The 56,881-nt window shown below is 63.8% G+C and carries 53 protein-coding genes (2 of these 53 only partly in view); 36 read left to right on the plus strand and 17 right to left on the minus strand.

Annotation, left to right across the window (positions count from 1 at the left end):
• From SE91_RS08725 to SE91_RS08745, 5 genes are all read left to right on the plus strand, one after another.
• On the plus strand, positions 1-909 hold the 3' portion of the coding sequence (locus tag SE91_RS08725; RefSeq protein WP_061847308.1) for a class I SAM-dependent methyltransferase. The gene continues 360 nt to the left of window position 1, outside the view; 909 of the gene's 1,269 nt are visible here — the last part of the coding sequence; its start codon lies off the left edge, out of view; the stop codon is at positions 907-909.
• 48 nt (positions 910-957) lie between these two features.
• A complete protein-coding gene (gene wecB / locus SE91_RS08730; protein ID WP_061847309.1) occupies positions 958-2,040 on the plus strand; it encodes a non-hydrolyzing UDP-N-acetylglucosamine 2-epimerase in 1,083 nt (360 codons plus the stop codon).
• 55 nt (positions 2,041-2,095) lie between these two features.
• Positions 2,096-3,316, plus strand: coding sequence for a glycosyltransferase family 4 protein (locus SE91_RS08735; protein ID WP_245318405.1), 1,221 nt, complete (start codon positions 2,096-2,098; stop codon positions 3,314-3,316).
• A 101-nt stretch (positions 3,317-3,417) separates the two neighbouring features.
• Complete coding sequence (locus SE91_RS08740) at positions 3,418-4,359, plus strand: NAD-dependent epimerase/dehydratase family protein (RefSeq protein ID WP_197489446.1); 942 nt, start codon at positions 3,418-3,420, stop codon at positions 4,357-4,359.
• The gene (locus SE91_RS08745) at positions 4,356-4,916 is read left to right on the plus strand and encodes a sugar transferase (protein WP_061847311.1); all 561 of its coding nucleotides are present in this window, start codon (positions 4,356-4,358) and stop codon (positions 4,914-4,916) included. Before SE91_RS08740 ends, SE91_RS08745 begins: the two co-directional genes overlap by 4 nt.
• A gap of 16 nt (positions 4,917-4,932) precedes the next feature.
• Here the strand turns inward: SE91_RS08745 and SE91_RS08750 are convergent, their stop codons facing one another.
• Positions 4,933-5,796 carry an NAD-dependent epimerase/dehydratase family protein gene (locus SE91_RS08750; protein WP_061847312.1) on the minus strand — a complete coding sequence of 288 codons (864 nt, stop codon included), beginning with the start codon at positions 5,794-5,796 and terminating at the stop codon, positions 4,933-4,935.
• 474 nt (positions 5,797-6,270) lie between these two features.
• Positions 6,271-6,540 (minus strand): hypothetical protein, encoded by a 270-nt coding sequence (locus SE91_RS08760; RefSeq protein WP_061851051.1) that lies wholly within the window; start codon positions 6,538-6,540, stop codon positions 6,271-6,273.
• Between the two features lie 424 nt (positions 6,541-6,964).
• Between SE91_RS08760 and SE91_RS08765 the strand changes: the two genes are divergently transcribed.
• The 10 genes from SE91_RS08765 to SE91_RS08810 all read left to right on the plus strand — a co-directional run bounded on the left by SE91_RS08765 (position 6,965) and on the right by SE91_RS08810 (position 19,037).
• On the plus strand, positions 6,965-8,140 hold the full coding sequence (locus SE91_RS08765) for an ABC transporter substrate-binding protein (protein WP_061847314.1): 1,176 nt from the start codon (positions 6,965-6,967) through the stop codon (positions 8,138-8,140).
• Positions 8,141-8,316: 176 nt separating this feature from the next.
• The gene (locus SE91_RS08770; RefSeq protein WP_061847315.1) at positions 8,317-9,186 is read left to right on the plus strand and encodes a branched-chain amino acid ABC transporter permease; all 870 of its coding nucleotides are present in this window, start codon (positions 8,317-8,319) and stop codon (positions 9,184-9,186) included.
• An 8-nt stretch (positions 9,187-9,194) separates the two neighbouring features.
• Positions 9,195-10,223: a branched-chain amino acid ABC transporter permease gene (locus SE91_RS08775; protein WP_061847316.1), complete on the plus strand. Its 1,029-nt coding sequence runs from the start codon at positions 9,195-9,197 to the stop codon at positions 10,221-10,223.
• On the plus strand, positions 10,220-10,975 hold the full coding sequence (locus tag SE91_RS08780; RefSeq protein WP_061847317.1) for an ABC transporter ATP-binding protein: 756 nt from the start codon (positions 10,220-10,222) through the stop codon (positions 10,973-10,975). Before SE91_RS08775 ends, SE91_RS08780 begins: the two co-directional genes overlap by 4 nt.
• Positions 10,968-11,684: an ABC transporter ATP-binding protein gene (locus tag SE91_RS08785; protein ID WP_061847318.1), complete on the plus strand. Its 717-nt coding sequence runs from the start codon at positions 10,968-10,970 to the stop codon at positions 11,682-11,684. The genes SE91_RS08780 and SE91_RS08785 overlap by 8 nt, the downstream gene beginning before the upstream one ends.
• A gap of 22 nt (positions 11,685-11,706) precedes the next feature.
• The gene (locus SE91_RS08790; protein WP_060736598.1) at positions 11,707-12,825 is read left to right on the plus strand and encodes a cobalamin-independent methionine synthase II family protein; all 1,119 of its coding nucleotides are present in this window, start codon (positions 11,707-11,709) and stop codon (positions 12,823-12,825) included.
• A 434-nt stretch (positions 12,826-13,259) separates the two neighbouring features.
• A complete protein-coding gene (locus tag SE91_RS08795) occupies positions 13,260-14,615 on the plus strand; it encodes a hypothetical protein (RefSeq protein WP_060736597.1) in 1,356 nt (451 codons plus the stop codon).
• A 60-nt stretch (positions 14,616-14,675) separates the two neighbouring features.
• Positions 14,676-15,872, plus strand: a complete 1,197-nt coding sequence (gene metK, locus SE91_RS08800; RefSeq protein ID WP_008555120.1) for a methionine adenosyltransferase — start codon at positions 14,676-14,678, stop codon at positions 15,870-15,872.
• 123 nt (positions 15,873-15,995) lie between these two features.
• On the plus strand, positions 15,996-17,417 hold the full coding sequence (gene ahcY, locus SE91_RS08805; RefSeq protein WP_061847319.1) for an adenosylhomocysteinase: 1,422 nt from the start codon (positions 15,996-15,998) through the stop codon (positions 17,415-17,417).
• 159 nt (positions 17,418-17,576) lie between these two features.
• The gene (locus tag SE91_RS08810) at positions 17,577-19,037 is read left to right on the plus strand and encodes a flavin-containing monooxygenase (protein WP_061851052.1); all 1,461 of its coding nucleotides are present in this window, start codon (positions 17,577-17,579) and stop codon (positions 19,035-19,037) included.
• Between the two features lie 17 nt (positions 19,038-19,054).
• Here the strand turns inward: SE91_RS08810 and SE91_RS08815 are convergent, their stop codons facing one another.
• Genes SE91_RS08815 through SE91_RS08825 form a run of 3 tightly spaced genes read right to left on the minus strand, consistent with a single transcriptional unit; the run spans position 19,055 to position 21,277 of the window.
• Positions 19,055-20,284, minus strand: a complete 1,230-nt coding sequence (locus SE91_RS08815; RefSeq protein ID WP_061851053.1) for a YbfB/YjiJ family MFS transporter — start codon at positions 20,282-20,284, stop codon at positions 19,055-19,057.
• 32 nt (positions 20,285-20,316) lie between these two features.
• On the minus strand, positions 20,317-20,553 hold the full coding sequence (locus SE91_RS08820) for a tautomerase family protein (protein WP_061847320.1): 237 nt from the start codon (positions 20,551-20,553) through the stop codon (positions 20,317-20,319).
• Between the two features lie 13 nt (positions 20,554-20,566).
• Positions 20,567-21,277: an SDR family NAD(P)-dependent oxidoreductase gene (locus tag SE91_RS08825; protein ID WP_061847321.1), complete on the minus strand. Its 711-nt coding sequence runs from the start codon at positions 21,275-21,277 to the stop codon at positions 20,567-20,569.
• Between the two features lie 210 nt (positions 21,278-21,487).
• Between SE91_RS08825 and SE91_RS08830 the strand changes: the two genes are divergently transcribed.
• The 4 genes from SE91_RS08830 to SE91_RS08840 all read left to right on the plus strand — a co-directional run bounded on the left by SE91_RS08830 (position 21,488) and on the right by SE91_RS08840 (position 24,253).
• On the plus strand, positions 21,488-22,411 hold the full coding sequence (locus tag SE91_RS08830) for a LysR family transcriptional regulator (RefSeq protein WP_061847322.1): 924 nt from the start codon (positions 21,488-21,490) through the stop codon (positions 22,409-22,411).
• A 145-nt stretch (positions 22,412-22,556) separates the two neighbouring features.
• Positions 22,557-22,712, plus strand: a complete 156-nt coding sequence (locus SE91_RS36980) for a hypothetical protein (RefSeq protein ID WP_008555101.1) — start codon at positions 22,557-22,559, stop codon at positions 22,710-22,712.
• A 141-nt stretch (positions 22,713-22,853) separates the two neighbouring features.
• Positions 22,854-23,783, plus strand: coding sequence for an aspartyl/asparaginyl beta-hydroxylase domain-containing protein (locus SE91_RS08835; protein WP_008555100.1), 930 nt, complete (start codon positions 22,854-22,856; stop codon positions 23,781-23,783).
• An 11-nt stretch (positions 23,784-23,794) separates the two neighbouring features.
• Positions 23,795-24,253, plus strand: a complete 459-nt coding sequence (locus SE91_RS08840) for a YybH family protein (protein ID WP_061851054.1) — start codon at positions 23,795-23,797, stop codon at positions 24,251-24,253.
• Positions 24,254-24,320: 67 nt separating this feature from the next.
• Here SE91_RS08840 and SE91_RS08845 read toward each other — a convergent pair whose 3' ends face one another.
• The 3 genes from SE91_RS08845 to galE form a co-directional block, all read right to left on the minus strand.
• Complete coding sequence (locus tag SE91_RS08845; protein ID WP_061847323.1) at positions 24,321-25,022, minus strand: fumarylacetoacetate hydrolase family protein; 702 nt, start codon at positions 25,020-25,022, stop codon at positions 24,321-24,323.
• Positions 25,023-25,055: 33 nt separating this feature from the next.
• Positions 25,056-26,858 (minus strand): ABC transporter ATP-binding protein, encoded by a 1,803-nt coding sequence (locus SE91_RS08850; protein ID WP_061847324.1) that lies wholly within the window; start codon positions 26,856-26,858, stop codon positions 25,056-25,058.
• Between the two features lie 118 nt (positions 26,859-26,976).
• Positions 26,977-27,990, minus strand: coding sequence for a UDP-glucose 4-epimerase GalE (gene galE / locus SE91_RS08855; protein ID WP_061847325.1), 1,014 nt, complete (start codon positions 27,988-27,990; stop codon positions 26,977-26,979).
• 126 nt (positions 27,991-28,116) lie between these two features.
• Here galE and SE91_RS08860 point away from each other — a divergent pair, with 126 nt between their 5' ends.
• A complete protein-coding gene (locus SE91_RS08860) occupies positions 28,117-29,154 on the plus strand; it encodes a glycosyltransferase family 4 protein (protein ID WP_061847326.1) in 1,038 nt (345 codons plus the stop codon).
• A 219-nt stretch (positions 29,155-29,373) separates the two neighbouring features.
• On the opposite strand, the gene SE91_RS08865 is transcribed toward SE91_RS08860, so the two are convergent.
• The 3 genes from SE91_RS08865 to waaF form a co-directional block, all read right to left on the minus strand.
• Positions 29,374-29,682 carry a hypothetical protein gene (locus tag SE91_RS08865; RefSeq protein ID WP_061847327.1) on the minus strand — a complete coding sequence of 103 codons (309 nt, stop codon included), beginning with the start codon at positions 29,680-29,682 and terminating at the stop codon, positions 29,374-29,376.
• Between the two features lie 3 nt (positions 29,683-29,685).
• On the minus strand, positions 29,686-29,868 hold the full coding sequence (locus SE91_RS08870) for a hypothetical protein (protein WP_061847328.1): 183 nt from the start codon (positions 29,866-29,868) through the stop codon (positions 29,686-29,688).
• Positions 29,869-29,964: 96 nt separating this feature from the next.
• Positions 29,965-31,020, minus strand: coding sequence for a lipopolysaccharide heptosyltransferase II (gene waaF, locus SE91_RS08875; RefSeq protein WP_061847329.1), 1,056 nt, complete (start codon positions 31,018-31,020; stop codon positions 29,965-29,967).
• Positions 31,021-31,181: 161 nt separating this feature from the next.
• On the opposite strand from waaF, the gene rfaD reads away from it, so the two are divergent.
• The 4 genes from rfaD (at position 31,182) to SE91_RS08895 (ending at position 36,943) form a co-directional block, all read left to right on the plus strand.
• Entirely contained in the window at positions 31,182-32,162 is a 981-nt protein-coding gene (rfaD, locus tag SE91_RS08880; protein ID WP_061847330.1) for an ADP-glyceromanno-heptose 6-epimerase, read from the plus strand.
• 10 nt (positions 32,163-32,172) lie between these two features.
• Positions 32,173-33,657, plus strand: a complete 1,485-nt coding sequence (gene rfaE1, locus SE91_RS08885; protein ID WP_061851055.1) for a D-glycero-beta-D-manno-heptose-7-phosphate kinase — start codon at positions 32,173-32,175, stop codon at positions 33,655-33,657.
• A complete protein-coding gene (locus SE91_RS08890) occupies positions 33,654-34,940 on the plus strand; it encodes an O-antigen ligase family protein (protein ID WP_061847331.1) in 1,287 nt (428 codons plus the stop codon). The genes rfaE1 and SE91_RS08890 overlap by 4 nt, the downstream gene beginning before the upstream one ends.
• 83 nt (positions 34,941-35,023) lie before the next feature.
• Positions 35,024-36,943, plus strand: coding sequence for an SDR family NAD(P)-dependent oxidoreductase (locus tag SE91_RS08895; protein WP_061851056.1), 1,920 nt, complete (start codon positions 35,024-35,026; stop codon positions 36,941-36,943).
• Here the strand turns inward: SE91_RS08895 and SE91_RS08900 are convergent.
• Positions 36,921-37,694 carry a glycosyltransferase family 2 protein gene (locus SE91_RS08900; protein ID WP_061847332.1) on the minus strand — a complete coding sequence of 258 codons (774 nt, stop codon included), beginning with the start codon at positions 37,692-37,694 and terminating at the stop codon, positions 36,921-36,923. The genes SE91_RS08895 and SE91_RS08900 overlap by 23 nt on opposite strands.
• Positions 37,695-37,770: 76 nt before the next feature.
• The gene (locus SE91_RS08905) at positions 37,771-38,745 is read right to left on the minus strand and encodes a lysylphosphatidylglycerol synthase transmembrane domain-containing protein (protein WP_061847333.1); all 975 of its coding nucleotides are present in this window, start codon (positions 38,743-38,745) and stop codon (positions 37,771-37,773) included.
• Positions 38,746-38,970: 225 nt separating this feature from the next.
• On the opposite strand from SE91_RS08905, the gene SE91_RS08910 reads away from it, so the two are divergent.
• The 8 genes from SE91_RS08910 to SE91_RS08945 all read left to right on the plus strand — a co-directional run bounded on the left by SE91_RS08910 (position 38,971) and on the right by SE91_RS08945 (position 50,027).
• Positions 38,971-39,960, plus strand: coding sequence for an NAD-dependent epimerase (locus tag SE91_RS08910; protein ID WP_061847334.1), 990 nt, complete (start codon positions 38,971-38,973; stop codon positions 39,958-39,960).
• Between the two features lie 7 nt (positions 39,961-39,967).
• Positions 39,968-41,380 (plus strand): mannose-1-phosphate guanylyltransferase/mannose-6-phosphate isomerase, encoded by a 1,413-nt coding sequence (locus tag SE91_RS08915; RefSeq protein ID WP_061851057.1) that lies wholly within the window; start codon positions 39,968-39,970, stop codon positions 41,378-41,380.
• A 184-nt stretch (positions 41,381-41,564) separates the two neighbouring features.
• A complete protein-coding gene (locus SE91_RS08920) occupies positions 41,565-42,569 on the plus strand; it encodes a Gfo/Idh/MocA family protein (protein WP_061847335.1) in 1,005 nt (334 codons plus the stop codon).
• A gap of 43 nt (positions 42,570-42,612) precedes the next feature.
• A complete protein-coding gene (locus SE91_RS08925) occupies positions 42,613-43,764 on the plus strand; it encodes a DegT/DnrJ/EryC1/StrS family aminotransferase (RefSeq protein WP_061847336.1) in 1,152 nt (383 codons plus the stop codon).
• 196 nt (positions 43,765-43,960) lie between these two features.
• Positions 43,961-45,487 carry a murein biosynthesis integral membrane protein MurJ gene (gene murJ / locus SE91_RS08930; protein ID WP_061847337.1) on the plus strand — a complete coding sequence of 509 codons (1,527 nt, stop codon included), beginning with the start codon at positions 43,961-43,963 and terminating at the stop codon, positions 45,485-45,487.
• Positions 45,488-45,568: 81 nt separating this feature from the next.
• Positions 45,569-47,878: a xanthine dehydrogenase family protein molybdopterin-binding subunit gene (locus SE91_RS08935; RefSeq protein ID WP_061847338.1), complete on the plus strand. Its 2,310-nt coding sequence runs from the start codon at positions 45,569-45,571 to the stop codon at positions 47,876-47,878.
• Between the two features lie 127 nt (positions 47,879-48,005).
• On the plus strand, positions 48,006-48,455 hold the full coding sequence (locus SE91_RS08940; RefSeq protein ID WP_061847339.1) for a cytochrome c: 450 nt from the start codon (positions 48,006-48,008) through the stop codon (positions 48,453-48,455).
• Positions 48,456-48,743: 288 nt separating this feature from the next.
• A complete protein-coding gene (locus SE91_RS08945; RefSeq protein ID WP_060736585.1) occupies positions 48,744-50,027 on the plus strand; it encodes a cystathionine gamma-synthase family protein in 1,284 nt (427 codons plus the stop codon).
• 73 nt (positions 50,028-50,100) lie between these two features.
• On the opposite strand, the gene SE91_RS08950 is transcribed toward SE91_RS08945, so the two are convergent.
• The gene (locus SE91_RS08950; protein WP_061847340.1) at positions 50,101-50,520 is read right to left on the minus strand and encodes a CHRD domain-containing protein; all 420 of its coding nucleotides are present in this window, start codon (positions 50,518-50,520) and stop codon (positions 50,101-50,103) included.
• Between the two features lie 151 nt (positions 50,521-50,671).
• Between SE91_RS08950 and SE91_RS08955 the strand changes: the two genes are divergently transcribed.
• Entirely contained in the window at positions 50,672-51,595 is a 924-nt protein-coding gene (locus tag SE91_RS08955; protein ID WP_060736584.1) for a c-type cytochrome, read from the plus strand.
• Between the two features lie 10 nt (positions 51,596-51,605).
• On the opposite strand, the gene SE91_RS08960 is transcribed toward SE91_RS08955, so the two are convergent.
• Positions 51,606-51,851: an Lrp/AsnC ligand binding domain-containing protein gene (locus SE91_RS08960; protein ID WP_008554991.1), complete on the minus strand. Its 246-nt coding sequence runs from the start codon at positions 51,849-51,851 to the stop codon at positions 51,606-51,608.
• 104 nt (positions 51,852-51,955) lie between these two features.
• Positions 51,956-53,935, minus strand: a complete 1,980-nt coding sequence (locus tag SE91_RS08965; RefSeq protein ID WP_061847341.1) for a PAS domain S-box protein — start codon at positions 53,933-53,935, stop codon at positions 51,956-51,958.
• Positions 53,936-54,210: 275 nt separating this feature from the next.
• On the opposite strand from SE91_RS08965, the gene thiD reads away from it, so the two are divergent.
• The gene (gene thiD / locus SE91_RS08970) at positions 54,211-55,011 is read left to right on the plus strand and encodes a bifunctional hydroxymethylpyrimidine kinase/phosphomethylpyrimidine kinase (RefSeq protein ID WP_060737823.1); all 801 of its coding nucleotides are present in this window, start codon (positions 54,211-54,213) and stop codon (positions 55,009-55,011) included.
• A gap of 14 nt (positions 55,012-55,025) precedes the next feature.
• On the opposite strand, the gene SE91_RS08975 is transcribed toward thiD, so the two are convergent.
• Positions 55,026-55,406, minus strand: a complete 381-nt coding sequence (locus SE91_RS08975) for a DUF4267 domain-containing protein (protein WP_061851058.1) — start codon at positions 55,404-55,406, stop codon at positions 55,026-55,028.
• A 103-nt stretch (positions 55,407-55,509) separates the two neighbouring features.
• Between SE91_RS08975 and SE91_RS08980 the strand changes: the two genes are divergently transcribed.
• The gene (locus tag SE91_RS08980) at positions 55,510-56,082 is read left to right on the plus strand and encodes a TetR/AcrR family transcriptional regulator (protein ID WP_061847342.1); all 573 of its coding nucleotides are present in this window, start codon (positions 55,510-55,512) and stop codon (positions 56,080-56,082) included.
• 208 nt (positions 56,083-56,290) lie between these two features.
• Positions 56,291-56,881 carry the 5' portion of a UDP-2,3-diacylglucosamine diphosphatase gene (locus tag SE91_RS08985; protein WP_060736582.1) on the plus strand. It continues 222 nt past the right edge of the window, so 591 of the gene's 813 nt are visible here — the first part of the coding sequence; it begins with the start codon at positions 56,291-56,293; the stop codon falls past the right edge of the window.

Consider the following 56,881-nt stretch of genomic DNA (forward strand, 5'->3'; position numbering starts at 1 on the left):
CTTGCCGACCAGGGCATCCGTACCGTAATCGGCGTCGATCCGGCCTCGAACGTGGTCGCGACGATCAACGATTCGCGCATCAAGGTGGTCAACGACTATTTCACCGAGGACGTGGCGCGAGCCGTCGTTGCCGAGCACGGCGGCGTCGACTTGATCATGGCCAACAACGTCTATGCGCATATTCCTGACATCCAGGGGACCACCCGCGCCGTGGCGGCGGCGCTCGGTCCGGACGGCGTGTTCGCCTTCGAGGTGCACTACCTCGGCAAGGTGATCGACGAACTGCAATACGACATGGTCTATCACGAGCACCTCTACTACTACTCGCTGCTCTCTGTGATGAATCATCTTGCCCGCTACGACATGATGGTGTTCGACATCAAGCCGATCCCGATCCATGCCGGCTCGATCCGCTTCTACACGTGCAAGAAGGGCAGCAAGCACAGCGCCTCCGTTTCACCCGCCGTCAAGGGGCTGGGGGCGGAAGAGCGCGCGCGAGGCTTCGATCGTTTCGAGACGTTCCAGGCATTCTCCGCCACGGTCGCCGCCCATCGCGATGAATTGGTCGCGCTGTTGAATCGGCTGCGCGCCGACGGAAAGCGCATTGCCGGCTACGGCGCGTCTGGTCGCGCCAACACCATGATCCAGTGGTGTGGCATCAATCACGACCACCTCGACTACATGATCGACGATGCGCCGGCCAAGGCAGGATTCTACACGCCGAAATCGCATTTCCAGATTCATCCGAGCGCAATTCTCGGCAGCGACAATCCGCCGGACTATCTGCTGGTTTTTGCCTGGAGTTTCTTCGACGAAATCAGGAAGCGGAATGCGGCCTATCTGGAGAAGGGTGGCCGTATGATTCTGCCGCTTCCCAAGGTCTCGATCTTTCCGGATTCCGAGGCCTAAGGTCTCGTCTCAAGCACCGGTTCAACGAATGCCATACGGAACACGCAAATGAAGGTGATGTCGATTTTCGGTACGCGGCCGGAAATGATCAAGATGTGGTCGACGCTGAAGAAGCTCGACGACTACAACTTCGATCACGTGATGGTCCACACAGGCCAGAATTTCACGCCTGAGCTGCGCGAATTCTTCTTCAAGGATCTCAAGCTCCGCAAGCCCGACTACGAGTTGGACATCGACACCTCGGGGTACGGCCCCGAAGTCGCGGACGTGATCAAGAAGTCCGACGCGTTGATGGAGAAGGTGAAGCCCGATGCGCTGCTGATTCTCGGTGACACCTATAGCGGCCTGAGCGTGCTGCCTGCGTCGCACCGCGGCATCAAGATCTTCCACATGGAGGCCGGGCTACGCGCGTGGGACCGCCGCATGCCCGAACAGCGCAACCGAATCCTGATCGATCACATCAGCAACATTCTGCTGCCCTATAACCACTATCATCGCGAAAACCTGCTGCGTGAGGGCATCCACCCCTCGAAGATCATCGTGACCGGCAATACGACCTTCGAGGCGATGCGGGCCTTCATGCCGGAGATCGAGAAGAGCGACATCCTCGAGCGCCTGGGCCTCGAACCGAAGAGCTACATCCTGGTAACGGCGCACCGGAGCGAGAACGTCGACGATCCGCAGAATCTCGCCAATATCTTCAAGGCGCTCGGCGTTCTCAACCAGCGGCTCAAGCGCGAGATCATCTTCCCGATGCATCCGCGCACGACCAGCAAACTGAAGAACATCGACGTGCCGCCGAACATCCGGATCATGGCGCCGCTCGGCTTCTACGATTTCAACCAGCTGCTGAAGCAGTCCTACGTGGTGCTCTCCGACTCCGGCACTGCGGCCGAGGAGGGGCTGTTCTACAAGGTCCCCAACGTCAACCTTCGCATGGCGACCGAACGCATGGAAACGCTGGAGAGCGGCGCGACCATCGTCTCCGGCATGGAGGCCGAGAATATCGTCGAGGCCGTCACGCTGGCGGTCAGCCTGCCCTGGAGTGCACGCTACGAGTTCGAGGAGGATTATTCGCCCTCGTCCGTGGTCGTGAATGCGATCCGCACCAAGATCACGAACTTCTTCTGAGCCTCGCGGCGAGCGGCGGTTCGCCGCCGCCGCCGACCCTGTTGAAGCCCTTCACATGAACCGCGGCCTGCTCATTGCGCTGATCTCGACTGACTATCCGCCGTTGCGGACGTCCGCGGCGGTGCAGTTGCGGGATCTTTCGCGCGAGTTTGCCGCAGAGGGCCATCGGCCTGTCGTCATCATTCCGTCGTCACTGCCGGACAAGCCGTGGGAGGTCGAGCAGCTCGATGGGGTCGAGGTGTTGCGCGTTGCCGCGCCGCCGACGCGTTCATCCTCGTTCGTCTGGCGCGCTCTCGCCGAGATGTGGCTGCCGTTTGCGATGTACCTCAAGGTTCGGCGCAGCCCCTTTGCGTCCGCAAACTGGGACCTTCTTGTCTGGTACTCGCCGCCCATTTTCTTCGGCCCGTTGATCGCGAAGATGCAGCGTAAGTCGAAGGCAAGGACCTATCTGATCCTGCGCGACATCTTTCCCGAATGGGCGGTCGATCTTGGATTGATCCGGCGCGGGCCGGTCTATCTCCTCTTCAAGGCCATCGCCGCCTTTCAGTATCACGTGGCCGAAGTCATCGGGGTGCAGACCGAGTCCAACCTGCGCTATCTCGAGAAGTGGGCGCGTCCGCAGCGGCGGATTGAGGTGCTGCGCAACTGGCTGGCGGTGACGCCTGACGTCGGCTGCAAAATCGTGGTCAAGAACACCCCGCTCGCCGGCCGCAAGATATTCGTCTACATCGGTAATATGGGGGTGGCCCAAGGCATGGACATCTTCATCGAACTGATCCACAGCCTGCGGGATCGCGAGGATATCGGGTTCCTGTTCGTCGGCCGAGGTACCGAATTTGCCCGGCTCCAGGCCGAAAAGACGTCACGAGACCTTCGCAATGCGATGTTCTTTGGAGAGATCGATTCTACTGAAATTCCGGGCCTTTTGGCACAATCTCACGTAGGCCTGGTCGCACTCCACCCGGATCACAAGACACACAATATTCCCGGAAAGTTTGTCTCATACATGCAGTATGGCGTTCCGGTGCTCGCGCGTGTAAATCCGGACACTGACCTGCAGCGCTTGATCGAGGCTGAGCGGGTAGGGTGCGTCTATACCGGGAACTCTGTCGAAGACCTAAAAAAGATGGCCGAACAACTTGCGGATGATGAAACTCTGCGGCACACCATGTCAGAGCGGGGCCGCGAATTGGGCCGATCGATGTTCTCGCCGTCGGCCGCAGTTCAGCAGATCGTGGCTTCCGTCGCTGGAGCGTCGGCTGCCAATGGAGGATAATCGACGTTAGGGACAGAGACAGATTCGCGTGCCAATGGAACTCGCGGCCACAGCTGCACTTTTCTGGACTGACCGCTAAAGGGGCGCATAAGGGGATTTCATTGCGGATATTGGTGACGGGCTCTTCCGGCTTTATCGGGTCGGCCTTGTCTTCCGCCCTGGCAGCGGCGGGGCACGCCGTTCGAGCGGTATCCCGCAAACGAACCCGCGTGGCCGATGTCCCAAATGTCGAATGGATGGAATTGCATGACCTCGAACGTGAGGTCGATTGGGATTCGTTCCTGAACGGCGTTGACGTCGTCATTCATCTCGCCGCTATTGCCCATCGCAGTCACATCGACAGCGGCCAGTACGAGAGGGCCAACCGCGTGGCGACCGCGCGGCTGGTGGAGGCCTGTGCGCGGCAAGGCATCAAGCGCATTATCTTCATGTCGTCGATCGGGGCCCAGGCCGGCTCGGCCGCCGACCACGTCGTGACCGAGAAGGACGTGCCGTCGCCGATCACGGCCTATGACCGGGCCAAGCTCGCGGCGGAAGAAGAGATCCGCGGCTCGGGCGTGCCGTTCACGATACTGCGGCCTGTGATCGTTTATGGACCGGGAGCCCGAGCCAACATCGCAATGATGATGCGCATCGCCAATCTGCCGCTGCCGCTTCCCTTCGGCGCTTTCAGTAACCGCCGCTCGCTGTTGTCGATCGACAACCTGGTGCAGGCGGTGACGTTCTGTCTCGGCAATCCGCAAACCATCAACCGAACCTTCATTGTCTGTGATCCGGAGCCGATCACGCTCGCCGAAATGATCGGAACGCTGCGCGAAGCTGCTGGGCGGCCACGCAATCTCTTTCCGGTGCCGCCGATTGCCGTGCGGGCGGTCGTCATCGTCGCCGGCCGCCAGTCGCTTTGGGACCGCATCGGGCGTGATCTAATTGCGAGTTCCACCGATCTTCAGAGTATAGGCTGGAGCCCTCGCGTGCAGACGCGCGATGGTCTGCGTGCCATGATGAAGGCGACCCTGTCGTCGTCGCAGGATCCGTCCAGATGAAGCGTTTGCTCGATTTTTCGGCCTGCTTGTTGCTGCTTCTTCTGCTCTGGCCTGTGTTCCTGATTGTCGCTGCGGCGATCCGGCTTGAAAGCCGGGGGCCGGCGATCTTCCGGCAGGTTCGCGTCGGCAAGAACGGACGCGAATTCACCTGCTACAAGTTTCGCACGATGTTCACCGGTACGGGTGACGTTCCGACCCACCAGGTCGCGGCATCGGCCGTGACGCCGCTCGGCGACTATCTGCGTCGCTTCAAGATCGACGAACTGCCTCAGATCTTCAATGTGCTGTCGGGAGACATGAGCTTGGTCGGTCCGCGTCCCTGCCTGCCGTCCCAACGCGAGCTCGTTGAGGCGCGTCGGCGGCTTGGTGTGCTCGACGTGCGCCCGGGCATCACCGGGCTTGCCCAGGTCAGAGGCGTTGACATGTCGAATGCGGATCGTCTCGCCGAGCTCGACGCCCGCTATGTGCGCAGCCAGAGCTTTTCAGGCGATCTCGGGCTGCTCTGGGCCACGATGCGCGGGCAGGGTGTTGGCGTCGATCAGGTCCTGCGGACCTGAACACACCTTAGGCTTTTCAATCGAAGACCGGACGGAAGCTGCGCGGTTTCCAGCCAAAGTCTTCAGCGGCCGGCGTGGCATCGAAGGTCATGTCCTTCATCATGCGCAGACCCATCGCGACGTTGGCGGTTGGAAAAAGCGGCTTGGCCATGGCGAATATCACACGCCAGAGCCAGGGCGGGACCGAGACCAGCCGCCGCGGCCGGCGCATGCCGTCGAACAGGCGCCCCACCATTTCGCGATAGGACAACGTCTCTGCGCCTGGCAGCGCGTAGAACTTGTTGCAGGCCGCTTCGCTCGCCGCCGCCGCGATGGCGCCGATTGCAAGATCTTCCGCATGGACTGGCTGCCGCAGGCCGGGCGCGCCGCCGACTATCGGCATGAAGCCGAAGCGCCGGATCAACCGGGACAGCGGCGTGATGTTGGTGTCGCGTCCCTCGGCATAGATCAGCGTCGGACGCAGGATGGTCCAGTTCACGCTGCGCTTTGCGCAGACCGCGGCGATCGTCTGCTCGGCATCCGTCAGTTTGCGGATCGTCTCGCGCTCGTCGGCGACCTCGGTGTCCTGCTTGGTCAATACGCTGGTCGAGCTGAAGACCACCGCGCGCTTGACTGACGGGTACAGGAGGAGGGGCAGCGCTTCGGCAAGCAGGATTGCGTCGGTCGTGCAGTAGAGGGTTTCAAACGGCGGAAGTTTCAGCGAGTCGGGCTGCCTGAGATCTGCCTTGACCCATTGCACGTTGGCCGCGGTGCGGGCAGATCGCGACATCGCCATGACGCGTTGGCCACGGTTGACGAGGTGCGCGACGATATAGCCGCCGATCAATCCGCTGCCGCCGATGACGAGGCAGCTCGCCTGTTCAGATTTTGGTGTGTCCACGATAACGCTCAATTCTCGACCGCTCTACAAGCAGGGCCTTTGCGGCCGGTCAAGGTTGCCTTCACCGGCGAAGGCCGTCGGATGCATCTGTGGTAACTGGGGACATCGGGCTTCAATAGGTCAATTGGTGCGCCTGATTGTAATATGATACCTCGACGAATCCATGGTAGCACTGAGGACCGTGAAGCTGCTCGTAGAATCCCGATATGATTCTGCCGACAACGACAATCACGGCGATCGCAACGGGGCCGCCATCGAGGTCGAACGAACGCGGTGGGGGATGCGGTCGTGCTCGAAGCCGCGTGCCGGAGCGTCTGCTGGAGTTGCGATCAGACGGGTTCGCCTTCAACTCGACGGCTACACGCCGCTCCGGCGCCGCGAGCTGAATGCGGCAGGCGGCGACAAGCGCCTGTTCGCCCTCGGTGCACGCCGTGTCTCGCTGACGGCGGTGGGCGGGTAGAGCCAATATCGCCCCTAGCGGGCGGAGGTCGAGCCAGTCGGCTGCTCAGTCGCGTCCTTCGGCCGGTCGGCGGCAGGCATCTGGCGCAGGCGTTGGCGCTCCTTCATCCAGACATCGTATTCCGCCGTTCCCGGCCGCGGCGGCGCATCCGCCGGCAGGCCACCGGCCCAATGCGGGATTGTATCGCCCATGCCGGCCGACAGCCGCTCGTTGACCGAGCTGCAACCGGCGAGCCCCAGCGCCAGCAGGGTGAACACGGCAATCGACAGCGAACGAACGAGCATGTGCATAATGGGAACGGTTTGAGGCCGCGGAGGGACCGGCAGTCTTCCAGCGACACTAGGCTTCAACAAGGTAAAACTGACTTATTCGAGGTAGTATCATGCTACCAAAATTAGCTGCATTGCAACTTGCCGGTGCGCAAATTCTACAAAAGAAAGACGGAGTTTCGCACTCCCCGGCGAAGACAGGCGCTCCTAGACGGCCCGCGGGCCTCAAGGGTACAAGCCACGGGCTTGATATCCCTGCCGGCTCCGGTTGGACCTCGCGGCTTGCGCCGAATGGTCGCCGAACGTCCGATTGACAACAGGCGCACGAAAGACGCCATGTGGCCGCGCGTTACATGGCCCAGTTGCAAGCTGAAGAGAGGCAAGAACCGGGTACTCGGTTCGAGGCGCAAGCCCAGGAATTAAGGGGAGGGACAGTTTGATGTTCGTTCATAGCAAACTTTCATTGGCCGCCGCGGCGGTCGCCATAGCAAGCCTTTTGGCAAGTGCTGCCAGCGCACAGGACGCCGTCAAGATCGGCCTGATCCTGCCGATGACCGGCGGCCAGGCCTCGACCGGCAAGCAGATCGAGAACGCGATCAAGCTCTACATGCAGCAGAAGGGCGATACCGTCGCCGGCAAGAAGGTCGAGATCATCCTCAAGGACGACGCCGCGATCCCGGACAAGACCAAGACCGCTGCGCAGGAGCTGATCGTCAACGACAAGGTCAATTTCATCGCCGGCTTCGGCGTGACGCCCGCAGCGCTCGCGGCCGCGCCGCTCGCAACGCAGGCCAAGATTCCGGAAGTCGTGATGGCGGCCGGCACCTCCATCATCACCGAGCGCTCGCCCTACATCGTGCGCACCAGCTTCACGTTGGCGCAGTCCTCGACCATCATCGGCGACTGGGCGGTCAAGAACGGTATCAAAAAGGTGGCGACGCTGACCTCCGACTACGCGCCAGGCAATGACGCGCTCAACTTCTTCAAGCAACACTTTAACGCCGGCGGTGGCGAGGTGGTCGAAGAGGTCAAGGTGCCGCTGCAGAACCCCGACTTCGCACCGTTCCTCCAGCGCATGAAGGACGCCAAGCCCGATGCGATCTTCGTGTTCGTGCCGGCCGGTCAGGGCGGCAACTTCATGAAGCAATATGCCGAGCGCGGCCTCGACAAGGCCGGCATAAAGGTGATCGGACCTGGCGACGTCACCGACGACGACCTGCTCAACAACATGGGCGACGCCGTGCTCGGCACCGTCACCGCGCATCTCTACTCCGCGGCGCATCCCTCGCAGATGAACAAGGATTTCGTTGCCGCCTACAAGAAGGCCTTCGGCAACCGTCCGGGCTTCATGGCTGTTGGCGGCTATGATGGCATCCACCTGATCTACGAGGCGCTGAAGAAGACGGGTGGCGACACCAACGGCGACAAGCTGATCGAAGCCATGAAGGGACAGAAGTGGGAAAGCCCGCGCGGCCCGATCTCGATCGATCCCGAGACCCGCGACATCGTGCAGAACATCTACATCCGCAAGGTCGAGAAGGTCGACGGCGAGCTCTACAATGTCGAGTTCGCGACCTTCGAAGCCGTCAAGGATCTCGGCAAGACCAAGAAGTGACGCGCGAAAGCGCGTCATCCCCGAGCGCGCTTAGCGCGCATCGGGGATCTCATGCTCCTTGCTCCGTCATGCCCGGGCTTGACCGGGCATCCAAGCGGAAGCCAAGAAAAGAATGTCCGACAAGAACGTGGATGGCCGGGGAAGCCCGGCCATGACGATCATTGGAAGCAGGATCGATGACCGCAATCCTCACCAATTTGTTCGATGGCGTTGCCTACGGCATGCTGCTGTTCGTGCTCGCCTGCGGGCTCGCGGTCACGCTCGGACTGATGAACTTCGTCAATCTTGCCCATGGCGCCTTCGCGATGGCCGGCGGCTACGTCTGCATGGTGCTTGTCAATCGGATGGGCTGGCCGTTCTTCGCCGCCCTGCCGCTCGCTTTCGTCTCCGCGGCCGCGATCGGCATCGCGCTCGAACGCACGCTCTACCGCCATCTCTATGCGCGCAGCCATCTCGACCAGGTTCTGTTCACCATTGGTCTTACGTTCATGTCGGTCGCGGCCGTCGACTACATCCAGGGCTCCTCGCGCGTCTTCATCAATCTGCCGGCCGCGCTCCAGGGTCAGTTCGACGTGTTCGGCGTCGGCATCGGCCGCTACCGGTTGATGATCATCGTGATCTGCGGCCTGCTCACCATCGGTCTCCAATTGGTGCTGGCGAAAACCCGCTTCGGCAGCCGCCTGCGCGCCGCGGTCGATGATCCTCGCGCTGCCAGCGGCCTCGGCATCAACGTGCCGCAGGTGTTCGCCTTCACCTTTGCCTTTGGTTGCGGACTCGCTGGCCTCGGCGGCGCGCTCAGCGCCGAGATCCTCGGCCTCGACCCGTACTTCCCGCTGAAGTTCATGATCTACTTCCTGATCGTGGTCACCGTCGGCGGCTCCTCCTCGATTACCGGGCCGTTCCTGGCCTCCCTCCTGCTCGGCATCGGCGACGTCGCCGGAAAATATTACGTGCCGAAGATGGGACCCTTCGTGATCTACACCATGATGATCGTGATCCTGATCTGGCGCCCGAACGGCCTGTTCGGCCGCACGGCTGCGCGGTGAGTTCGCCGATGAGCGCTGCTTCCGACGTCGGCTATCACGCCCAGCGCCAGGCCCGCTGGCACTGGGGCGAAATCGCCTTCTGGCTGGTCGTGCTGGCCTGCGGTTTCCTGTTTCCCTCCCGCTATCTGATCATGACCGACATCCTGCGGCTGGCGCTGTTCACGATGTCCCTCGATCTCATCCTCGGTCATGCCGGCATCGTCTCGCTCGGCCATGCCGCGTTCTTCGGCGTTGGCGCCTATGCTGCGGGCCTTCTTGCCTTGCACGGCATCATCAAGGAGCCCGTGCTGGCGCTGATCGTCGCCGGCCTTGCCGCTATGGTGCTCGGCTTTGCCACCAGCTTCCTGGTGATCCGCGGCGTCGATCTCACCCGGCTGATGGTGACGCTGGGCATCGCGCTGCTGCTGGAAGCGCTCGCCGAGCGCTTCTCCAACATCACCGGCGGCACCGACGGCCTGCAGGGCATCGAGATGCAGCCGATCTTCGGCGAGATCCCGTTCGACATGTTCGGCAAGGCCGGGTTCTTCTACTCGCTGGCTGTGCTGTTCCTGCTGTTCCTGTTCGCCCGCCGCGTCGTGCATTCCCCGTTCGGCCTGTCGCTGCGCGCGATCAAGAACAATCCGCTGCGCGCCGCTGCGATCGGCATCCCGGTCAACCGCCGCCTGATCGCGATCTACACGCTTGCGGCGTTCTATGCCGGCATCGCCGGCGCGCTGTTCACCCAGACCACCGCGATCGCCTCGCTCGACGTGTTCGCCTTCGAACGCTCCGCCGACCTGATGCTGGTGCTGGTCATCGGCGGCACCGGCTATCTCTATGGCGGGCTGGTGGGCGCGGTGGTGTTCCGCATGCTCCAGGAATTGTTCTCCACCATCACGCCGCAATATTGGCAGTTCTGGATCGGCCTCGTGCTGGTGCTGATCGTGCTGATCGGCCGTCAGCGCCTGCACCGCTGGGTGCTCTATCTCCCGAACCTGATCATCAGGCAGGTTGCCGGGCGCAAGGCCGTCGTCGCCGTGCCGGAGAGCGAGGCATGACCATCGCGCTCGAAACCCAAAATCTCGAAAAGCAGTTCGGCGGGCTGCGCGTCACGCGCGACCTGTCCCTGAAGGTCGAGCAGGGCGCCCGCCACGCGCTGATCGGCCCGAACGGCGCGGGCAAGACCACGGTTATCAACCAGCTCACCGGCGTGCTCAAGCCGAACTCGGGCCGCATCCTGCTCGAAGGCCATGACATCACCGATCTGCCCGTGCACAAGCGCGTGCTGCGCGGCCTGTCGCGCACCTTCCAGATCAACCAGCTCTATCCCGACCTGACCCCGCTGGAGACCATCGGCTTGGCCGTGTCCGAGCGCCTCGGCCATGGTGGCGATTGGTGGCGGCGGATGGGCACGCGCGGCGACGTCAACGGCGAGATCGCCGATGTGCTCGCGCGCTTCCACCTGCTCGACGTCATGAACGAGCAGACCGTGACGCTGCCTTACGGCAAGCAGCGCCTGCTGGAAATCGCCGTTGCGATCGCGGCCAAGCCGCGCGTGCTGCTGCTGGACGAGCCTGCGGCCGGCGTGCCCGAGAGCGAGCGCCATGACATTCTGGCCGTGGTCGGTGCGCTGCCGCGCGACGTCACCGTGCTCTTGATCGAGCACGACATGGATCTCGTCTTCTCCTTTGCCGACCGCATCTCGGTGCTGGTCTCCGGTGCGCTGCTCACCGAAGGGCCGCCCGAAGAGGTTGCGCGCGATCCGCAGGTGAAGGCCGTCTATCTCGGCGAGGAGGCGGTCAATGTCTGACCTGCTCGCGATCGATTCACTGCGTGCCGGCTATGGCGAGGCGGTCGTCTTGCCCCACGTGTCGTTGCGCCTCGCCGAAGGGCAGGTGCTGGCGCTGCTCGGCCGCAATGGCACCGGCAAGACCACGCTGATCAACTCCATCGTCGGCGTCACCCGCCGCTTCTCGGGCTCGGTCGCGCTCGCCGGCACGGATGTCACCGCGCTACGGCCCGATCAGCGCGCACGCGCCGGCATCGGCTGGGTGCCGCAGGAGCGCAACATCTTCCGCTCGCTCACGGTGGAAGAGAACATGACTGCCGTGGCACAGCCCGGTCCCTGGACCGTCGAGAAAGTCTACGAGATGTTCCCGCGGCTGAAGGAGCGGCGGAGCAATTTCGGCAACCAGCTTTCCGGCGGCGAGCAGCAGATGCTGGCGATCGGCCGCGCGCTGACCCTCAATCCGAAAGTGCTGCTGCTGGACGAGCCGACCGAGGGCCTTGCGCCCATCATCGTCGAGGAACTGCTCAAGGCCATCGGCACCATCACGCGGGCGGGCGGCATTTGCTCGATCATCGTGGAGCAGAATGCCCAAAAGATTCTGGGGCTCGCCGACCGTGTCGTGATATTGGAGCGCGGAACGATCGTCCACGAGGCCCCCAGCGTCGCGCTCAAGGCCGACCCCTCGGTCCTGGAACGCCATCTCGGCGTCGCCGGGGCGGCGGCCCACTAACCAAATGTCCAGGGAGTAAGACATGCAGCGAACCAAAGCCCCCTTCCGCGCCGACGAGGTCGGCAGTCTCCTGCGTCCGACTAAGATCAAGGAAGCCCGCAGCCGTCTCGAGAAGGGCGAGATCTCCGCCGACGATCTGCGCAAGATCGAGGACATGGAGATCGAGAAGGTCGTGCATAAGCAGGCTTCGGTCGGCCTCAAGCTCGCGACCGACGGCGAATTCCGTCGCTCCTGGTGGCATTTCGATTTCCTGGCCAAGCTCACCGGCTGCGAGCTGTTCCACCCCGACACCGGCATCCAGTTCACGGGCGTGCAGACCCGGCACGATGCGGTGCGCGTGATCGGCAAGCTCGACTTCCCCGACGACCACCCGATGCTCGACCACTTCCGCTTCCTGAAGAAGTCCGCCGACCAGGCCCACGTCACCGCCAAGATGACGATCCCGTCGCCTGCCGTGCTGCACTTCCGCGGCGGCCGCAAGTCGATCTCCAAGGACGTCTATCCCGATCTCGACGCCTTCTACGAGGATCTCGGCAAGACCTATCGCAAGGCAGTGAAGGCGTTCTACGACGCCGGTTGTCGTTATCTCCAGTTCGACGACACCGTGTGGGCCTATCTCTGCTCGCAGGACGAACTGCAGAAGGCGCGCGAGCGCGGCGACAATCCGGACGGTCTTCAGCAGATCTATGCCCGCATCATCAACTACGCGCTGGCCGAGAAGCCCGCCGACATGGTGGTGACGACGCATGTCTGCCGCGGCAATTTCCGCTCGACCTGGATCTCCTCGGGCGGCTACGAGCCGGTCGCCGAGACCATGCTCGCCGGCACCAATTACGACGGCTACTTCCTCGAATACGACAGCGATCGTGCCGGCGGCTTCGAGCCGCTGCGCTTCCTGCCCAAGGGCAACAAGGTCGTCGTGGTCGGCGTCATCACCTCGAAGTTCGGCGAGCTCGAGAAGAAGGACGACATCAAGCGCCGCTTGGAGGAAGCCGCCAAGTTCGCGCCGCTCGAGCAGCTCGCGCTCTCGCCGCAATGCGGCTTTGCCTCGACGGAAGAGGGCAACATCCTCTCCGAAGAGGAGCAATGGGCCAAGCTCAGCCTCGCGGTCGAGATCGCGAAGGAAGTGTGGGGTAACTGAGCTCGTTGCGTGCGTAGCGACGAGGCCTCACCACAACTCACTGTCATTCCCCGCGAAAGCGGGGAATCCAGTACGCCGCGGCTCCTCCGTACCTTCTCGCTGTCTCTGGAATACTGGACGCCCGGCCGAGCCGGGCGACAACAGCCAAGTGTGTGGCGCAGCGGAAGCCCGCATGAGCGGAGCGACCTGCGGGCTGCATCGTTCCGCAAACCCGCCGTCACCGACAGATAGACCTCGCCCGGCAGCATGAATACGGCCGCGGCGCCTGCTTGTCCTGGCCGAGAGACCACCCCAAGGCATCCACGTCAGCTCTTTCGGACCGCGAGCCGCGTCGGGCAAAAGACGGCGGGCCCCGGATCAATCCGCTATTCCATTAGTGGGCAGAATTTGCTAGGACGTGGGACCCAATCCTTCTGCCCACCGCTTTCCCACTCATGAAAAACGACGAAATCCTGAGCCAGATCACCGAGTTCTGCCGCAAGGCGGACATGGCGGAATCGACCTTCGGCCGCCGGGCGGTGAACGATGGGAAGCTGGTGCATCGTCTGCGCGAGGGAAAGCGCATCACCGTCGATACGCTGGAGCGGATCCAGGCCTACATCGCTGCATCGACGACCGGCGGCCTGCCGCCGCCGCGCGGGCTTCAGGTGCCGCCGGAAAAGCGCGACCCGCGCGGCAATTTCCGCTTCTTCGAGAACCGCCAGAAGTACCTGCTGTTCGTCCATACCTGCAGCGAGAAGCGCGTCATCGCGGACCGGGTTGCGCTGGAACTTTCCTCCATCCATCCGCGCCCGCCGGCGCTGCGTCTGTTCGACGCGGGGGTCGGTGACGGCACGGTACTGGCGCGAGTGCTGCGCGCAACGCACCAGCGCTATCCGCACATGCCGTTCTATGTCGCCGGCAAGGAGCTCAGCCTCGAGGACCTGCGCCTGACGCTGGAGAAGGTGCCGGACCGCATTTTCGAGCATCCGGCGTCGGTGTTCGTCTTCACCAACATGTTCTACGCGGAGGCGCCCTGGCTCACCCCGGCATCGCCTGCGGCGGCGGCTGCGACCGTCTGGCACGAGGTGCCGCTCCGCGGTGCGTCATCGGGCGAGTTCGAGCAGCAGATCGCAGAGCTGAGGCCGTTTCTGGAGCAGAACTGGCGCGCGGCGATCAGCCCGCGCACGGCCATGCCGCTCTACGAGCGGCCGGTCGTCCTCGTGCTCTATCGCGAGGACCACAGGTTCCTGCTCGACTCGACCATCCCTCGGCCGGGTCAGACCGAGGCCAATTTCGACCTCGTCATCGCATCCCAGCCCTACCGGGCCCTGTCCTCGGTCAATTTCCGCGCCAAGCGGATCATCGCACCGCTGGCGCGGGCGCTTCGGCCCGGCGGCAGGCTGATTGGAATCCACTCCCATGGGCAGGATCCGGGCATGGAAATGATCCAGGCGATCTGGCCGGGAGAAAATCCTTTCTCGGTCAGCCGCCATGAGCTACTGCGGGCAGTTAAGTATGAACTTGGATCGGTGGGACGCGACTTAAATTTTAATGCATACGCGGATAACCGTTCGATCTTCAGGTATGATATGGAAGCGCTGCCCAACGAGGTCACCGGCACTATCGGAACCTCGACGGCCTTTGCAGCGTGGAATGCGGCGGTGTATGTCGCTCAGATTGAGGACGACCGATTGGCGGAAATGACTCAAAACGGCCGCACTCTGGATGCCGCCAGGGACGTGCTGCGAAAGTACAATGGGCTCTGGTTTCTCGACGAATCCTACGTCATCTCGCGCCGGCGTGATTGACATCATCAAAAGTAAACATCGCAAACGCCCGCCGGCTAGCGGCGGAACAAGGGGTTACTGATGCGCGCGTCCTATCTCTTCACCAGCGAGTCCGTGTCCGAAGGCCATCCAGACAAGGTCTGTGACCGGATCTCCGACGAGATCGTCGACCTGTTCTATCGCGAAGGGCCGAAGGCCGGCATCGACCCCTGGCAGATCCGTGCCGCCTGCGAGACGCTGGCGACCACCAACAAGGTGGTGATCGCCGGCGAGACCCGCGGTCCGAAGTCGGTGACCAACGAGCAGATCGAGAGCGTCGTCCGCGGTGCGATCAAGGACATCGGCTACGAGCAGGAAGGCTTCCACTGGAAGACCGCCGACATCGAGATCCTGCTGCATCCGCAGTCGGCCGATATCGCCCAGGGCGTCGATGCGCTGCAGCCTGGCGAGGTGAAGGAAGAGGGCGCGGGCGATCAGGGCATCATGTTCGGCTACGCCACCAACGAGACGCCCGATTTGATGCCGGCGCCGATCTTCTACGCCCACAAGATCCTCCGCCTCATCTCCGAAGCCCGTCACTCCGGCAGGGAGAAGGTGCTCGGCCCCGACTCCAAGAGCCAGGTCACTGTCCAGTACGAGAACGGCAAGCCGGTCGGCGTGCGTGAGATCGTGGTCTCGCACCAGCACCTGGTCGAGGACATCTCGTCCAAGCAGATCCGCGACATCGTCGAGCCCTATGTGCGCGAGGCGCTGCCGAAGGACTGGATCACGCCGAAGACGATCTGGCACATCAACCCGACCGGCAAGTTCTACATCGGCGGCCCCGACGGCGATTCCGGCCTGACCGGCCGCAAGATCATCGTCGACACCTATGGCGGCGCGGCCCCGCATGGCGGCGGCGCATTCTCCGGCAAGGATCCGACCAAGGTCGACCGTTCTGCGGCCTACGCCGCGCGCTACGTCGCTAAGAACATCGTTGCCGCTGGTCTCGCCGATCGCTGCACGCTGCAGCTCGCTTACGCCATCGGCGTGGCGCGTCCGCTGTCGATCTACATCGACACCCACGGCACCGGTAAGGTGTCGGAGGACCAGCTCGAGAAGGCCGCGGCCAAGGCGATGGACCTCACCCCGCGCGGCATCCGCACCCATCTCGATCTCAACCGGCCGATCTACGCGCGCACCTCGGCCTATGGCCATTTCGGCCGCACGCCCGACAACGAGGGCGGCTTCTCCTGGGAGAAGACCGATCTCGTCGAGCCGCTCAAGCGCGCGCTCTAGTTCTCTTGCGTCATTCCGGGGCGCCGCGACAGTGGCGAACCCGGAATCTCGAACCTCAGGATTCCGGGTTTCGCTCGTCTCGCGAGCGCCCGGAATGACGAGCCAAACAAATAGGAACCTCCAATGAACGCGAAGCCCGGCTTCACCGATTACATCGTCAAGGACATTTCGCTGGCCGATTTCGGCCGCAAGGAACTCTCGCTGGCCGAGACCGAGATGCCCGGCCTGATGGCCACCCGCGAGGAGTACGGCCCGAAGCAGCCGCTGAAGGGCGCGCGCATCGCCGGCTCGCTGCACATGACGATTCAGACCGGCGTGCTGATCGAGACGCTGGCCGCGCTCGGCGCCGACATCCGCTGGGTCTCCTGCAACATCTACTCGACGCAGGATCACGCCGCTGCCGCGATCGCGGCCGCCGGCATTCCCGTCTTCGCCGTTAAGGGCGAGACGCTGACCGAGTACTGGGACTACACCGCAAAGCTGTTCGACTGGCACGGCGGCGGTCACCCGAACATGATCCTCGATGACGGCGGCGACGCCACCATGTACGTCCATCTCGGTCTGCGCGCCGAGAACGGCGACACCGCCTTCCTCGACAAGCCCGGCTCCGAGGAAGAGGAAGTCTTCTTCGCGCTTCTGAAGAAGCAGCTCAAGGAGAAGCCGAAGGGCTACTTCGCCGGGATCGCCGAGAGCATCAAGGGCGTCTCCGAAGAGACCACCACGGGCGTTCATCGTCTCTACGACATGCAGAAGGCCGGCAAGCTGCTGTGGCCGGCCATCAACGTCAACGACAGCGTCACCAAGTCGAAGTTCGACAACCTCTACGGCTGCCGTGAATCGCTGGTCGACGGCATCCGCCGCGGCACCGACGTGATGCTGTCGGGCAAGGTTGCGATGGTCGCCGGCTTCGGCGACGTCGGCAAGGGCTCGGCCGCTTCGCTGCGCCAGGCCGGCTGCCGCGTCATGGTCTCCGAAGTCGATCCGATCTGCGCGCTCCAGGCCGCGATGGAAGGCTACGAGGTCGTGACCATGGAAGACGCCGCGCCCCGCGCCGACATCTTCGTCACCGCCACCGGCAACAAGGACATCATCACCATCGAGCACATGCGTGCGATGAAGGATCGCGCCATCGTCTGCAACATCGGCCACTTCGACAACGAGATCCAGATCGCGGCTCTCCGCAATCTGAAGTGGACCAACATCAAGCCGCAGGTCGACGAGATCGAATTCCCGGACAAGCACCGCATCATCATGCTGTCGGAAGGCCGCCTCGTGAACCTCGGCAACGCGATGGGCCATCCGTCCTTCGTGATGTCGGCCTCCTTCACCAACCAGACGCTGGCGCAGATCGAGCTGTTCGCCAACAACAAGGACGGCAAGTACAAGAAGGAAGTCTACGTGCTGCCCAAGACCCTCGACGAGAAGGTCGCACGCCTGCACCTCGCCAAGATCGGCGTCAAGCTCACCGAGCTGCGCAAGGATCAGGCCGACTACATCGGCGTGAAGCAGGAAGGTCCGTACAAGAGCGATCACTACCGCTACTGATCAATTCGATCGATCTAGCCTCAATGCAAAGCCCCGGAGTGATCCGGGGCTTTGTTGTTTGGGTGCATGGCATTCAACTCGCTCTACAGTTGCTGCAGGCTGATTGCCAATTGACGACCGGCCGCGACGGGCGGACAATCCTCGGTGGCGGAGGAAACCATGCAACAAGAACACTTTGACGTCCTCATCGTCGGTGCCGGCTTGTCCGGCATCGGCGCGGGCTATCATTTGCAGACGAAGTGCCCGGCCAAGAGCTACGTCATCCTCGAGGGCCGCGACTGCATCGGCGGCACCTGGGACCTGTTCCGCTATCCCGGCATCCGCTCCGACAGCGACATGTTCACGCTCGGCTATTCCTTCAAGCCGTGGACCGACCCGAAGGCCATCGCCGACGGGCCGCAGATCCTGAACTATGTGCGCGAGACCGCGAGCGAGAACGGCATCGACAGGCACATCCGTTTCCGCCATCGCGTCAAACGCGCGGCGTGGTCGACGAGCGAGGCGCGCTGGACCGTCGAGGCCGAACGCACGACAGGCGAGGGCGCAACTGAACTGGTGCGCTTCACCTGCAATTTTCTGTTCATGTGCTCAGGCTATTACCAATACGAGGCGGGCTACACCCCGGAGTTCAAGGGCACGGCAGACTACGCCGGCCGCATCGTCCATCCGCAGAAATGGACCGAGGACATCGACTATGCGGGCAAGCGCGTCGTCGTGATCGGCTCGGGCGCGACCGCGGTGACGCTGGTGCCGGAGCTCGCCAAGAAGGCGGCGCAGGTCACCATGCTCCAGCGCTCGCCGACCTATGTGGTGTCGCGTCCGGCGCAGGATCTTGTCGCCAACAAGCTGCGCCGCAATCTGCCGGCGCGGCTCGCTTATCACCTAATCCGCTGGCGCAACGTGATGTGGGGGATGTTCTTCTTCCAGCTCAGCCGGCGCCGGCCTGCGAAGGTGAAGGACCTCATCCTCAGGGGCGTGAGAAGCGCCCTCGGCCCCGACTACGATGTCGCCACGCATTTCACGCCGCGCTACAATCCCTGGGACCAGCGGTTGTGCCTCGTGCCCGACGGAGACTTGTTCAAGGCAATCCGTGAGCAGCGCGCCTCCGTCGTCACCAATGAGATCGATACCTTCACGCGCGACGGCATCCGCCTGAAGGACGGCAGCGAGCTTGCGGCAGACATCATCGTCACGGCGACGGGGCTGGTGCTCCAGGTCGTCGGCGGCCTCGAAGTAAGCGTCGACGGCCGCGCCGTCGACTTCGCCAACACGCTGACCTACAAGGGCATGATGTATGCCGACGTGCCCAACATGGTCTCCGCCTTCGGCTACACCAATGCGTCCTGGACGCTGAAGTGCGATCTCACCTGCGAATATGTCTGTCGGCTCATCAACTACATGGACCGACACAATTTCCGCCAGTGCATGCCTCACAACGTTGATCCCGATGTCACCCCGCAGCCGTCGCTCGATTTCACCTCGGGCTATGTCCAGCGCTCGCTCGCAAAAATGCCGAAGCAAGGTTCGAAACGGCCGTGGCGGCTATACCAGAACTACGCCCTCGACATCGTCTCTCTGCGCTTCGGCCGGATCGACGATGGCGTGATGCAGTATTCCTGATCACGCCCTGGCCGGCTCTATGTCTTGCGCGTCGTGAGCGCGAGCGCAAGGTCGATCGCGAGCGCGATTACCACTGCCGCTCCGCCAAGGCCGAACAGAACGAGATAGTCGCCGCCGGTCTGCGCATAGATCCAGGAGAAGCCGTAGGCCGCGGTCGCCTGAAACAGCGCGAAGCTGGTCGTGGCGTGACTCCACGTCGTGCGCTGCTGCTCGGCGGAATGTGGGACCAGCTCATGGATGCGCCCGAGCACCAGCGGCACGATCCCCGGCGTGAAGCCGCCAACCACGACGCTCGACACGATCAGCGATAGCGGCGCGGAGATCACGGTCGGGAGCAACACGGCAGCCGCCTCGATCAGGAACGCCGCGCGCAAGGCGGGCCCGAAGCCCGAACGGTCGCCGAGGTGCCCGGTAACGAGCGGGCCGACGATCGCGCCGAGGCCGTACAGCACCCAATAGCGCGATCCCGCGGCAATGCCCTGACCAAGACCACGCGCCACGAAATCGACGATGAAGACCATGTGCGGCACCAAGGCCACCGCGTTGAGGCCGTACTGGACCAGCAGCCCGCGGGAGGCGGATGAGGTGTGATGAGGCTTTGCCTGATGCGCGGGCGCGGCTTCAGCCTTGGTTTCCGCAGGCCAGTTCCACCAGCTCGCGAGCGTCAGCATGACCGCGAGCACGCCGAGGCCATACCAGCTTTGCTGTAAGCCCTGCTGCAGCAGCAACGGAACCAGCGTGCCTGACGCGGCGACGCCGAGACCGACGCCGGCAAAGATCACGCCGCCGACGATGCCGCGCCTAGCGGCCGAGATATGCGGCAAAATGACGGATGCGGCGAGCACCATGATGACGCCACCTGTGAAGCCGGACAGGAAGCGCCAGGTAAAGAACCAGGCAAATGTCAGCGGGGTCGCGCTGGCGAAGAACGAGAGGGTGGCGAGCAGCATCATCGCCCGCAGTGCGCGGATCGCGCCGATGCGCGTGGCGACGGCTCGTGCAGCGAGCGCGCCGGCGAGATAGCCGGCAAGATTGGCTGCGCCGAGATAGACGACGTCGGACGCGCTGAACCACTTCGCTGCGATTAGTGCCGGGATCAGCGGTGTGTAGGAAAACCGGGCCAGGCCGAGCCCGACCAGCGATGCGGACAGTCCTGCTATCGCATATCGCCAAGTTTGCTGTGATTCTGACCCCGGCTGCGGATGCAGCCGGGCGCCTATGTGTTGCTTCGTGTTTGTCTTGGTCATGTCTTCCTCCGGCACGCACGATGGCGCGCGGATCATTCTGTCCGGGCGGCGCGCCGGTGCCGGAATTCCCGCACGGGGAGGCCACCCCAGCCCCAATTGTCGGTATCGATCTCCTCGATCACGACGAAGGTTGAGTCGAGCGGCTTGCCGAGCACGTCGCGCAGGAGCTCGCTCGATCCCTTGATCAGCGCGGCCTTTTCCGCTGCCGTGATCGACGCCGCTCCCGGCCTCGTTCCTTCGCGGGTCACTTGAATGGTGACGATGGGCATCTCGGGTCTCCTCTCAATGGCCGGCGCTCTGGCCGCCGTCGACGTGCAGGATCTCGCCGGTGACGAAGGAGGCACCCTCGAGATAGAGCACGGCATCGACGATGTCGGACATCTCGCCCATATGGCCGATCGGGTGCAGCGCGCTGAGCTGGGCATGCGTCGCGACTGGGTGCATCGGCGATTTGATGATCCCCGGCGAGACCGCATTCACGCGGATGCCGCGTTTGGCATATTCGATCGCGAGGGACCTGGTCGCGGCGTTGAGGCCACCCTTGCTCAGGGAGGCCAGCACGGAGGGTACGTTCGAATTTGGATGGTCGACCAGCGTGGTCGTGATCTGGACGACGTGGCCAGATCCCTGCTTCTCCATCTCGGCGATCGCGAGCTGCGTGATGTGGAAGAAGCCTGCCACGTTGGTGCCCATCACCGCCGCATAGTCCTCGGCCGTGTACTGCGTGAACGGCTTGGCAACGAAGATGCCGGCATTGTTGACCAGCGTGTCGACGCGGCCGAAGCGGGCGATGGCTTGGGACACCGCGCGTTCGGCGGTGCTCCGGTCGGCGATGTCGCCGGGAGCGGCGAGGACGTCATCGTCGCCCGACGGCTTGATGGAGCGCGCCGTTGCGACGACGCGATAGTTGCGATCACGAAAACCCTGGACCAAGGCCGCGCCGATGCCCTGCGAGGCTCCGGTGACGATGGCGACCTTTTGCTCGATACCCATGATGGGCTCCTGTTGTCGGCTTTGAGAATGCGCCAGCACCGCTGGCGTGCCCGCTGAGATACGCCGGCCTGCCGCGGTTGCGAATACGCGCTGTCCGGTAGACATTCTTTCGCGCGGCGAACGAATGGCCGCTCGGCATCCCAGCCGGTTGTCGCGGTAGCAGCGAGGTCTTAGCCTGCAGGCGGAACTTGAGGGGGCGGCAGGGAGCGTATGGATCGTCTGGATGCGATGAAGGTGTTCGTCCTCGTGGTGGACGAGGGCAGCCTGGCTGCTGCCGGCCGTAAGCTCGGACGCTCGCCGGCTGCCGTGAGCCGCGCCATCGCCTTCCTGGAGCAGCGCGTCGGCACCGAGCTGCTGCACAGGACCACGCGCTCGATCAAGCTGAGCGAGGAGGGCGAGCGTTATGTTGCGATCTGCCGCCGTGTGCTCGCCGAATTGGAGGAGGCCGACGACATCGCGGCCGGACCACGGGCCGCTCCGCGTGGCCTGCTCACGATCACTGCTCCCGTGGTGTCGGGCGAGATGGTGCTGAGACCGATCCTCGACGCGTTCCTGGACGCTTATCCGACAGTATCGGCCAAGCTGCTGCTGTTCGATCGCGCGGTCAACTTGGTCGAGGAGGGCGTCGACGTTGCTCTTCGCATCGGACCACTTGCGGATTCGGCGATGATCGCAATGCGGGTCGGCGAGATCAGCCGCGTCGTTGTTGCAGCCCCGCGCTATCTGAAACAGCATCCGCGCATTACCGAGCCCGGCGATCTCGCCAAGCATCAGGTCGTCGCGATGGCCCATCTGCCCCATTCCTGGACCTTTGCGCCGCTACCTGGTTCATCGGCTGCCCGTACGGTCCAGTTCACCCCGCGGCTCATCGTCAACAGCACCTACGCGGCGGTGGCTTCCGCGGTCGCCGGGCGCGGCGTGGCGCGGATGTACTCTTATCAGGTGGCCGCGCAGGTCGCGGGCGGCGAGCTCGAGATCGTGCTGGCGGGTGATGCCGATCCGGAAATGCCAGCGCACCTGATCTGCCCGCAGGGCCGGCTCTCGGTGCCAAAGGTGCGAGCCTTCACCGACTTTGCCGTGCCCCGGCTGAAGAAGCACTTTGCGCAGCTAAGCAGGAGCATTAGGGCGTTCTGAGCAGCCGGCGGGCCACGCAATGCGTTGTTTCGCGTATACGGCCGCCGGACTGAATCGGCCGTGCTTGCTGGACGGTTAACGCCGGATTTACGGATCAGTCCTAGCCTGTCTCGGCCGGGGTACTCGCAAGGCCGAGGTAAGCCCAATGGAAGCCCAGAGAATCGCGGTCGACGCCGTCGTCGCGCTGACTGATTGCGACCGCGACGCCGTTACCGCCTTCATCCGCCGACTCTACGTTGCCGGGGTCACGGATCCCAAGCGCTTGACCTTCAAGGGTCTCCAGGCACTGTCCCGGGCCTAATCGGCCGGTTTCGGTCCTTCAGCCCAAGTTCCGCCTGTACGCTCCCCGCAGCGTGATTTGCAACCCCCCGGTGATATCTTGCCGCTCCGCCCGGGCGGGGGTAGATGACGTCCCGGCTGGGTTCACTGGGGAGCTGGGGAGATGTTGAAACAGCTTTTTGCGCCGCAACTTGTCATTCTCTATGTGCTGGCGGCCTCGACGATTTACGTTCACTTCCGCGGCAAGCAGCGGCTGCGGTTCGCGCGCCAGCTCGGCGATCACTCGACCTATCTCGCACCCTACAATGTGCTGATGTATGCGGGCTCGGCCGTGCCGAACAAGCCGGTGATCCCGGTCGAGCAGTTTCCGGAGCTTAAGCCGCTCAGCGAGAATTGGGAGACCATCCGCGACGAGGCAGTGCGCCTGTTCGACGAAGGCTTCATTCGCGCCGCCGCCAAGAACAACGACTGGGGCTTCTATTCCTTCTTCAAGAGCGGCTGGAAGCGATTTTATCTGAAATGGTACGACGACTTCCTGCCCTCGGCGCGCACGCTGTGCCCCAAGACGGTGGAGCTGCTCAATTCGATTCCGTCGGTGCACGGTGCGATGTTCGCGATGTTGCCGCCGGGCGGCAAGCTGGGGGCTCATCGCGATCCGTTCGCGGGCTCGCTGCGCTATCACCTCGGCTTGGTCACACCGAACTCGAACAAGTGCCGGATCCTCGTCGACGGCGTCGAATGCGTCTGGCGCGACGGCGAGGCCTTCATGTTCGACGAGACCTTCATCCACAGCGCGGAGAATGCGACCGACGTCAACCGCATCATCCTGTTCTGCGACGTCGAGCGCCCGATGAAGTTCGGCTTCATGACCGCGATCAACCGCTGGGTCAGCCACCACATCGTCAAAGCGTCGGCGACCCAGAACGTCGATGGCGAGAGTGTCGGCGTGCTGAACAAGGTGTTCGGCAAGCTCTACGAGATCCATCTCGCCAGCCGCAAGGTGAAGGCATGGAATCGCAACGTCTACTACACGTTGAAGTACTCGCTGACGGCGCTGGTCCTCGGTCTCATTGTGTGGTCGGCAGTGCGGTGATCGGGGTCGCGATGAGTCCGTTGCCGGTCGCGAATACGGAGATGGTGCAATTCTTCCGGCAATGGCTGGAAACCTTCGCGGGCTATGTCCGCGAGGTTGACTACGCCTCCGCGCGGCCGCTTTTCCATCCGGACGTGCTCGCCTTCGGCACGCACAACGACGTCATTCCCGGCCTCGATCAATGGGTCTCGACGCAATGGGATAACGTTTGGCCGAAGACGAGCGACTTCCGTTTCGTGCTCGATCAGGCCTCGATCCTAGCATCCGCCGACGGCGCGATGGTGACCGTGATCGCGCCATGGACGAGCACGGGCTACCATCCCGATGGCAGCCCGTTTCCACGGCCCGGCCGGGCGACGATGGTGTTCTTGCGAAACGCCGATGGTTGGCTGTGCGTGCATTCCCACATGTCGCTCAATCGGGGTGTCCCGCAGGCAAGTCATGCCAATCGGCCGGTGAAGGGCTGGTAGATGCGACCGGAATAGAAAAGGCCCCGGACAGGTCCGGGGGCCTTTCGGTTTGAAATCGTCGGACGGTTTATTCGGGCTGGCCGATGCTCACCTTCAGCGTGCCGACGCCGTCGACGCCGCATTCGAGCTTGTCGCCGGGCTGGAGCTGCGACACGCCGGCGGGCGTACCCGTCATGATGATGTCGCCGGCGGCGAGCTTCACCTGCTGGGAGAGCTGCCAGATGATCTCAGGCACGTTCCAGATCAATTCGGTGAGGTCGCCCTTCTGCGCTTCCTTGCCGTTGACCGTGAGCCAGATCTTGCCCTTGGCGGGATGGCCGATCTTCGCAGCAGGCTGAATCGCGGAGCAGGGGGCGGAGCCATCGAACGACTTGCCGATCTCCCACGGACGCTCCTTCTTGCGCGAGGCGATCTGGAGATCGCGGCGGGTCAGGTCGATGCCGACGGCGTAGCCGTAGACATGGTCGAGCGCCTTGTCGGCGGGGATGTTGAGGCCGCCGCTCTTCATCGCGACGATCAGCTCGACCTCGTGATGCAGATCCTTGGTCAGCGGCGGATAGGGGATGGTGGCGCCGTCGGGCACCAGCATGTCGGCATGCTTGGCGAAGAAGAACGGCGGGGCGCGCTCGTCATTGCCCATCTCGCGGATGTGCTCGAGATAGTTGCGGCCGACGCACCAGATGCGGCGCACGGGATAGCTGCCGCTCTCGCCGACGACGGGGAGCGAAGCCTGGGGCGGAAGCGGGATGACGTAGGAGGCGGCGTTCATGCGGGTCTCGCTGCTCTTGAGGTGGAACGAACTCTATGCGGTTGCGCTGATCGGCGCCAGAGCGCCGGAATCGCGGTGTTGCAGGCGGAAGAACGAGGCGTAGCGGCCGCCGCGGCGGAGCAGCTCGTCGTGCCGGCCCTGCTCGACGATTTCGCCGCCCTCGACCACCAGAATGCTGTCGGCGTGCATGATGGTGTGCAGGCGATGCGCGATCACGATGGTGGTGCGGTTCTGGCACAGATGCTCGATCGCCTCCTGCACCTGCCGCTCGGATTCGGAATCGAGCGCGGCGGTGGCTTCGTCCAGAAGGATGATCGACGCATTCTTGATCAGCGCGCGCGCCATGGCGATGCGCTGGCGCTGACCGCCCGAGAGCTGCGTGCCGTGCTCGCCGACCGGCGTGTCGTAACCGAGCGGGAAGCCCATGATGAAATCATGCGCGCAGGCTGCCTTCGCGGCCTCGATGATCTCGCCCTCGCTCGCGCCCGGCCGGCCGAAGGCAATGTTGTTGCGGATGGTGTCGCGGAACAGATAGACGTCCTGGCCGACATAGGCGGTCTGCGCACGCAGCGATTTGCGCGATACTGATGAGATCGACTGGCCATCGATCACGATGTCGCCTTGCGTCACTTCGTAGAAGCGCAACAGCAGCGCCAGCACGGTCGACTTGCCGCCGCCGGACGGACCGACCAACGCGGTGACCTTGCCGGGCTCGGCCACGAAGCTCATGCGGTTGAGCACGGTTTCGCCGCTACGATAGGAGAAGCTGACATCGCGCAGCTCGATCCGTGCATCGGAGAGCTTTAGCGCCGGCTTGTCGTCGTCGGAATACTCGCTCGCCGGGCTGTCGATGATCTCGAGCAGCATGCGCGCGCCGACGAGCTGGCTGTTGAGGTCGATGTTGAGGCGGGCCAGCCGCTTGGCCGGCTCGGTCGCCATCAGGAACGCCGTCATGAACGAGAAGAACGCGCCGGGCGTGGCGTTGAGCGCGACGACGGCATAGCCGCCATACATCAGGCAGCCGGCGACCGCGAAGCCGCCGAGCATTTCCATCAGCGGATTGGAGCGATTGGCGACCCGCGCCATCTTGTTGGCGTTGCGCTCGACGATCGCGATGTTCTCGTCGATGCGCTTCTGCATGGTGTCTTCGAGCGTGAACGCCTTCACCGTGCGGATGCCTTGCAGCGATTCCTGCATCGTCTCCAGGATGTCGGCGGTGCCGGTGAACTGGTTGTAGGCGAGGCCTTTGATGCGTTTGACCAGCTTGCGCAGCACCAGCATCGCCGGCGGCACCGCGACGAGGCCGATGAACGACATCAGCGGGTCCTGCCACACCATTACGCCGATCATGGCGAGCAGCATCAACAGGTCGCGCCCGACGGCGTTGACAAGCATGTTGAGGACGTCGGTGATCGACTTGGCGCCGGCGGTCAGCCGCGCCAGGAATTCAGAGGAATGCCGCTCCGAGAAGAAGCCGACGCTCTCGCGCATCAGCTTGGCGAACAGCTGGCGCTGGTTGGTGGCGAGGATGGCGTTGCTGATCTTGGTCAGGATCACCATGTGGCCGTAGGTTGCCACACCCTTGATGAACAGCAGGATCACCGTGATGCCAGAGAACATCGCGATGCCCGGGATGTTCTTGTCGACATAGGCCTGGTTGATGACCTGGCCGAGCACATAGGTCGCGCCCGCGGTCGATCCGGCGGCAAGCGCCATCAACGCGAAAGCAACGAGGTACCGCCGCCAGTAGACGACGCCCTGATCCATGACCAGGCGGCGAATCAGGACCGCTGCCGCATAGGGATCGTCGGTGATTTTCTTTGGAAACTGGGCCATCCGGGGTCCATTGACGGAGCAGGGCAAAGCCTGCCCGCGCGTCAGGGATCGATGGGCCTCTGTGCCCGCTCAAGCGGGCCTTTTCAAGCCCAATTAAGGGCTTGCGCTTGGGATGATTCTAGGCCGAGACGGCCTGGCGGAGCTCGCCATGGCGCTCGCGGAACAGCTTGTCCTCCCAGGCCAGCGCGTGGGCCGCGATGGTCTCGAGATCCTCGTATTGCGGTCGCCAGTCGAGCAGGCCGCGGATGCGGCTGGTGTCGGCCACCATGGTCATGATGTCGCCGGGCCGGCGCGGGGCGTATTGCACGGCGAAGCTGCGGCCGGAAACCCGTCGCACCGCGTCGATCGTCTCCAGCACCGAATAGCCACGGCCATAGCCGCAATTCAGCGTCGTCGAGGCACCGCCATTGCGCAAATAGGCCAGCGCCGAGCGATGCGCCTGGGAGAGGTCCGTGACGTGGATGAAGTCGCGGATGCAGCTGCCGTCGGGGGTCGGATAGTCGGTGCCGAACACGTCGATCTTGGCGCGCTGGCCGGTCGCGGCTTCCACCGCGATCTTGAGCAGATGCGTGGCACCGACGGTGGCAAGGCCGATGCGCGCCTGCGGATCGGCGCCGGCAACGTTGAAATAGCGCAAGGTCACGTATTGCATGCCGTAGGCGGCGGCGACGTCGTGCAGCATGATCTCCGTCATCAGCTTCGACGAGCCGTAGGGCGACAGCGGCCGCGTCGGCGCGTGCTCGGGCACTGGCACCTGATCCGGATTGCCGTAGACGGCGGCGGTCGAGGAGAAGATGAAGCGGCCAATGCCGCGCTTGACCGCGACGTTGAGCAGATTGCGCGCGGTCATGAAATTGTTGCGGTAGTAGCCGAGCGGATCGCGCATCGAATCCGGCACGACCACCGAGCCCGCGAAATGGATGATGCTCTCGATGTCGTGCTGCGCGATCACGCCTTCGAGCAAATTCTCATCGCCGGCATCGCCGATGAAGAGCGGCACGCCCTCGGGCAGATAGGTGGAGAAACCCGTGGAGAGATCGTCGATCACGACGACGTCCTCGCCGGCTTCCGCCAGCGCCAGAACCGTGTGACTTCCGATATAGCCGGCGCCGCCGGTGACAAGCACAGTCATGATCTCACCCGTCTTCGATCAACGCGCAAAGCTAGCGCTTGCGTGATGAAGAGGGGGTATCGGCGCGGCTGAACTGGTCACTATGCTTAATGTTGCGTATAGGGACTTTGCGAAACGGAGCATGACGTGGCGAATTTCCCCGGCGATCTCGAGGTGATCGTGCCAAATCTGCACAGGCGCTATTCCGGGGTCACCGCGACCAACCGGATGGTGGCGCCGCGCTTGGCGAAACTATATCGCGCCGCCTGGTTCGGCTCGGACGCGCCGGAGGGCATTGCGCGCCTTGGGGTTGCGGATTTCCTGAAGCTGTGGCGCCGCAAGGCGCCGCTGATCTGGCACGCGCGGCGCAACAACGAGATGATCGCAGGTGTCGTGTTGTGCGCACTCGGCTGGCCGCTCAAGCTCGTGTTCACCTCGGCGGCGCAGCGCCATCACAGCTGGATCACGCGCTGGCTGATCCGGCGCATGGATGCGATCATCGCGACGAGCGACATCTCGGCCTTGTTCCTGAAGGTGAAGGCGATCGTGATCCCGCATGGCGTCGACACCGACGTCTACGCGCCGCCGATCGATCGTGCCGCCGCGTTCGCCGAAAGTGGTCTGCCCGGGCGCTTCGCGATCGGTTGCTTCGGCCGCGTGCGGGCGCAGAAGGGTACCGATGTGTTCGTCGATGCGATGTGCCGGCTGTTGCCGCGTTATCCCGATTTCACCGCCGTGATCGTCGGCCAGGTCACGCCCGAGCAGACAGCTTTCGCCAACGATCTGAAAAAGCGGATCGAGGCGGCCGGCCTGCAATCGCGCATCGTCATCACGGGTGAATTGCCGATCGAGCAGGTGCAGCGCTGGTATCAGCGGCTGACGATCTATGCCTTCACCTCGCGCAATGAGGGTTTCGGCCTGACGCTGATCGAAGCGATGGCGGCCGGCAACGCCCTCGTCGCCGCGCGGGCCGGTGCGGCCGAGCTCGTGGTGGAGGATGGCGTCAACGGCGTGCTGGTCCCGACCGGTGATGCGGACGCGCTGGTCGCTGCGCTGGAGCCGCTGATGCGCGATGTGGATGCAGCGACTGCGATGGGCGCGCGAGGGCGGGCGCGGGTGCTCGAGCGCTTCAGCCTGGACGCGGAGGCGATGCGGATCGGTGAGGTCTATCGGCCGCTGCTCTGAATCGTCACATTTCGCGCGCGCCAAACAATGCGAAAACAACCTCATGCACAGTAGACGACGACAGCAAAATCAATGACTTGGCCGGCGGCGCTTTCAGTTGCTGATTTTTCGAACTTTCGTTGACGCGTCGGGCAAAACACCTGTAGACAGGCATCCCAACATGCCTGTTTTTCCGCGAGACGTCCGCCGGACGAGCCGGGTGGCGGGTCTCTGGCCCGATCAATCCGAGGATTGTCGTGCGGCCTGCTTCCTGACCTTCTGACGCAGGAAGCTGACCTCGAGTTCGTCGCCGTTCACGCGATCGAGCTGGCATCGCCGGTAGGCGAGGCCGACCGAGGAAAGGACAAGAAAGAATTCGGCCAGCGTCAGGCCCTCGATGGAGCTCTCGACGCGAAGCGTGGCGGAGTTCTCGGACACATCCTTGACGTAGCAGGGGCGCCGCCAGGTGCCGTCGATCGCCATCATCTGGGCCGGCAGCGGCCGCTCGAAGGCGACGCGCTGGCTCTCGCGTTCCTTCTCTTTTGGCATGCCCTACTGCTTCGCCCGCGGCTGCAAATGAGCACCCGGCGCTCTCGCAGCAGTGGAGGTTGCTGGCCGCAGCCTGCGCTCGTAGGCGCTCGCAAGATCGAGCAGACGCTTCTTGGTGAACGGGTCAGCCTTGGCCGCGAGCTCGCGGATGTGCTCGGCGCGCGTTTTGATGAAATCGTCGTCCATTGGCTCTCCCCGGAAATGCGAGGATGCCGACTCTTCCCGATTGTGTAAGTAACATTTGTTACAAAGGCGCTTGCGAAGGCCCTTTTGTCTCCGCCCTTACCCCCGTTTCCCCAGCACCCGCTGCGCGATCGCCACCACCTCGCTCGCCGCGATGTCCCGCATGCAGCGGTGGTCGTTCATCTTGCAGATCGTGCTCTGGCAGGGCTGGCACGACAGCACTTCCTTGTCCTGCACTACGGTTGCGGCAAGGCCGTTCAGCGGCGCCCAGAGATAGGGGCTGGTCGGGCCGAAGATGCCCATGGTGGGGGTGCCGAGGGCGGCTGCGATGTGCATCAGGCCGGAATCGTTGGAGATGGCGACGCCGGCGGCGGCCATGGCCAGCACGCCGTTGCGCAGATCGGTGCCGGTGAGGTCGCGGACACCCGGGCCGCCAGCCGCCACGATCTCCTGGGCCAGGTCCTTTTCCGCGGGGCCGCCGACCACCCAGACCTCCAGGCCGCGCTCGACAAGCAACCGCGCGGCCTCGGGGTAGGAGGTCCAGCGCTTGGAGATGCCGACCGAGCCGGGGGCCAGCGCCACGGCTGCGCCGTTGCTCAGTCCGTTGACCTGTCGCCAGCGGACGATGTCCTCTGGGGGCACGCGGAGCTGCGGCACCGGCCATTCCGGGGGCAGGGGCGCGCCATCGGGCTGCGCGAGGGCGGCGTTCTTGTCGATGAAGCGGGGCAGCTTCTTCTCGCCCCAGCGCCAGTGGTTGAGCAGGCCGAACCGGAACTCGCCGACGAAGCCGACCCGTTCGGGGATGCCGGCCAGCGCAGGCGCAATGGCCGCCTTCCAGGTCCGGGGCAGCACCAAAGCGGTGCCGTAGTTCCGCGCGCGAAGCAGTTTTGCCAGGCTGAGCTGGCGGCCAATGGCGAGCCGGCCGCGCGGCAGGTCCCAGACGATGCCCTCACGCACGCCGGGCATATAATCGACCAGCGGGGCACACAGCGACGTCGTGAGCAGATCGACCGGCCGGTTCGGCCAGCGCTGCTTCAGCACCCGCACGACGGTGTGATTCCGAACGAAATCGCCGATCCACACGTAGGGAATGATCAGGATCGGGCGCGTATCGCTCCGGTCTGGATCTTCACTAAATTGCGAATCGTGGTTCATTCGTTAAATAGGATTTGGGAGCGATCTGGCGTCGCGGTTCGGTTAGCCGCTCCAGGCCGGCAGGTAAAGCCGGGAGAGCGGCGGTCCAAAACGCTTACACTTTGGCGGACGATGCGCTACGGCAATGATCGGGGCCGCAAAGATCGGGCAGGGATTTCGGAATGTTGCTGGTGACCGGTGGGGCCGGTTTTATCGGGTCGAATGTCGTCGCCGCGCTGAACGAGGCCGGCCGCAGCGACATCGTCGTGTGCGATCTGCTCGGCGACGAGGGCAAATGGCGGAACCTCGCAAAGCGCCAGCTTGTGGATATCGTGCCCCCGGCCGAGCTGCTGGATTGGCTGAAAGGCCGCAAGTTAGAGGCCATGATTCATCTCGGGGCGATCTCCGAGACAACCGCGACCGACGGCGATCTCGTGATCGAGACCAATTTCCGCCTGTCGATGCGCCTTCTGGACTGGTGCGCGGCGAATGCCGTCCCGTTCATCTATGCTTCCTCGGCGGCGACTTATGGCGATGGCGCGCATGGTTTCGACGATGACGCCTCGCTGCCGGCGCTGAAGAAGCTGCGGCCGATGAATCTGTACGGCTGGAGCAAGCACCTGTTCGACCTCGCCGTCGCCGAACGGGTCGCGCGCGGCGATCAGCTCCCGCCGCAATGGGCCGGACTGAAATTCTTCAATGTGTTCGGGCCCAACGAATATCACAAGGGCTCGATGATGAGCGTGCTGGCGCGTCGCTTCGAGGACGTCAAAGCGGGCCGCGTGGTGCAGCTGTTCAAGTCGCACCGCGACGGCATCGACCACGGCGACCAGCGCCGCGATTTCATCTATGTCGACGATGTCGTGCGCGTCGTCATGTGGCTGCTGGCGACGCCGACGGTATCCGGCCTGTTCAACGTCGGGACCGGCAAGGCGCGCAGCTTCAAGGATTTGATGCTGGCAGCCTATGCCGCGCTCGGCAAAAAGCCCAACATCGAATATATCGACATGCCCGAGAGCATCCGCAACAGCTACCAATACTTCACCCAGAGCAAGGTCGATCGCCTCCATCGCGCCGGCTATAACGGCGGCTTCACGACGCTCGAGGATGCGGTGAAGTCCTATGTCGGCGATTATCTCCACCGGCCCGACCGGTTCCGCTGAGGCCTCGATCATGCCGGCACCCATTCTCGATTTCGACGCCCTCGCACAAGCCATCTCGGGCCGCACGGTGTTGTGCATCGGCGACATCATGCTTGACGAGTTCGTCTATGGCGAGGTGTCGCGGATCTCACCGGAGGCACCCGCGCCAGTGATCTCGGCCCAGCGCAGCGAGATCCATGTCGGCGGCGCCGGCAACGTCGCGCGCAACGTCGCCGCCCTCGGCGCGCGCTGCATCTTCGTCGGCCTCGTCGGGGAGGACGATTCCGGAAGGCGGCTCGCTTCCGCCCTGGCGGAGCACGCCGGCATCGACAGCGTGCTGGTATGTGATCCGTCGCGCCCGACCACGCGAAAGGTCCGCTTCGTCTCCGAGCATTTCTCCACGCACATGCTGCGTGCGGATTGGGAGCAGGCGCTGCCGGCCTCCGATGCGATCGAGACGAAGCTGATCGAGGCGATCCTGCCGCTCATCGCGCGCGTCGACATCGTGCTATTGTCCGACTACGCCAAGGGTGTGCTGACCGCGCGCGTGATCCGCCACACCATCGACGCCGCCCGAAAGCTCGGCAAGCCCGTCATCGTCGATCCCAAGAGCATCAACTGGGCGATCTATCGCGGTGCGACGCTGCTCACACCGAACCGCAAGGAATTCTCGGAAGCGACGCGCAGCCGTGCCGACACCACGCAGAGCATCGTCGATGCCAGCGAAGACGTGATGCGGCTCGCCGATTGCGAGGCGATCCTGGTCACGATCGGTGAGCACGGCATGACGCTCGTGCCGCGCATCGGCGAGGCGGTCCATGTTCCGGCTTTTCCGGTGAAGGTGCGCGACGTCTCCGGGGCCGGCGACACCGTCGCCGCCGCGATCGCGGTGTCGCTCGCTGCGGGCGCCGACTGGGACACGGCGCTGCGCATGGCCAGTGCCGCTGCCGCGGTCGCCGTCGGCAAGCAGGGCACCGCCAGCGTGAGCGCGGTCGAGCTGCGGCGAAAGATCCTGCCGCATGCCTATCTCGCCGCCGAGGAGAAGATCGTGCTCGAACCTGATACGCTGGACGCCCAGCTCGCCGAATGGCGAAGGCAGGGTCTGCGCGTCGGCTTCACCAATGGCTGCTTCGACATCCTCCATCCCGGTCACGTCAAGGTGCTGACTGCGGCCCGCGCCGCCTGCGACCGCCTGATCGTGGGGCTCAACAGCGACGCCTCGGTGCGGCGGCTGAAGGGCGCAGATCGGCCGGTCCAGGACGAGCGCGCGCGGGCCGAGGTGCTGGCTGCGTTGGAGGCCGTCGATCTCGTCGTCATCTTCGAGGAGAACACGCCGATCGAGCTGATCACCAGGATCAAGCCCGGCGTGCTGGTCAAAGGCGGCGACTACACCCGCGAGCAGGTCGTCGGTCACGAGGTCGTCGAGGCCGTGGGCGGGACGGTCGTGCTGGTCGACATCCTCCAGGGCTTCAGCACCACCGCGCTGGTGCATCGCGCGCGGGGAGGGGGCAAGTGACGGCGCTCGCCCGCGGGACGGCCGGTCAGATGCTCGGGCGGCGCCTACGCAGCCCGGCAGCCTGGCGCGAGACGGTGGACATCCTGGCGGTCCTGACCGCGGCTTCGCTGCCATGGTCGACGTCGCTCGCGGGAATCTTCAACGCGCTGATGCTGCTCTGCATGGTGCCGTTTCTCGACTTCCGCGCGTTCCTGCAATCGCTGAAGCGCCCGATCTGTGTTGCGCCGATCGCGCTGGTCGTTCTCGCGCTGGTCGGGACGCTGTGGTCGGAGGCGTCCTGGGGCGCGCGCCTCTACGCGGTCAATCCGACCGTCAAGCTGCTCGTGCTGCCCCTCCTGCTCTACCATTTCGAACGCTCGTCGCGCGGTGGTTTTGTGTTTATTGCATTTCTAGTTTCCTGCGCGCTGCTGTCGGTGATGTCTTGGCTGGTGTTTTTCCAACCCGCCCTCTCGCTGAAGCTGGATGAGCCCAACTCGCGTGGCATCTTCGTGAAGAACTATATCGACCAGAGCCAGGAATTCACGTTGTGCGCGGTCGCGCTTGCCTATCCGGTCATGAAGTTGCTCCACGAGAAACGGTACTGGTTCGCCGGGCTGCTCACCGCCCTCGCGCTCAGCTTCTTCGTCAACATGGCTTTCGTCGTGGTGTCGCGCACGGCACTCGTCACCATTCCGATCATGTTCGGTGTATTCGCGCTGCTTCACCTGAAATGGCGCAGCATTCCGATCGTGGCTGCCGCTCTAATCGTCGGTGCCGTTCTCGCCTGGCAGGCCTCGCCGCATCTGGGCCGGACCGCCGACAGGTTCAAGAGCGACTACACCGCCTATATGGAAAGGGGCGAACCGACCTCGATGGGCCTGCGGCTCGAATTCTGGCGGAAATCGCTTGGATTCTTCGCAGACGCACCGGTTTTCGGCCATGGAACTGGCTCGACGCGCGGCTTGTTCGAGCAGGCAGCGGCGGGCGGCCCTCACCAGGCCTCAAGCGAGGTGATCGGCAATCCCCACAATCAGACGCTGAACGTCGCCGTGCAATGGGGGATCAGTGGCATCATCATCCTGTACGCAATGTGGGGGCTGCATCTGCTCCTGTTCCGTGGCGGTGGGCTCGCCAACTGGATTGGCCTGCTGGTTGTTGTCCAGAACATATTCACCTCGCTTTTCAACTCCCATATTTTCGACTTCCACGAGGGATGGATGTATGTGCTTGGTGTTGGCGTTGCGGGCGGTATGGTGCTCAAGTCACGTCGGATCGGGCGGAGCGCGGGAGCAGCTCGCGGTTGAGGTTCGGGGCGCTGGCAAGTCCCGGCGGGATGCGCTATCAGCGCGGTCAGGTTGTATACAGCACCAGGGATATTCGGCCGCAGATGACGCGTCTTTCGCATCTTACCTTGCGTAATTTCCTGATCGCGCTTCACGACGTGGTGGCAACTGCGGCGGCCCTGTTCGTTGCGTTCTATTTACGCTTTGAGGGTGGTCCGGACTTTTCCGCCCGTCTGCCATTGCTGTTGCAGGTTCTGCCTTATTTCGTGGCCTTCAGCTTAGTCGTCTTTTTCGTCTTCAACCTCACGACGACTAAGTGGCGCTTCATCTCGTTGCCCGATGCGCTTAACATCATCCGCGCCGCCACTGTACTGGCTGTCGCCCTTCTCGTGCTCGACTACATCTTCGTAGCGCCTAACGTGCATGGGACGTTCTTTCTTGGGAAAATCACCATAGTCCTTTACTGGTTCCTGGAAATCTCCGCGCTGAGCGCGCTGCGGCTGAGCTATCGCTATTTCCGCTATACCCGTGTGATGCATCACGTCAGGACAGAAAACGCGGCAACGTTGCTGATCGGGCGCGCCGCGGACGCCGAGGTCGTCCTGCGCGGTGTCGAGAGTGGCGCCATCAAGCACCTCCGGCCGGTCGGGGTGTTGTCGCCGTCGCGGGCCGATCTCGGCCAGCTCATCCGCAACGTGCCGGTCGTCGGCGCGATCGACGACATCGAGGACATCATCGCTGGCTTTGCAAAGAGCAACAAATCGATTTCACGGGTTGTAATGACACCCTCCGCCTTCGAGCCGGAATCGCGTCCTGAATCCGTGCTGATGCGGTCGCGGCGTCTGGGCTTGATAGTAAGCCGTCTGCCTTCGCTCGAGCAAAGGGACATGCCGAGGCTCACTTCGGTGGCTGTTGAGGACCTGCTGCTGCGCCCGAGCGAGACAATCGACTACGCGCGTCTCGAGGCTCTTATCAAGGGCAAGAGCGTGATAGTGACCGGCGGCGGCGGCTCGATCGGCTCGGAGATCTGCGAGCGCGTGATGACGTTCGGCGCAGCGCGTCTCCTGATCGTCGAGAATTCAGAACCGGCCCTTTACGCCGTCACCGAGGCGCTCGCCGCTGGCAATTCAGGCGCCGAGATCGAGGGGCGGATTGCGGATATCCGCGACCGCGAGCGTATCGTGCGTCTGATGGCGCAATTCAAACCTGATATCGTGTTCCATGCCGCGGCTCTTAAGCACGTTCCGATTCTGGAACGGGATTGGAGCGAGGGTGTCAAGACCAATATCTTCGGTTCGATTAACGTGGCCGATGCCGCGCTTGCCGCTGGCGCTGAGGCGATGGTGATGATCTCGACAGACAAGGCGATCGAGCCGGTCTCGATGCTTGGTCTGACCAAACGTTTCGCGGAGATGTATTGTCAGGCGCTCGACCACGACCTCATCACGCAGGCAGCCGGCAGTAAGCCGGCCATGCGTTTCATCTCGGTTCGGTTCGGCAACGTTCTGGCTTCGAACGGGTCGGTTGTTCCGAAGTTCAAGGCCCAGATCGAAGCTGGCGGTCCGATCACCGTGACGCATCCCGACATGGTCCGCTATTTCATGACCATTCGCGAAGCCTGCGATCTCGTCATCACGGCGGCCACCCACGCGCTCAGCGCAAAGCGTTTCGACGTCTCGGTCTATGTGCTAAACATGGGGCAGCCGGTAAAGATCGTCGATCTCGCGGAACGGATGATCCGGCTTTCAGGTTTGCAGCCCGGCCACGACATTGAAATCGTGTTCAGCGGCATGAGGCCCGGCGAGCGGCTGAACGAAATCCTATTCGCTTCTGAGGAGCCGACTGTCGATATTGGGGTCGCAGGTGTTATGGCGGCAAGGCCGAACGAACCGCCGATGCAAATGTTGCGCAAATGGATCTCGGCGCTCGAGCTTGCCATCAGGCACGACGATCGCGCGACGATCCGGACGATCCTGAAAGATGCCGTTCCGGAGTTCGGCGCTAACGCGTGCGCCGCATCCTGAGCGACGGCGGTAGACGGAGCTGTAGGATTCGCCTGGCAAAGCGCAGAAAGAACGCGGCGTCGATGATTGGCGCGTTGAGATGCTGCTGGCGCGATCGCAGGCACTCCAGATTGCCGCGCAAGGTCACGCGCCAGCCGCTCGTGCTGATGCCGCCCATCTGAAAGTCAGCGATGACACGGGGGAGGTAGGCGACCCTGTAGTCGTTCAGCACCAGTGCACGAAGCATGTAATCATAGTCGGCGGTTGTGACATAACCCAGATCGTAGTCGCCGACTTTCTCTGCGACGGCTCGCCGCATGTAGAATGTCGGATGCGGAGGGACCCAGCCAAGCTGGAACGAGTAGCGGCCGAAACGTCCTCCACGCCAAGCGCGCACTAGGATCTTGGTTTGATGGTCGATGACCATATTGAGATCGCCATAGACCACGTCGGCGGCTTCGAGTGCCGCCGCAATCGCCGCCAGCGCGTGCTCATCGTGAAACGTGTCGTCCGAATTGAGGAAGCCAATCGCGTCACCCTTGAAAAAGTGCAGCCCTTTGTTCATGGCGTCGTAGACACCCTTATCGGGTTCGGAGATCACTCGGACCTCGCTGGAGCCGAAGGATTCCACGATCTTCAGCGTCGCATCGTTCGAGGCCCCGTCGACAACCAGCATCTCCTTGTCGGCGTGGGTCTGTTCGAGGAATGATTGGATGGTGGCGCCGATAGTCGCCTGGGAATTGTAACTGGCGGTGATGACGCTGATCTTCATTCCGGATCCGTGGTGCGACGTCTTATAGGAACAAACGCCAGGGTTTGATAGACAACGATCAGTGTTCCTGCAGGTCCTACCTGTGAACGCTTAATTCACGCACTCCGATCGGAGTGGCCCCCTGCGCGGACTTCTCCGCGCTCAGGATCCAGACCATGCCCCCGATCGCGCCGACGATGAAGAGCACCGCGCCGAACAGCAGCGAGACGTTGACGCCCTCGTGTGCGGCGAGCCCGGCGAAGCCGAATGCAAGGCTCATCGTGGCTTCACGCACGCCCCAGCCGGCTATCGAGATCGGCATCAAGGTGATCAGCATCACCGGCGGCACGAGCAGGAAGACGTCGCTGAAGCTGACCGGGGCCGCAATCGCCTGCACGACGCACCAGGCGATGACGACCGCCAGCACGTGGACCAGGATCGACAGGACCGCGATGATCGGTCCGCGGGCGGAGCTGAAGATCACGCGATTGGCGATCACCGCGCAGGCGTGAAGGTGATGCGTTGCCCACCAGGTTTTCAGCCAGCGCCATTTCAGCGCGCCGAAAATCAGAAAACCGAGCCCGCCCGCGAGTGCAGCGAAGTCGAGCAGCAGCAACGCCGAGCGCCCGTGCGGATCGGTGATGAGGCTGTAGCTCCAGGGCAGGCTCGCGACGATGAGGATGGCGAGCGCGATCAGGCCGATCGCGCGATCGACGAAGATCGAGTAGGTCGCCGCGCGCCATCCGGCGCCGGCGCGCGCGACCAGCCACAGCCGGACCGCGTCGCCGCCAATCGCGGACGGCAGCGTCTGGTTGAAGAAGGCGCCGATCACGTTGTAGCGCATGGCGCGGGCGAGCTCGAGCGGCGCGCCGCATGCGGCGCTGATCTCTCGCCAGCGCAGCACGCCGATGAAGATCTGCAGGAAGGTGACCGCGATCGCCAGGCCGATCCAGAGCAGGCTGGTCAGCGTGAAGCGCGAGAATAGTTCGGACAGGTCCACCTTGCGCAGCGCCAGATAGAGCAGCGCCGCGGAAATCAGGATCTTGGCCGCAGAAAGCAGGATTCGGCGCATCTCGCCCGCATCAACAGGGTTTGCTTAGATTGGAGGCAACCCGACGCGAGGCGCCGAATTCGGCCGCTTTGGTATGGTTTTGGCGCCGATCTTGCAATAGCCGTCGTAGGAGCCGTCGTAAAGGACGTTTGCAAAAGGGCGCTGTGATCGCCGGCCAGGCTATTGCGACCCCCACGAGGCCGCGGCTAAAGAGGCGCGGCGGACTGGATATTCCTTGGGAACAGGATGACGGATCAGGCGATTTTGGTCACGGGCGCTGCCGGCTTCGTCGGCTTCCACGTCGCCCGGCAGCTCCTGGGCGAAGGCCGCACCGTCGTCGGGCTCGACAATCTCAACAGCTATTACGATCCTGCGCTGAAGCGGGCGCGCCTCGCGTTGCTGCGGAACGAGCCTCGCTTCTCCTTCGTCGGGGCCGATCTCGCCGACCGCGCGACGATCGCCGCACTGTTTGCGCAACATCGCTTCGAAAAAGTCGTGCATCTCGCGGCCCAGGCCGGTGTGCGCTACTCGATCGAGCAGCCGCAGACTTACGCCGATTCCAATCTTCAGGGCTTTCTCAACGTGCTCGAGGGTTGCCGCCACAATGGCTGTCGTCACCTCGTCTACGCCTCGTCATCTTCCGTTTACGGCGCCAACACAAAAATGCCATTTGCGGTTGCGGACCGCACCGATCATCCGGTGAGCTTCTACGCGGCGACCAAGAAAGCGAACGAGGTGATGGCGCAGTCCTACAGCCATCTCTACCGGCTGCCGGTCACGGGCCTGCGCTTCTTTACCATTTACGGGCCGTGGGGACGGCCTGATATGGCCATGTTTCTGTTCGTAAACGCCATCCTGGCGGGCAAACCGATCCGTCTCTTCAACCATGGCAGGATGCGCCGCGACTTCACCTATATTGATGACGTGACGCGTGTCGTATCCAGGCTGATCGATCTTGTGCCTGCTGACGATCCGTCTGCCGCAAATGCGCCGTCAAAGCTCTACAATGTCGGCAATCACCACCCGGAGGAACTGATGCATGTCGTCGGTCTTCTGGAGCGGGAGCTGGGCCGGACGGCGATCAAAGAATTGCTGCCGATGCAGCCGGGAGATGTGCTGGAAACGTTCGCGGATGTCGAGGACCTGATGCGCGACACCGGCTTTGCGCCGTCAACGCCGATCGAGCAGGGGGTCCATAACTTTGTCACCTGGTATCGGGACTACTTCAAGGTTTGAGATGACGATGGACAAACGCATTATCCCCCTGATCATGTGCGGCGGCGCCGGCACGCGGCTGTGGCCGGCTTCGCGCGAAGTACGGCCAAAGCAGTTCCTGCCGCTGTTCGGCACCCGCTCGACCTTCCAGGACACGCTGCTGCGCGTGTCTGATCCTTCCCTGTTCGCCCGGCCGATCGTCATCACCAATGCGGCCTATCGCTTCATGGTGCTGGAGCAGCTCGCCGAGATCGGCATCGAGGCCGACGTGCTGCTCGAGCCGATGCGGCGCGATTCGGGCCCTGCGATCGCCGCGGGCGCAGTGTTCGCGCAGAACCGCGCCAGCGAAGCCATCGTGCTCGCGCTCGCCGCCGACCACGTGGTGCAAGACAACGCCGCCTTCGTCGCCGCCTGCCGCGAGGGCCTCGCCGCTGCGAATGCCGGGCGCATCGTCACCTTCGGCGTCAAGCCGGAGCGGCCTGCGACCGAATACGGCTATATCAACCCGGGCGAAGTGATCTCCGGCGAGGTGCATGCGGTGGCGCGTTTCGTCGAGAAGCCGGACGCAGTAAAGGCGTCCGACTACGTCAATTCCGGCTATCTCTGGAACAGCGGCAACTTCATGTTCCCGGCCAGTGTGCTGCTCGATGAATATCGCAGGGTCGATGCGGCGAGCATCGAGGCCGTCACCAATGCGGTCAACAATGCCGGCCGCGATCTCGGCTTCGTCACGCTGGAGCCGGAAGCCTTCGGTTCGGCGAGGGCGATCTCGATCGACTATGCCGTGATGGAGAAGACCGCGCGCGCTGCCGTGGTGCCGGTGTCGTGCGGCTGGTCCGACGTCGGCTCCTGGCTCGCGGTGTGGGAGCTGTCGGAGAAGGACGAGCAAGGCAACGCCGCGCACGGCACTGCGGTGTTCGAGGACTCCCGCAATTGCAACGTCACCACCGATTCCGCGCTCGTCGCGCTCGAAGGCGTCGACGATCTCGTGGTGGTCGCCACCGCGGACGCGATCCTGGTCTCGCGCCAGAAGGACGCCAACGGGCTGAAGCGTCTGGTGACCAAGCTGAAGGAGGTCGCACCGAAGGTCACCGAGGAGCACCTGAAGGTGCACCGGCCCTGGGGCAGCTATCAGTCCGTCGACAATGGCGAGCGCCACCAGGTCAAGCGCATCGTGGTGAAGCCGGGCGGTCGGCTGTCGCTGCAGAAGCATCACCATCGCGCCGAGCACTGGATCGTGGTGCGGGGCACGGCCCAGGTCACCGTCAACGAGACCGTGAAGACCGTGCACGAGAACGAGTCGATCTACATTCCGATGGGCGCCGTCCACCGGATGGAGAATCCCGGCAAGATCCAGCTGGAACTGATCGAGGTCCAGACTGGAAGCTATCTGGGGGAAGACGACATCATCCGGATTGAAGACGACTATCAAAGGTCGTAACCAGCAAACTCCGAATCACGCGACCCGGGCCGGAAGAGCGGTATCTTTTTCGGCTTAAGGCCCGGGGAACGTGTAATTTTTTGAATCAAATCGTGTCCGGATCGCTAGCTCCGCGTTCGCCACAAATATGGCGGCCATGCTAGAAGCGGCGCCGGGGATTTGGGTTGAATCGGGGTTCCACCAGATGAGTTCCATAGGGTCTGTGGCGGCAAAGGCCGGCCTGCGTGTCGGCGTCATCGGCGCCGGCGTGATGGGCAGCAACCATGCGCGCGTGCTCGCGGGTCTTCCCGGCGTCACCCTGGTCGGGATCGTCGATCCCTCGCCGGCACACCGGACGCGCACCACCGAGCTTGCGACCTGTCAGGGCTTCGAGACGCTCGACGAGCTGCTCGCCGAAGGCGTCGATGCCGTCACCATCGCAGCGCCGACCCATCTGCACCACGAGGTGGCGCTCGCCTGCATCGCCAGGAACATCCACGTTCTCGTGGAAAAGCCGATCGCCTCCACGGTCGAGGAGGGCCGCGAGATCGTCGCCGCCGCGCAAAAGGCCGGCGTCACGCTGATGGTCGGTCATGTCGAACGCTTCAATCCTGCGGTCGCCGCGGTCAAGAAGGCGATCGCCGGCGAGGACATTCTCTCCATCGCGATCACCCGCGTCGGCCCGTTCCCGCCGCGCATGTCCAATGTCGGCGTCGTCATCGACCTCGCCGTGCACGACATCGATCTGATCCGCTGGTTCACCGAATCCGACATCGTCGAGGTGCAGCCGCAATTGTCGAGCGCGGTCGCCGAACGCGAGGACATCGCGCTCCTGCAATTCCGCACCGCCAACGGCGTGCTCGCCCACATCAACACCAACTGGCTGACGCCGTTCAAGGCGCGCAGCGTCACGGTCGCGACGCGCGGCAAATACGTGATGGGCGATCTGCTGACGCGCCAGGTCACCGAATGCTTCGGCTTCCAGCCTGACGGCAGCTATTCGATGCGGCATCTGCCGGTCGGTCATGACGAGCCCCTGCGCGCCGAACTGCTCGCGTTCCTCAAGGCGGTGCGTGACGGCGAAACGCCTGCGGTCACCGGCGACGAAGGCGTCGCCAGCCTCGAGATCGCCACGCAGTGCCTGGAGACGCCCACGCGACCTGCCGCCACGGCGCCTGCCCGCAAGGGCCCGCGCCGCGTCGCTGGCTGATCCTTATCCATGTCGATCACGCAAGAAGGCCAAGAACCAGACCATGAACCAGCATCTGCGGTCCGAACCCATTCCCTTCATCGACGTCGGCGCACAGCGCCGCCGGCTGGGCGCCTCGCTCGATGCAGCCGTGAAACGGGTTCTCGATCATTGCCAGTTCGTCAACGGCCCCGAGGTGTTCGAGCTCGAGAAGCAACTCGCGGCCTATTGCGGCGCCAAGCACGTGATCGGCTGCGCCAGCGGCACCGATGCGATCCTGATGGTGATGATGGCGAAGAATTTCGGGCCCGGCGATGCCGTGTTCTGTCCGTCCTTCACCTTCATCGCGACCGCCTCGCCGGTGGCGCGGACAGGCGCTACGCCCGTCTATGTCGACGTGGACGAGGCTACCTTCAACATGAGCCCGGAGTCGCTGAAGCGCGGCATCGCGACCGCTCGCAAGGCCGGGCTCAAGCCGGCGGCAGTGATTCCGGTCGATCTGTTCGGCCAGCCCGCCGACCACGACGCCATCGCCGAGATCGCCAGGGCCGAAGGCCTGTTCGTGCTCGACGACGCAGCCCAAGGCTTTGGCGCCAGCTACAAGGGCCGCAAGCTCGGCACCTTCGGGCACGCCACGGCGACCAGCTTCTTCCCGGCCAAGCCGCTCGGCTGTTTCGGCGACGGCGGCGCCATCTTCACCGATGACGACGAGCTCGCGGCCACGCTGCGCAGCATTCGCGTGCACGGGCAGGGCGTCGACAAATACGACAACGTCCGCCTCGGCCTCACTGGCCGGCTGGACACCATGCAGGCCGCGGTCCTGATCGAGAAGCTGAAGATCTTCGACGATGAGGTCGCCGCCCGTAACAGGGTTGCGGAGCGCTACGCACGCGGCCTGAGCAACGTTGTGACCGTGCCGCGCCTCAGCCCCGGCAACACGTCGGTGTGGGCGCAGTACACGATCCGTCTGCCTGAAGGCACCGACCGCGACGGTTTTGCCGCCGCGCTGAAGGCTCAGGGCGTGCCGACCGCGATCTATTACGGCAAGTCGATGCATCAGCAGACCGCCTACAAGCATTATCCGGTCGCAGAGGGCGGCCTGCCTGCTTGCGAGAGCCTGTCCCAGGACGTCATCAGCCTGCCGATGCACGCCTATTTGACCGAGGCTGACCAGGAGCGGGTGATCGCTGCAGTCCGCGGCGCGCTGGCGGGGTGATCCTCCGCTGCTTCTTTCTTACCTCTCCCGCTTGCGGGAGAGGTCGCGCGAAGGCGCGGGTGAGGGTTCTCTCCTTTGGGGGAGTCTTCGTCGTCGAGACACCCTCTCCCCAACCTTCCCCCGCAAGCGGGGGAGGGGCGGACCTCCGTCGCGGCTTCCACCTAGACCTAATCGCGCCATCCTCTAAAACAGACGCATGCTCGGACGCATCTTCACGGTTGGCGGATACACGCTGCTCTCGCGGGTGACGGGGTTTGCGCGCGACATCATGCTCGCGGCGATCCTGGGCGCAGGCCCCGTGGCAGATGCCTTCTTCGTGGCGCTGCGGCTGCCCAATCATTTCCGAGCGATCTTCGCCGAGGGCGCCTTCAACGCGGCGTGGGTGCCGGCCTACGCGCATGTCCATGGCGAGAAGGGCGAGGCGGCGGCAAAACTCTTCGCGGACCGAATCTTCACGCTGCTCCTGGCTTCGCAGGTGGTGCTGCTGATCGTCGCCTGGCTGTTCATGCCGCAAGCGATGAGCATCTTGGCGCCCGGCTTTTCGGAGGACGCCGAGCAACGCAAGCTCGCGATAGAGCTCACCCGGATCACCTTTCCCTATCTGCTGCTGATCACGCTCGTCACGCTCTATGGCGGCATGCTCAACGTGATGCAGCGCTTTGCCAGCGCTGCGGCCGCCTCGATCTTTCTCAACGTCGCGATGATGATGACGCTGGCGGTGGCCGTCTGGTTTCCGACCGCGGGGCACGCGGCAGCCTGGGGCGTGCTGATCTCCGGCTTCCTGCAATATTTCCTGCTCGCCGGCGATCTCGCCCGCCATGGCGGCCTGCCGCGTTTCGCGCCGCTCAAGCTCGACGAAGACGTGCGCGGATTTTTCAAAGCGTTGGGACCGGCAACGCTGGGATCGATGGGCACGCAGGTCGCGCTGTTCGCGGACACCATCATCGCGACCTTCCTGCCCGCCGGCGCGCTGTCGGCGCTGTATTACGCCGACCGTCTCAACCAATTGCCGATCGGCGTCATCGGCATCGCCATCGGCACGGTGCTGCTGCCGGAGATGTCGCGGCGGATCACGGCCAGCGACCATGATGGCGCAATGCGGGCGCAGCGCCGCGCATTCGACTTCACGCTGCTATTCTCGGTGCCATTCGTCGCCGCCTTCATCACCGTGCCTGACGAGATCATGCGTGCCCTGTTCGCGCGCGGCGCGTTCTCGCAAGCCGATGCGGTTGCCGCAGGCAATACGCTCGCTGCCTATGCCATCGGTCTCATTCCCTTCGTGCTGATCCGCAGCGCCGTCGCGACCTTTTATGCGCGCAAGGACACCGCGACGCCGGTCCGCGCGTCGCTGACCGGCATCGCCGTCAACGTCGCGCTGAAGGTCGCCTTGATGGGATCGCTCGCCCAAATCGGCCTCGCGCTCGCCACCGCCGTCGGCGTTTGGACCAATCTCCTGCTGGTGCTTTACTTCGCAGTGCGGCGAGAATTCCTCGTGCTGGATCGGGCGTGGCTCTTGTCGCTCATCAAATTCTTCGTGACCGGGATTATCCTCGCGGCCACCTTCTGGCTGATCGCGCGCTTCAGCGGTTCTATCGTCGGCGCAATGCACTTCCGGGACGAGTTGACGCTTGGCTTGCTGGCCATCGGAGGAACGATCGTCTACGCGCTCGCGATCCTCATCCTGTTCGGCCGCAACTGGCTGGTCGCGTTGGTGCGCAAGTAGTTTTTATTGCCCAACCCGTTTGCCTTGCCAGTTTTTCCACGGCAATATGCCGCCAAAACAACCATAGGACGGGAAAAGACAATGGCGGCTCCCATCAAGTTCGGCGTTGGCCAAAGCGTGCTGCGCAAGGAGGATGACGCGCTCATCCGCGGCAAGGGCCGCTATACAGACGATTACGCGCCGCAGGCCGCGCTCCGCTGCTTGATGCTGCGCTCGCCGCACGCGCATGCCAAATACACCATTGATGTGAGCCGCGCCCGCGGGCTCCCCGGCGTCGCGCTGATCCTCACCGCGGATGATGTCAAAGATCTCGGCAATCTGCCCTGCCTGTTCAATCTCGAAACCGATCCCTTCACCGGCCCGCCATACCCGATCCTGGCCAAGGACGAGGTGCGTCATGTCGGTGATGCCGTCGCCTTCGTGGTCGCGGAGACCATCGACCAGGCCCGCGACGCGATCGAGGCGATCGAGGTCAAATGGAGCCCGTTGCCGGCCGTGACCGGCGTCGTCAACGCCGTCAAGAAGGGCGCACCGCAAGTCTGGCCCGACAAGGCCGGCAACGTGCTGTTCGACGTCTCGATCGGCGACAAGGCGGCCACCGAAGCTGCCTTTGCCAAGGCGCATGCGGTCGCCGAAATCTCCATCGTCAATCCGCGCGTGGTCGCGAGCTTCATGGAGACGCGCGCCGCGGTCTGCGAATACGACGCCAAGCGCGACCATCTGACGCTGACGATCGGCAGCCAGGGCAGCCATCGCCTGCGCGACATCCTCTGCCAGAACGTGCTCAACATCCCCACCGACAAGATGCGGGTGATCTGCCCCGATGTCGGCGGCGGCTTCGGCACGAAGCTGTTTCCCTATCGGGAATACGCCCTGATGGCGGTCGCGGCGCGGCAGCTGAAGAAGGCGGTGAAGTGGGCGGCGGACCGCACCGAGCATTTCATGGGCGATGCACAGGGCCGCGACAACGTCACCACCGCGAAGATGGCGCTGGCCGAGGACGGCAAGTTCCTCGCGATGGATTGCGACCTGATGGGCGACATGGGCGCGTATCTCTCGACTTTCGGCCCCTACATCCCGCATGGCGGCGCCGGCATGCTGCCCGGCCTCTACGACATCCAGGCGTTCCACTGCCGGGTGCGCACCATCTTCACCCACAGCGTGCCGGTCGATGCCTATCGCGGCGCGGGGCGGCCCGAGGCGGCCTACGTCATCGAACGTCTCGTCGACGCCTGCGCGCGGAAGCTCGACATGACGCCGGATGCCATCCGTCGCAAGAATTTCATCCCGCCGAAGGCGCTTCCTTACAAGACCGCGACCGGCAAGGTCTACGATTCCGGCGACTTCGCCGCGCATCTCAAGCGCGCGATGGAGATCGGGGAATGGAAGGAGTTTGGCAAGCGTGCCAAGGCGGCCAAGAAGAACGGGTTGATCCGCGGCATCGGCCTTGCGAGCTATGTCGAGATTTGCGGCGTGATGGGTGAGGAGACGGCCAATGTCCGCCTCGATCCCAGCGGCGACGTGACCGTGCTGATCGGCACGCAATCAAGCGGGCAGGGCCACCAGACCGCCTATGCGCAGATCGTCGCCGAGCAATTCGGCCTGCCGCCGGAACGCGTGCATATCCGCCAGGGCGACACCGACGAGATCGCGACGGGCCTCGGCACCGGCGGCTCGGCCTCGATCCCCACGGGCGGCGTCTGCGTGGAGCGCGCTGCGGGGGATCTCGGCAAGAAGCTGAAGGAGTTCGCCGCGCAGGCGCTGGAGGCAAGCGCAGGCGACCTCGAGATCACCGACGGTGTGATCCGGATCGCGGGCACCGACCGCTCGATCTCCTTCGCGGACCTCGCCAAGCGTCCCGGCGCCGATCCGTCGAAGCTGAACGGCAGCGCGACCTTCGCCAGCGCCGACGGCACTTATCCGAACGGCACGCATCTGGCGGAGGTCGAGATCGATCCGGCCACCGGCATCATCAAGATCGTCAACTACGTGATCGTCGACGATTTCGGCAAGACGCTCAATCCGCTGCTGCTTGCGGGCCAGGTGCACGGCGGCGCCATGCAGGGCATCGGTCAGGCGCTGATGGAGCAGGTGGTCTATGGCGCGGGCGACGGCCAACTCATCACCGCGACCTTCATGGACTACGCGCTGCCGCGCGCCGCGGACGGGCCGGCCTTCGTGTTCGAGACCGCCAACGTCCCCTGCAAGACCAATCCGCTGGGCGTGAAGGGGGCGGGCGAGGCCGGCGCGATCGGCTCCTGTCCGGCCATCGTCAACGCCATCGTCGATGCGCTCTGGCGCGAATACAAGATCGACCACATCGACATGCCGGCAACGCCCGAGCGGGTGTGGATCGCGATCAACGAGCATCACCGGCGCCACAGCCTCTAGTCCGAGATCCTCCCGCGCGGGCGGGAATAAACGCCCCGCGCGGGGTTCTATCCATGATGGGTCCCGGCTTCCCTGAAGCCGGTGAAGCTCATGCCCTGAACGTCTCGAGAGCCGGAGAAACGAGCCAATGAAGCGAACGATGATTGTCGCGGGCGTCCTCGTGCTGGGCGCGGGCGCCGTAATGGCGCAGCAGGAGATCGCCGTCCAGCAGGACAATCTGATGCGCTCGATCGCCAAGAACCAGTATGGTGTCATCCAGAAGATGACCAAGGGCGACATCCCCTTCGACAAAAAAGCGGCCGATCAGGCCATCGCCAGCATCGAGGCCGATGTTGCCAAGATCGCGAAGACCTTCGAGATCAATCCCAAGCAGGACGTGGTGAACGCGACCTATGGCTCGTCGCCAAAGGTCTGGCAGAACAAGGCCGATTTCGACTCCAAGATTCCACCCGTGCAGAAGGCGATCGCCGACGCCAAGGGCAAGATCACCGACGTTGCGAGCCTGAAGGCGGCCTACACCGTGATCAACGACCGCTGCAACGATTGCCACGATACCTATCGAGTGAAGTTGAAATAGCTGGGCACAGAGCCCGGAGCCCGGATGAGCGCAGCGATATCCGGGACAACTATCAGCTCGGCCTGTCTTCCCGCATTTCGCTGCGCTCATCCGGGCTACGGGACTCAGTCGCGCAGTTCATCGGGAAATTCCGTGCGCAAGGTCTGACGTTCCGCAGGCGGAGCGGCTATCTATGCTTCAGTTGCCGCGGCGTTGACGAGAGCTGTCGGAACCCAGCGCATCCGCTCCGATTGCCTCATCAATGCGAAGACCACAGCGCCGCGAGCGAACCAACAGCGAGGCAGGGCCATGGTAAAACCGTTCCCGTCGAAGACCCACATCGGCAACCACATGCTGCATCCGGAAACCCTGATGCTGACCTATGGCTATGATCCGCAATTGTCGGAAGGCGCCATCAAGCCGCCGGTATTCCTGACCTCGACCTTCGTGTTCAAGACCGCCGATGACGGCCAAGACTTCTTCGATTTCGTCGCCGGCCGGCGCGAGCCGCCGGAGGGCATGGGTGCAGGCCTGGTCTATTCACGCTTCAATCACCCCAACAGCGAAATCGTCGAGGATAGGCTCGCGATCTACGAGCGCACCGAGAGCTGCGCGCTGTTCTCGTCCGGCATGGCGGCGATCGCAACCACGATCCTCGCCTTCGTCCGCCCAGGCGACGTCATCCTGCACTCGCAGCCGCTCTATGGCGGGACAGAAACCCTGCTGACGAACACGCTTGCGCGTCTGTCGATCGGCGCCGTCGGTTTCGCCGACGGCATCGACGAGGCGGCAGTCAAACAGGCTGCGGAGGAGGCGATGGGCAAGGGGCGCGTTTCGATGATCCTGATCGAGACCCCGGCCAATCCGACCAACGGACTGGTGGACGTCGCGATGATGCGCCGTGTCGCCGAGGCGATCGGAAAGACGCAAGGCGACACGCCGATCATCGCCTGCGACAATACGCTGCTCGGACCGGTGTTTCAGCGGCCGATCGAGCACGGCGCGGATGTTTCCCTGTACTCGCTCACGAAATATGTCGGCGGTCATTCCGACCTGATTGCGGGTGCAGCGCTCGGCTCCAAGGCGCTCATGAAGGGCATCAAGGCGTTGCGCGGAGCCATCGGCACCCAGCTCGATCCGCACTCATGCTGGATGATCAACCGGTCGCTGGAGACGCTGAGCCTGCGCATGGAAAAGGCCAATGCGAATGCGCGCCTCGTCGCGGACTTCTTGCGCGATCACGCCAAGGTGGCGAAGGTCCATTATCTCGGTCACCACGAAGAGGCGTCTGCCGCGGGCCGCGTGTTCGCACGGCAGTGCCTGGGGGCGGGCTCGACGTTCTCCTTCGACATCGTCGGCGGCAAGGATGCGGCCGTCAAATTCCTCAACGCGCTGCAAATCTTCAAGCTCGCGGTCAGCCTCGGCGGAACGGAGTCGCTCGCCAGCCTGCCGGCGACCATGACCCATTCCGGCGTTCCCGCCGCCATCCGCCAGAAGATCGGCGTGCTCGATTCCACCATCCGGCTGTCGATCGGCATCGAGAATCCGTCGGACCTGATCGCCGACCTTGCGCAGGCGCTGAACGCGGCTTGAGCGTGGCGAGAATTGAAAAGGCCGGACGCCCCCTCCAGCGCCCGGCCTTCGCCGACGAAGCCGCGTTGAGAGCCTACTTCGTCACCTGGCCGCGGATCTCGCCGCCGGGGTTCGCCGCCGTGTGGATGTTGATGTAGTACTTGCCGCCGAGCAGATCGGCGGCCTGGGCGTCGGTGAGCGTGGCTTCGCCCTTCACGGGGCTTGAAGCCGCATTCGGGATCGGGACGGCAACGCCAGCATTCTTGCCGGCCTCGGCAGGCCCGTGGAAATGCGCGGCGGTGGCAGGCCCGGAGAGGCCCGAATAGGTGACGGTCCAGGACAATTTCTTGCTGCCGGCGTCATAGTCCAGGTCGGCCGTTCCGGTGGCGCTGCTGGTGTTTGGCGGCACTTCGGCCTTGCCATCCAGCGCCGCCTTCAGCTTTTCAGCGCTGGCGGGGCCGGCGAATGCGACCGCAGCGCCGAAGGCCAGCGTGGCGAAAAGAGCTTTGTTCATGGATTTCTCCCTGTTGACGCCTGATTGCTGTCAAACCTGCAAACAGTGCGTCTGCGACTTTATTCCCACGTTTCGGCCAAGCATCTAAATTATTCGTGGCTGGAGCGGGCACGGAATATCCGTAAGCTCGTGGTCCCGACGGAATGCTTCGATGCTGCGACGAGCGATGCTTGCTGTCCTGATCGCCATGGTTGTGGCGTTCGGCGTCTATTGGTGGCTGACCATGCCAGCCGCCATGGCGGTGCCGGCCGCAACGCGTGCGCCCGATCTCGCCAACGGGAAGGAGCTGTTCAACGCCGGCGGCTGTGCGTCCTGTCATGCCGTGCCGAACCAGGACGATCGCCTGCGGCTCGGCGGCGGCCTGCCGCTCCGCTCGCCGTTTGGAACGTTCTACGTTCCCAACATCTCGCCGGATCCCAATGACGGCATCGGCCGCTGGAGCGAGAGCGATTTCGTCAACGCCGTGATGCGCGGCATCTCGCCCGATGGCAAGCACTACTTCCCCGCTTTTCCCTACACCTCGTATCATCTCGCGAAGGTCGACGATGTCCGCGATCTCTTTGCCTACCTCAAGACGTTGCCCGCCGTGCAGGGCAAGTCGCGTGATCACGACGTGCCGTTTCCATTCGATATCCGGCGCAATGTCGGCATCTGGAAATTACTGTTCATGAATACCGGGTCGTTCGTGCCGGACGCGTCGCGTTCGGAGCAATGGAATCGCGGTGCCTATCTCGTCAACGCATTCGGCCATTGCGCCGAGTGCCACAGCCCGCGCAATGCGCTCGGCGGCATTATCCGCAGCCAGCGCTTCGCCGGCGGTCCCAATCCGGAAGGGGAGGGCTGGGTCCCGAACATCACGCAGAAAGGCATCGGCACGTGGAGCGAAAAGGACATCGCCGACTTTCTCGAGACCGGCGACATGCCCGAGGGCGACAGCGCCTCCGGCGCGATGCGTCCCGTGATCAAGAATCTGGCGCAACTGACGGCGGAAGATCGTGCCGCGATGGCTGCCTATCTGAAGTCGCTGCCGCCGGTGGACGGACCGACGCCGCCCAAGCGCAAGGAAGGAAGCTAGCGCAGCCGCGCTAGCCCGCGCCGAACGCCTTGAAGGTGATGATGGTGAGGGTGTCCTGGATGCCCGGCAGCACCTGCACCTTCTCGTTGACGAAGTGGCCGATGTCGGTGTCCTTGTCGACGTAGAACTTCACCAGCAGGTCGTATTGGCCGGCCGTGGAGTAGATCTCGGAGGCGATCTCGGCTTCGGCGAGCGCGTTGGCGACCACATAGGACTGGCCGAGCTTGCATTTGATCTGGACGAAAAAGGGAACCATCGCGGTCACTCCGAAAGCACATCTGGCCGGCTAGTAGGCCAAACCCGGCCGGGTTTAGCAAGCGGCCGGCCGACTGTACAAGCCGCCAGGCGCAGGTCCGCCGCTCAGGAGGCGACAGCCGCAGCCGTGAATGCATCCCGAAGCCGCTGCGCCAGCTCGACCTTGCGATAGGGCTTGGTCAGCACGATTGCCTGCGCATGCGCGCGGCCCTGCTCGACCAGGGTCTCCAGTGCATAGCCCGAGGTGAACAGGACAGGCAGCGAGGGGCGAATCCGCCGCGCCTGATCGGCGAGATCCCAGCCGCTCATGCCACCGGGCATCACGATGTCGGTGAACAGCAGGTCGATGCCGGGATCGGTGCGCAGCTGCTGCAAGGCCTCCTTGCCGTTGACCGCGGCGACGACGCGATATCCGAGTGCTTCAACCCTGCGGATGACGGAGGAGCGAACGAACGGATCGTCTTCCGCGATCAGGATCGTCTCGTATCCGCGCAGCGCTGTGTCCTCGCCCTCCGCAAGATCCGCCTGCGATTGTCCTGCCGCGGCGCGCGGCAGGTAGATCCGGACCGTGGTCCCCAGGGCCGGCTCGCTGTAGATCGAGACATGGCCGCCGGACTGCTTGGCGAAGCCGTAGACCATGCTGAGGCCGAGGCCGGAGCCTTTGCCGACCTCCTTGGTGGTGAAGAACGGTTCGAAGGCGCGTGCTCTGACGTCAGGGGTCATGCCTTCGCCGTCGTCGGTGACCGAGATCAACGCGTAAGCGCCGGACGCGACTTCGGGATGAAGCGCGCGATAATCGTCGTCGATCGCGGTCAGCTCCGTGCTCAGCGTCAGATGTCCGCCTGCCGGCATGGCGTCCTGCGCGTTGAGCGCGAGATTGAGCACGGCCGATTCGAGCTGGGCGCGATCGGCAAAGGCCGTGATCGTGCCGGGGCCCGAGCTCGTCCTGATCTCGATGTCTTCGCGCAAGGTCCGCTTGAGCAGCTTGAACATGGAATCGAGCAGGCCGCGGCAATCGATCATCTGCGGCTGGAGCAATTGGCGCCGGCTGAAGGCGAGCAGCCGCTGCGTCAGCTCGGCGCCCCGTTCGCCCGACTGGCAGATGTCGTCGGCAAAGCGCCTGAGGTCGGGCCTGGCCTTGAGCTGCTCGCTGAGATGCTCGGCGTTGCCGATGATCACGGTGAGCAGATTGTTGAAATCGTGCGCGATGCCGCCGGAGAGCTGGCCGACCGTCTCCATCTTCTGCGCCTGCTGCAGCTGCTGCTCGGTGAGCTTGCGCGCGGAGAGGTCGTGGATGATGCCGACGAAGATCAACTCGCCGTCCTGCCGCGCCTGACCCACCGACAGGTCCATCGGGAAGGTCGATCCATCCTTGCGCAGGCCGACGGATTCGCCGCCGGTCGCGAAATGCCGCGTGGCATTGTCGGACGAAGCGTCCGCCTCGGGCATCAACATGCTGACGTTCCAGCCCATGACCTCATCGGCCTGGTAGCCGAACAGGCGCTCGCAGGCCGGATTGAACAGCAGGATGCGGTCCTGCGCATCGAACAGGATGACCCCGTCGACCGCGGTCTCGACGATCGCGGTGAGCCGGGCCACGCTGTCGCGCATCGCGCGCTGGGCATCGCTGACCTGCTGCAGCAGAAGCGTCGCGTCCCGGCTCTTGATCTCCTCTTCCTCGAGCGCGGCCTGGACCTGCCGCAACTCGAACGGAGAGGGAATGGCGAGGATCTTCGGCAGCAGCGGCCAGAGCGCAGCGGCGGTGAAGACGGAGGTGACCGCCGTGGCCGCCTTGAGGAGGCCCTCGATGCCGTAGATCGGGACCCAGAGCGTGTAGATCGACAGCACATGGGTCAGGCCGCAGGCCATGATGAAGATCGCGAACGCCCAATAGACCCAGCCGAATTTGAGGTCGCGCCGCTTGGTGACGAGGATGGCGAGGGCAAACGGAATGGAAAAGTAGGCGGCCGCGATGCAGGCGTCGGCGACCACATGGAGCCAGACCAGCTGGGGTTCCCACAGCAGGCAGATGCCGTGCGGCGAGAACATCGAGGAGTCGAGGAGACGTTGAAAATAGACCCACATAATTCCACCCGGGGAGACGCGCGGGCCTGGGGCGGCTCGCGCGATTGGCGTCCTTGGACGATTCCACCACCTAACGTCTCACTCATCGGTGTGGACGCCAAGGGCAGGCTGGCAAAGCCATGGCGCGGCTCGATTTTCAAGCCCGCCCGATTGCGGGGGAGATGCGGCGACGGTCGCAAGAGGTGCGTGGCAGCGAATCATCGCTGCCGCGCTTGCTGGGGTTCCACGGTCGCGCTAGGACAGGTCATGACGTCCACAAGCAGATGCATCCCGCGATGACGACCCCGGTCGCACTCACCATCGCCGGCTCGGATTCGAGCGGCGGCGCCGGCATTCAGGCGGACCTGAAGACGTTTGCCGCGCTCGGCGTCTATGGCGCGTCCGCCATCACGGCGCTGACGGCGCAGAACACGCGTGGCGTCACGGGCATTCACGCCGCGCCGGCGGAGTTCGTCACCGCACAGATCGATGCGGTGTTTTCCGATCTCGACGTTGGCGCCGTGAAGATCGGCATGGTGGCCCAGGTCGCCAGCATCGAGGCGATCGCGAGCGCATTATCGCGCTGGGCGCCGCGTCATGTTGTGCTCGATCCCGTGATGGTGGCAACCTCCGGCGACCGGCTGCTCGCCGCCGAAGCGATCGAAGCGTTGCGCACCAGACTGATTCCGCTGGCCTCGGTGATCACACCGAACCTGCCCGAGGCCGCCGCGCTGCTCGACGAGCCCGTGGCGGCGAGCGAGGCTGCAATCGAAAGCCAGGGGCGCCGGCTGCTGGCGCTCGGCTGCCGTGCCGTCCTGATCAAGGGCGGGCATGGCGAGGGCGCGGAGAGCACCGACTATCTGATCGATGCCGACAGTACGATCGCGCTCGCTGCGCCCCGCATCGCCACTGGGAATACCCATGGCACGGGCTGCTCGCTGTCATCGGCGATCGCGGCGGGCCTCGCCAAGGGCGAGGCGCTCGAGCAGGCCGTGCGCAACGCCAAGGCCTGGATCACCGCGGCGATCGCGGCCGCCGACCGCTTCAGCGTCGGCCACGGCCACGGACCGGTCCATCATTTCCACAAGTTCTACTGACGCGATGAACCCTCTCAGGGCACGCCCAGCATCAGCGGGATGGATGCCAAGACCATGACAAGAGCCGTGACACCGTGAATGCCTAAAGCGGCTCTTGCAGGGCCTTTGGCGGCAAGAATGAGCAGCATGTCGCCAATGGGGATGAGGGCTTCGACAAACAGGACGATGCCGAGGGCGAGTGGAAGGCCCCACGCCATCAGCGCCAATACCGTGAGCCCCGATGCGATGTCGCGCACGCCCTTGAGCCGGAGCCACCATGCGACATTGGAGCCGTCTTCGGGGAGCGGGAGACCGAAACTCTGTGTCACTCTCCGCGGGTTCAGGACATAGAGGGTGCCAATCGCGATGATCGCGAGGGCCACGAGCAGCGCGATTCCTAGGGAAAGCCAGTGCATTACCATTCACCTTTCCAGCTGTTCAAATTTATCTAGCGATGCTAGATAAAAAATCAAGGCTAGATTTGACGAAAAGCCGCTGCCTGCGCCGGAGGATCGAAAATTGGGCATCGCCGAACGGAAAGACCGGCAACGCGCCGATCGCGAACGTCGCATCATCGCGGCAGCGCGCGTGATCGCGGAGCGCGAGGGATGGAGCGCCGTCACGATCCGTCGCCTTGCCGACGAGATCGAACACAGTCAGCCGGTTCTCTATTCACATTTCGAGAACAGGGACGCGATCGTTGCCGCGGTCGCGCTCGATGGGTTTCGGGAGATCGCGGACGCTCTTCGGCACGCGGCAAGTGGATCGACCGGACGAAACGCCATCAAGAACGTCGCAACGGCCTATCTCGCTTTCGCGCTTCGCAATCCTGCGCTTTATGAGGCCATGTTCATTCTTCCGTCCAGTCTGCGCTTCGCAGAAGCGGGGACCAAGCCGGAACTGCGGGCCGGTTTCGAAGCCCTTGCGGCAGTCGTCGCGCCATTCTGCGTCGATATGGATGTCGCGACCGAGACCTTTTGGGCAACCTTGCATGGGCTCGTCGAACTCGAACGTTCGGGCCGCATCCGGCCCGGCGCGCGCAGCGAGCGCATCGCACTCGTCGTTCGGGCGGTCGCAGTCCCCCGGAAATAGCCGGCCGTCCGCGGTTCGCGTCATCTCTGACATGCGCCGCGCACCGGCCCGGAGTTTTGCGGAGGCCCCTGCGGCGCCATGTCGCCTGATTGTCGCATGCGACTGATATTCGCGGGCAGGGCGAGGCGAGGTTTGATTCGTATCTGCGGGTGCCTCAAGGGTTCAATCGGTCATCTCCCTGTCACGGGACATTGTTACGGGTTGGCGCATGGGAAGTTACGATGTGAGTGACGAGAGCCCGGAGCGGCGCTTTCGCACGTTGTTCATCTCCGACGTCCATCTCGGAGCCCGCGGTTCCCAAGCCGATCTTCTGCTCGACTTCCTGCGCTACCACGACGCCGACACCATCTATCTCGTCGGGGACATCGTCGACGGCTGGGCGCTGAAATCGAGCTGGCACTGGCCGCAATCGCACAACGACCTCGTCCAGAAGCTGCTGCGCAAGGCGCGCAAGGGCGCCAAGGTCATCTACATTCCCGGCAATCACGACGAATTCCTGCGCAATTATTACGGCACGCATTTCGGCGGCATCGACGTCGTCGAGAACACCGTCCATACCGGCGCCGACGGTAAGCGCTATCTCGTCATCCACGGCGATATCTTCGATCTCGTGGTGCAGAACGCGCGCTGGCTCGCTCATCTCGGCGACAGGGCCTACGACTTCGCGATCCAGATGAATCGCTTCGTCAACTTCTTCCGCCGCCTGTTCGGCGTGCCCTATTGGTCGCTGTCGCAATGGGCCAAGCAGAAGGTGAAGAACGCCGTCAACTATATCGGCGCTTTCGAGCAGGCGCTCGCC

Origin of the sequence: Bradyrhizobium sp. DOA1, assembly GCF_001593325.1 — a bacterium.
In the GTDB taxonomy this organism is placed as follows: Bacteria; Pseudomonadota; Alphaproteobacteria; order Rhizobiales; family Xanthobacteraceae; genus Bradyrhizobium.

Bases quoted from the DNA above. Each gene is read 5' to 3' on its own strand.
- wecB (WP_061847309.1), top strand. From the start codon at position 958: ATGAAGGTGATGTCGATTTTCGGTACGCGGCCGGAAATGATCAAGATG.
- SE91_RS08735 (WP_245318405.1), top strand. From the start codon at position 2,096: ATGAACCGCGGCCTGCTCATTGCGCTGATCTCGACTGACTATCCGCCG.
- SE91_RS08745 (WP_061847311.1), top strand. From the start codon at position 4,356: ATGAAGCGTTTGCTCGATTTTTCGGCCTGCTTGTTGCTGCTTCTTCTG.
- SE91_RS08760 (WP_061851051.1), bottom strand. From the start codon at position 6,540: ATGCTCGTTCGTTCGCTGTCGATTGCCGTGTTCACCCTGCTGGCGCTG.
- SE91_RS08765 (WP_061847314.1), top strand. From the start codon at position 6,965: ATGTTCGTTCATAGCAAACTTTCATTGGCCGCCGCGGCGGTCGCCATA.
- SE91_RS08770 (WP_061847315.1), top strand. From the start codon at position 8,317: ATGACCGCAATCCTCACCAATTTGTTCGATGGCGTTGCCTACGGCATG.
- SE91_RS08775 (WP_061847316.1), top strand. From the start codon at position 9,195: ATGAGCGCTGCTTCCGACGTCGGCTATCACGCCCAGCGCCAGGCCCGC.
- SE91_RS08780 (WP_061847317.1), top strand. From the start codon at position 10,220: ATGACCATCGCGCTCGAAACCCAAAATCTCGAAAAGCAGTTCGGCGGG.
- SE91_RS08785 (WP_061847318.1), top strand. From the start codon at position 10,968: ATGTCTGACCTGCTCGCGATCGATTCACTGCGTGCCGGCTATGGCGAG.
- SE91_RS08790 (WP_060736598.1), top strand. From the start codon at position 11,707: ATGCAGCGAACCAAAGCCCCCTTCCGCGCCGACGAGGTCGGCAGTCTC.
- SE91_RS08795 (WP_060736597.1), top strand. From the start codon at position 13,260: ATGAAAAACGACGAAATCCTGAGCCAGATCACCGAGTTCTGCCGCAAG.
- metK (WP_008555120.1), top strand. From the start codon at position 14,676: ATGCGCGCGTCCTATCTCTTCACCAGCGAGTCCGTGTCCGAAGGCCAT.
- ahcY (WP_061847319.1), top strand. From the start codon at position 15,996: ATGAACGCGAAGCCCGGCTTCACCGATTACATCGTCAAGGACATTTCG.
- SE91_RS08810 (WP_061851052.1), top strand. From the start codon at position 17,577: ATGCAACAAGAACACTTTGACGTCCTCATCGTCGGTGCCGGCTTGTCC.
- SE91_RS08815 (WP_061851053.1), bottom strand. From the start codon at position 20,284: ATGACCAAGACAAACACGAAGCAACACATAGGCGCCCGGCTGCATCCG.
- SE91_RS08820 (WP_061847320.1), bottom strand. From the start codon at position 20,553: ATGCCCATCGTCACCATTCAAGTGACCCGCGAAGGAACGAGGCCGGGA.
- SE91_RS08825 (WP_061847321.1), bottom strand. From the start codon at position 21,277: ATGGGTATCGAGCAAAAGGTCGCCATCGTCACCGGAGCCTCGCAGGGC.
- SE91_RS08830 (WP_061847322.1), top strand. From the start codon at position 21,488: ATGGATCGTCTGGATGCGATGAAGGTGTTCGTCCTCGTGGTGGACGAG.
- SE91_RS36980 (WP_008555101.1), top strand. From the start codon at position 22,557: ATGGAAGCCCAGAGAATCGCGGTCGACGCCGTCGTCGCGCTGACTGAT.
- SE91_RS08835 (WP_008555100.1), top strand. From the start codon at position 22,854: ATGTTGAAACAGCTTTTTGCGCCGCAACTTGTCATTCTCTATGTGCTG.
- SE91_RS08840 (WP_061851054.1), top strand. From the start codon at position 23,795: ATGAGTCCGTTGCCGGTCGCGAATACGGAGATGGTGCAATTCTTCCGG.
- SE91_RS08845 (WP_061847323.1), bottom strand. From the start codon at position 25,022: ATGAACGCCGCCTCCTACGTCATCCCGCTTCCGCCCCAGGCTTCGCTC.
- SE91_RS08850 (WP_061847324.1), bottom strand. From the start codon at position 26,858: ATGGCCCAGTTTCCAAAGAAAATCACCGACGATCCCTATGCGGCAGCG.
- galE (WP_061847325.1), bottom strand. From the start codon at position 27,990: ATGACTGTGCTTGTCACCGGCGGCGCCGGCTATATCGGAAGTCACACG.
- SE91_RS08865 (WP_061847327.1), bottom strand. From the start codon at position 29,682: ATGCCAAAAGAGAAGGAACGCGAGAGCCAGCGCGTCGCCTTCGAGCGG.
- SE91_RS08870 (WP_061847328.1), bottom strand. From the start codon at position 29,868: ATGGACGACGATTTCATCAAAACGCGCGCCGAGCACATCCGCGAGCTC.
- waaF (WP_061847329.1), bottom strand. From the start codon at position 31,020: ATGAACCACGATTCGCAATTTAGTGAAGATCCAGACCGGAGCGATACG.
- rfaD (WP_061847330.1), top strand. From the start codon at position 31,182: ATGTTGCTGGTGACCGGTGGGGCCGGTTTTATCGGGTCGAATGTCGTC.
- rfaE1 (WP_061851055.1), top strand. From the start codon at position 32,173: ATGCCGGCACCCATTCTCGATTTCGACGCCCTCGCACAAGCCATCTCG.
- SE91_RS08895 (WP_061851056.1), top strand. From the start codon at position 35,024: ATGACGCGTCTTTCGCATCTTACCTTGCGTAATTTCCTGATCGCGCTT.
- SE91_RS08900 (WP_061847332.1), bottom strand. From the start codon at position 37,694: ATGAAGATCAGCGTCATCACCGCCAGTTACAATTCCCAGGCGACTATC.
- SE91_RS08905 (WP_061847333.1), bottom strand. From the start codon at position 38,745: ATGCGCCGAATCCTGCTTTCTGCGGCCAAGATCCTGATTTCCGCGGCG.
- SE91_RS08910 (WP_061847334.1), top strand. From the start codon at position 38,971: ATGACGGATCAGGCGATTTTGGTCACGGGCGCTGCCGGCTTCGTCGGC.
- SE91_RS08915 (WP_061851057.1), top strand. From the start codon at position 39,968: ATGGACAAACGCATTATCCCCCTGATCATGTGCGGCGGCGCCGGCACG.
- SE91_RS08920 (WP_061847335.1), top strand. From the start codon at position 41,565: ATGAGTTCCATAGGGTCTGTGGCGGCAAAGGCCGGCCTGCGTGTCGGC.
- SE91_RS08925 (WP_061847336.1), top strand. From the start codon at position 42,613: ATGAACCAGCATCTGCGGTCCGAACCCATTCCCTTCATCGACGTCGGC.
- murJ (WP_061847337.1), top strand. From the start codon at position 43,961: ATGCTCGGACGCATCTTCACGGTTGGCGGATACACGCTGCTCTCGCGG.
- SE91_RS08935 (WP_061847338.1), top strand. From the start codon at position 45,569: ATGGCGGCTCCCATCAAGTTCGGCGTTGGCCAAAGCGTGCTGCGCAAG.
- SE91_RS08940 (WP_061847339.1), top strand. From the start codon at position 48,006: ATGAAGCGAACGATGATTGTCGCGGGCGTCCTCGTGCTGGGCGCGGGC.
- SE91_RS08945 (WP_060736585.1), top strand. From the start codon at position 48,744: ATGGTAAAACCGTTCCCGTCGAAGACCCACATCGGCAACCACATGCTG.
- SE91_RS08950 (WP_061847340.1), bottom strand. From the start codon at position 50,520: ATGAACAAAGCTCTTTTCGCCACGCTGGCCTTCGGCGCTGCGGTCGCA.
- SE91_RS08955 (WP_060736584.1), top strand. From the start codon at position 50,672: ATGCTGCGACGAGCGATGCTTGCTGTCCTGATCGCCATGGTTGTGGCG.
- SE91_RS08960 (WP_008554991.1), bottom strand. From the start codon at position 51,851: ATGGTTCCCTTTTTCGTCCAGATCAAATGCAAGCTCGGCCAGTCCTAT.
- SE91_RS08965 (WP_061847341.1), bottom strand. From the start codon at position 53,935: ATGTGGGTCTATTTTCAACGTCTCCTCGACTCCTCGATGTTCTCGCCG.
- thiD (WP_060737823.1), top strand. From the start codon at position 54,211: ATGACGACCCCGGTCGCACTCACCATCGCCGGCTCGGATTCGAGCGGC.
- SE91_RS08975 (WP_061851058.1), bottom strand. From the start codon at position 55,406: ATGCACTGGCTTTCCCTAGGAATCGCGCTGCTCGTGGCCCTCGCGATC.